The 57,010-nt window shown below is 65.0% G+C and carries 52 protein-coding genes and 2 pseudogenes (1 of these 54 cut by a window edge); 26 read left to right on the top strand and 28 right to left on the bottom strand.

The annotated features are described in order from the left end of the window. From AAGA68_10985 to AAGA68_10935, 11 genes and pseudogenes are all read right to left on the bottom strand, one after another. Positions 1–1,758: the 5' portion of a cation-translocating P-type ATPase gene (locus AAGA68_10985; GenBank protein ID MEM9385576.1), read on the bottom strand. 555 nt of this gene lie to the left of the window's left edge; only the first 1,758 of its 2,313 coding nucleotides appear in the window; the start codon lies at positions 1,756–1,758; its stop codon lies off the left edge, out of view. Positions 1,759–1,922: 164 nt separating this feature from the next. After that, positions 1,923–2,027, bottom strand: a pseudogene (locus tag AAGA68_10980) (FixH family protein). 269 nt (positions 2,028–2,296) lie between these two features. Continuing rightward, positions 2,297–3,772, bottom strand: a complete 1,476-nt coding sequence (gene ccoG / locus AAGA68_10975; protein MEM9385575.1) for a cytochrome c oxidase accessory protein CcoG — start codon at positions 3,770–3,772, stop codon at positions 2,297–2,299. An 11-nt stretch (positions 3,773–3,783) separates the two neighbouring features. Further along, complete coding sequence (locus tag AAGA68_10970) at positions 3,784–4,044, bottom strand: hypothetical protein (GenBank protein ID MEM9385574.1); 261 nt, start codon at positions 4,042–4,044, stop codon at positions 3,784–3,786. Between the two features lie 82 nt (positions 4,045–4,126). Then, a complete protein-coding gene (ccoP, locus tag AAGA68_10965) occupies positions 4,127–5,086 on the bottom strand; it encodes a cytochrome-c oxidase, cbb3-type subunit III (GenBank protein MEM9385573.1) in 960 nt (319 codons plus the stop codon). A gap of 3 nt (positions 5,087–5,089) precedes the next feature. Continuing rightward, positions 5,090–5,266 carry a CcoQ/FixQ family Cbb3-type cytochrome c oxidase assembly chaperone gene (locus AAGA68_10960; GenBank protein MEM9385572.1) on the bottom strand — a complete coding sequence of 59 codons (177 nt, stop codon included), beginning with the start codon at positions 5,264–5,266 and terminating at the stop codon, positions 5,090–5,092. After that, a complete protein-coding gene (gene ccoO / locus AAGA68_10955; GenBank protein MEM9385571.1) occupies positions 5,266–5,925 on the bottom strand; it encodes a cytochrome-c oxidase, cbb3-type subunit II in 660 nt (219 codons plus the stop codon). The genes AAGA68_10960 and ccoO overlap by 1 nt, the downstream gene beginning before the upstream one ends. Beyond that, a complete protein-coding gene (gene ccoN, locus AAGA68_10950) occupies positions 5,925–7,352 on the bottom strand; it encodes a cytochrome-c oxidase, cbb3-type subunit I (GenBank protein MEM9385570.1) in 1,428 nt (475 codons plus the stop codon). Before ccoN ends, ccoO begins: the two co-directional genes overlap by 1 nt. Before the next feature lie 262 nt (positions 7,353–7,614). Next, positions 7,615–8,247, bottom strand: a complete 633-nt coding sequence (locus AAGA68_10945; GenBank protein MEM9385569.1) for a response regulator transcription factor — start codon at positions 8,245–8,247, stop codon at positions 7,615–7,617. A gap of 8 nt (positions 8,248–8,255) precedes the next feature. Continuing rightward, positions 8,256–9,812 carry a PAS domain S-box protein gene (locus AAGA68_10940; GenBank protein ID MEM9385568.1) on the bottom strand — a complete coding sequence of 519 codons (1,557 nt, stop codon included), beginning with the start codon at positions 9,810–9,812 and terminating at the stop codon, positions 8,256–8,258. Between the two features lie 157 nt (positions 9,813–9,969). Beyond that, positions 9,970–10,584: a YceI family protein gene (locus tag AAGA68_10935; GenBank protein ID MEM9385567.1), complete on the bottom strand. Its 615-nt coding sequence runs from the start codon at positions 10,582–10,584 to the stop codon at positions 9,970–9,972. A 183-nt stretch (positions 10,585–10,767) separates the two neighbouring features. Here AAGA68_10935 and AAGA68_10930 point away from each other — a divergent pair, with 183 nt between their 5' ends. After that, complete coding sequence (locus tag AAGA68_10930; GenBank protein MEM9385566.1) at positions 10,768–12,297, top strand: AMP-binding protein; 1,530 nt, start codon at positions 10,768–10,770, stop codon at positions 12,295–12,297. 38 nt (positions 12,298–12,335) lie between these two features. After that, positions 12,336–12,890: a hypothetical protein gene (locus AAGA68_10925; GenBank protein MEM9385565.1), complete on the top strand. Its 555-nt coding sequence runs from the start codon at positions 12,336–12,338 to the stop codon at positions 12,888–12,890. Here AAGA68_10925 and AAGA68_10920 read toward each other — a convergent pair. Both AAGA68_10920 and AAGA68_10915 read right to left on the bottom strand, forming a co-directional pair. After that, a complete protein-coding gene (locus AAGA68_10920; GenBank protein ID MEM9385564.1) occupies positions 12,874–13,407 on the bottom strand; it encodes a YceI family protein in 534 nt (177 codons plus the stop codon). The two genes, AAGA68_10925 and AAGA68_10920, sit on opposite strands and share 17 nt — an antisense overlap. Before the next feature lie 73 nt (positions 13,408–13,480). Next, entirely contained in the window at positions 13,481–14,044 is a 564-nt protein-coding gene (locus tag AAGA68_10915) for a cytochrome b (GenBank protein MEM9385563.1), read from the bottom strand. Between the two features lie 54 nt (positions 14,045–14,098). On the opposite strand from AAGA68_10915, the gene AAGA68_10910 reads away from it, so the two are divergent. The 5 genes from AAGA68_10910 to AAGA68_10890 all read left to right on the top strand — a co-directional run bounded on the left by AAGA68_10910 (position 14,099) and on the right by AAGA68_10890 (position 18,734). Then, the gene (locus AAGA68_10910; GenBank protein ID MEM9385562.1) at positions 14,099–14,833 is read left to right on the top strand and encodes a YceI family protein; all 735 of its coding nucleotides are present in this window, start codon (positions 14,099–14,101) and stop codon (positions 14,831–14,833) included. Between the two features lie 213 nt (positions 14,834–15,046). Continuing rightward, a complete protein-coding gene (locus tag AAGA68_10905; protein MEM9385561.1) occupies positions 15,047–15,541 on the top strand; it encodes a MarR family transcriptional regulator in 495 nt (164 codons plus the stop codon). Positions 15,542–15,725: 184 nt separating this feature from the next. Beyond that, the gene (locus tag AAGA68_10900; GenBank protein MEM9385560.1) at positions 15,726–16,400 is read left to right on the top strand and encodes a dienelactone hydrolase family protein; all 675 of its coding nucleotides are present in this window, start codon (positions 15,726–15,728) and stop codon (positions 16,398–16,400) included. Beyond that, complete coding sequence (gene tyrS, locus AAGA68_10895; protein MEM9385559.1) at positions 16,397–17,665, top strand: tyrosine--tRNA ligase; 1,269 nt, start codon at positions 16,397–16,399, stop codon at positions 17,663–17,665. Before AAGA68_10900 ends, tyrS begins: the two co-directional genes overlap by 4 nt. Before the next feature lie 4 nt (positions 17,666–17,669). Beyond that, positions 17,670–18,734 carry an endonuclease/exonuclease/phosphatase family protein gene (locus AAGA68_10890; protein MEM9385558.1) on the top strand — a complete coding sequence of 355 codons (1,065 nt, stop codon included), beginning with the start codon at positions 17,670–17,672 and terminating at the stop codon, positions 18,732–18,734. Here AAGA68_10890 and AAGA68_10885 read toward each other — a convergent pair. Beyond that, complete coding sequence (locus AAGA68_10885) at positions 18,726–19,514, bottom strand: N(G),N(G)-dimethylarginine dimethylaminohydrolase (protein MEM9385557.1); 789 nt, start codon at positions 19,512–19,514, stop codon at positions 18,726–18,728. The two genes, AAGA68_10890 and AAGA68_10885, sit on opposite strands and share 9 nt — an antisense overlap. 124 nt (positions 19,515–19,638) lie before the next feature. On the opposite strand from AAGA68_10885, the gene AAGA68_10880 reads away from it, so the two are divergent. After that, the gene (locus tag AAGA68_10880; protein MEM9385556.1) at positions 19,639–19,860 is read left to right on the top strand and encodes a SlyX family protein; all 222 of its coding nucleotides are present in this window, start codon (positions 19,639–19,641) and stop codon (positions 19,858–19,860) included. 19 nt (positions 19,861–19,879) lie between these two features. Here AAGA68_10880 and AAGA68_10875 read toward each other — a convergent pair whose 3' ends face one another. Next, the gene (locus tag AAGA68_10875; protein ID MEM9385555.1) at positions 19,880–20,449 is read right to left on the bottom strand and encodes a GNAT family N-acetyltransferase; all 570 of its coding nucleotides are present in this window, start codon (positions 20,447–20,449) and stop codon (positions 19,880–19,882) included. A gap of 71 nt (positions 20,450–20,520) precedes the next feature. Here AAGA68_10875 and AAGA68_10870 point away from each other — a divergent pair, with 71 nt between their 5' ends. Further along, complete coding sequence (locus AAGA68_10870) at positions 20,521–20,889, top strand: cupin domain-containing protein (protein ID MEM9385554.1); 369 nt, start codon at positions 20,521–20,523, stop codon at positions 20,887–20,889. Positions 20,890–20,891: 2 nt separating this feature from the next. Here the strand turns inward: AAGA68_10870 and AAGA68_10865 are convergent, their stop codons facing one another. Further along, positions 20,892–22,064: a hypothetical protein gene (locus tag AAGA68_10865; GenBank protein ID MEM9385553.1), complete on the bottom strand. Its 1,173-nt coding sequence runs from the start codon at positions 22,062–22,064 to the stop codon at positions 20,892–20,894. A gap of 185 nt (positions 22,065–22,249) precedes the next feature. On the opposite strand from AAGA68_10865, the gene AAGA68_10860 reads away from it, so the two are divergent. The 4 genes from AAGA68_10860 to AAGA68_10845 are packed head-to-tail and all read left to right on the top strand — an operon-like array spanning position 22,250 to position 26,466. After that, entirely contained in the window at positions 22,250–24,037 is a 1,788-nt protein-coding gene (locus AAGA68_10860) for a metallophosphoesterase (protein MEM9385552.1), read from the top strand. A 3-nt stretch (positions 24,038–24,040) separates the two neighbouring features. Further along, on the top strand, positions 24,041–24,673 hold the full coding sequence (locus tag AAGA68_10855) for a DUF4956 domain-containing protein (protein MEM9385551.1): 633 nt from the start codon (positions 24,041–24,043) through the stop codon (positions 24,671–24,673). Positions 24,674–24,677: 4 nt separating this feature from the next. Then, positions 24,678–25,532 carry an SdiA-regulated domain-containing protein gene (locus AAGA68_10850; GenBank protein ID MEM9385550.1) on the top strand — a complete coding sequence of 285 codons (855 nt, stop codon included), beginning with the start codon at positions 24,678–24,680 and terminating at the stop codon, positions 25,530–25,532. Next, entirely contained in the window at positions 25,519–26,466 is a 948-nt protein-coding gene (locus tag AAGA68_10845; protein MEM9385549.1) for a hypothetical protein, read from the top strand. Before AAGA68_10850 ends, AAGA68_10845 begins: the two co-directional genes overlap by 14 nt. Here AAGA68_10845 and AAGA68_10840 read toward each other — a convergent pair. Further along, positions 26,444–27,526: a hypothetical protein gene (locus AAGA68_10840; protein MEM9385548.1), complete on the bottom strand. Its 1,083-nt coding sequence runs from the start codon at positions 27,524–27,526 to the stop codon at positions 26,444–26,446. The two genes, AAGA68_10845 and AAGA68_10840, sit on opposite strands and share 23 nt — an antisense overlap. 129 nt (positions 27,527–27,655) lie before the next feature. Further along, on the bottom strand, positions 27,656–28,702 hold the full coding sequence (locus AAGA68_10835) for a hypothetical protein (protein MEM9385547.1): 1,047 nt from the start codon (positions 28,700–28,702) through the stop codon (positions 27,656–27,658). 129 nt (positions 28,703–28,831) lie between these two features. On the opposite strand from AAGA68_10835, the gene AAGA68_10830 reads away from it, so the two are divergent. Continuing rightward, entirely contained in the window at positions 28,832–29,641 is an 810-nt protein-coding gene (locus AAGA68_10830; protein MEM9385546.1) for an AraC family transcriptional regulator, read from the top strand. 60 nt (positions 29,642–29,701) lie between these two features. Beyond that, complete coding sequence (locus tag AAGA68_10825; protein ID MEM9385545.1) at positions 29,702–30,412, top strand: type II CAAX endopeptidase family protein; 711 nt, start codon at positions 29,702–29,704, stop codon at positions 30,410–30,412. A 64-nt stretch (positions 30,413–30,476) separates the two neighbouring features. On the opposite strand, the gene AAGA68_10820 is transcribed toward AAGA68_10825, so the two are convergent. From AAGA68_10820 to AAGA68_10810, 3 genes are read right to left on the bottom strand one after another with little or no spacing between them, the layout of a single operon-like run. Then, complete coding sequence (locus tag AAGA68_10820; protein MEM9385544.1) at positions 30,477–31,730, bottom strand: nucleoside transporter C-terminal domain-containing protein; 1,254 nt, start codon at positions 31,728–31,730, stop codon at positions 30,477–30,479. 7 nt (positions 31,731–31,737) lie between these two features. Continuing rightward, a complete protein-coding gene (locus AAGA68_10815; protein ID MEM9385543.1) occupies positions 31,738–33,138 on the bottom strand; it encodes a trypsin-like peptidase domain-containing protein in 1,401 nt (466 codons plus the stop codon). A 12-nt stretch (positions 33,139–33,150) separates the two neighbouring features. Then, positions 33,151–34,770 carry a putative Ig domain-containing protein gene (locus tag AAGA68_10810; protein ID MEM9385542.1) on the bottom strand — a complete coding sequence of 540 codons (1,620 nt, stop codon included), beginning with the start codon at positions 34,768–34,770 and terminating at the stop codon, positions 33,151–33,153. Between the two features lie 35 nt (positions 34,771–34,805). Here AAGA68_10810 and AAGA68_10805 point away from each other — a divergent pair, with 35 nt between their 5' ends. Further along, positions 34,806–37,748, top strand: a complete 2,943-nt coding sequence (locus AAGA68_10805; GenBank protein MEM9385541.1) for a PEP/pyruvate-binding domain-containing protein — start codon at positions 34,806–34,808, stop codon at positions 37,746–37,748. Then, positions 37,745–39,064 carry a hypothetical protein gene (locus AAGA68_10800; GenBank protein MEM9385540.1) on the top strand — a complete coding sequence of 440 codons (1,320 nt, stop codon included), beginning with the start codon at positions 37,745–37,747 and terminating at the stop codon, positions 39,062–39,064. The genes AAGA68_10805 and AAGA68_10800 overlap by 4 nt, the downstream gene beginning before the upstream one ends. Before the next feature lie 7 nt (positions 39,065–39,071). On the opposite strand, the gene AAGA68_10795 is transcribed toward AAGA68_10800, so the two are convergent. Then, on the bottom strand, positions 39,072–39,983 hold the full coding sequence (locus tag AAGA68_10795; protein ID MEM9385539.1) for a serine hydrolase: 912 nt from the start codon (positions 39,981–39,983) through the stop codon (positions 39,072–39,074). 190 nt (positions 39,984–40,173) lie between these two features. Next, entirely contained in the window at positions 40,174–40,932 is a 759-nt protein-coding gene (locus tag AAGA68_10790; GenBank protein MEM9385538.1) for a DUF1295 domain-containing protein, read from the bottom strand. Between the two features lie 89 nt (positions 40,933–41,021). Between AAGA68_10790 and AAGA68_10785 the strand changes: the two genes are divergently transcribed. The 3 genes from AAGA68_10785 to clpX all read left to right on the top strand — a co-directional run bounded on the left by AAGA68_10785 (position 41,022) and on the right by clpX (position 46,243). Continuing rightward, a complete protein-coding gene (locus AAGA68_10785) occupies positions 41,022–42,089 on the top strand; it encodes a patatin-like phospholipase family protein (GenBank protein MEM9385537.1) in 1,068 nt (355 codons plus the stop codon). A gap of 303 nt (positions 42,090–42,392) precedes the next feature. Beyond that, entirely contained in the window at positions 42,393–44,840 is a 2,448-nt protein-coding gene (locus AAGA68_10780; protein MEM9385536.1) for a VCBS repeat-containing protein, read from the top strand. A 191-nt stretch (positions 44,841–45,031) separates the two neighbouring features. Beyond that, on the top strand, positions 45,032–46,243 hold the full coding sequence (gene clpX / locus AAGA68_10775; protein ID MEM9385535.1) for an ATP-dependent Clp protease ATP-binding subunit ClpX: 1,212 nt from the start codon (positions 45,032–45,034) through the stop codon (positions 46,241–46,243). 64 nt (positions 46,244–46,307) lie between these two features. Here the strand turns inward: clpX and AAGA68_10770 are convergent, their stop codons facing one another. Beyond that, positions 46,308–47,348 (bottom strand): zinc-binding dehydrogenase, encoded by a 1,041-nt coding sequence (locus AAGA68_10770; GenBank protein ID MEM9385534.1) that lies wholly within the window; start codon positions 47,346–47,348, stop codon positions 46,308–46,310. 117 nt (positions 47,349–47,465) lie between these two features. On the opposite strand from AAGA68_10770, the gene AAGA68_10765 reads away from it, so the two are divergent. Further along, entirely contained in the window at positions 47,466–48,362 is an 897-nt protein-coding gene (locus tag AAGA68_10765) for an aldo/keto reductase (protein ID MEM9385533.1), read from the top strand. Between the two features lie 196 nt (positions 48,363–48,558). Here AAGA68_10765 and AAGA68_10760 read toward each other — a convergent pair whose 3' ends face one another. Then, positions 48,559–49,203 carry a DUF2959 domain-containing protein gene (locus tag AAGA68_10760; protein ID MEM9385532.1) on the bottom strand — a complete coding sequence of 215 codons (645 nt, stop codon included), beginning with the start codon at positions 49,201–49,203 and terminating at the stop codon, positions 48,559–48,561. 153 nt (positions 49,204–49,356) lie between these two features. Then, the gene (locus tag AAGA68_10755) at positions 49,357–50,058 is read right to left on the bottom strand and encodes a hypothetical protein (GenBank protein MEM9385531.1); all 702 of its coding nucleotides are present in this window, start codon (positions 50,056–50,058) and stop codon (positions 49,357–49,359) included. Between the two features lie 232 nt (positions 50,059–50,290). Here AAGA68_10755 and AAGA68_10750 point away from each other — a divergent pair, with 232 nt between their 5' ends. Together AAGA68_10750 and AAGA68_10745 are read left to right on the top strand one after the other, a co-directional pair. After that, complete coding sequence (locus AAGA68_10750; protein ID MEM9385530.1) at positions 50,291–50,881, top strand: hypothetical protein; 591 nt, start codon at positions 50,291–50,293, stop codon at positions 50,879–50,881. Positions 50,882–50,896: 15 nt separating this feature from the next. Continuing rightward, entirely contained in the window at positions 50,897–51,652 is a 756-nt protein-coding gene (locus AAGA68_10745; GenBank protein ID MEM9385529.1) for a hypothetical protein, read from the top strand. Positions 51,653–51,663: 11 nt separating this feature from the next. Here AAGA68_10745 and AAGA68_10740 read toward each other — a convergent pair whose 3' ends face one another. Beyond that, entirely contained in the window at positions 51,664–52,152 is a 489-nt protein-coding gene (locus AAGA68_10740) for a VOC family protein (protein ID MEM9385528.1), read from the bottom strand. Between the two features lie 297 nt (positions 52,153–52,449). Next, positions 52,450–53,568: a phenylalanine 4-monooxygenase gene (locus AAGA68_10735; protein ID MEM9385527.1), complete on the bottom strand. Its 1,119-nt coding sequence runs from the start codon at positions 53,566–53,568 to the stop codon at positions 52,450–52,452. A gap of 680 nt (positions 53,569–54,248) precedes the next feature. On the opposite strand from AAGA68_10735, the pseudogene AAGA68_10730 reads away from it, so the two are divergent. The 3 genes and pseudogenes from AAGA68_10730 (at position 54,249) to AAGA68_10720 (ending at position 56,704) form a co-directional block, all read left to right on the top strand. Next, a pseudogene (locus AAGA68_10730) lies at positions 54,249–54,443 on the top strand (slipin family protein). 192 nt (positions 54,444–54,635) lie between these two features. Further along, on the top strand, positions 54,636–55,892 hold the full coding sequence (locus AAGA68_10725; GenBank protein MEM9385526.1) for a hypothetical protein: 1,257 nt from the start codon (positions 54,636–54,638) through the stop codon (positions 55,890–55,892). Next, complete coding sequence (locus AAGA68_10720) at positions 55,892–56,704, top strand: transglutaminase domain-containing protein (protein MEM9385525.1); 813 nt, start codon at positions 55,892–55,894, stop codon at positions 56,702–56,704. The genes AAGA68_10725 and AAGA68_10720 overlap by 1 nt, the downstream gene beginning before the upstream one ends. Positions 56,705–57,010: the final 306 nt, after the last annotated feature.

Genomic DNA, 57,010 nt, shown 5'->3' with positions numbered 1-57,010 from the left:
GCGCTGCCCCAGCTCATCGCCAAGCCAGATCTCGGTGCCGCCAGGGTGTTGCAGCTCATCGCGCAAGGAAGGTCCGGCCGCACACGACGACAGTGCGGCGATGAAATCGGCCCGACCGATCCGCAGCAGGCAACCGTCGACCCGGGCCTCGATGCCCGCGCCCACCACATTGCGCACGTCCTCGCTCTGGCGCGTATCGCGCCAGGCTCGAAACGGCTCGGCCAAGGGGTGAGCAGAATGCGCCTCCAATGCCGCCGCCAACCCTAGCGCCTCCTCATCGCTCTTAAAGGCCCCGTCCAGACGAACGACCTGCTTCACCGCCGGCGTCGCGCGGGTGAGTGTGCCGGTCTTGTCGAAGATGACCGTATCGACTGTGGCCAGGGTCTCGATGGCGCTTGGACGTGTGACCAGCAGGCCGCGGGAAGCCAATGCCGAGGTGGCCGCGGCCAGCGCCGCAGGCGTGGCCAAGGACAGGGCGCAAGGGCAGGTCACCACGAGCACCGACAGCACGACGGGCAGCACTCGTGCGGAATCGACCTGCCACCAGACGGCGCCGACCAACAGCGCCACGAGGAGCAGCGCGAGCACGAAGTGACGGGCCACCCGATCGGCCAGACTCGCCATCGGCGGACGCTCGGCGTCGGCCTTGTCCATCAGGCGTTCGATACGCGCCAAGGTGGTTTGCTCGCCCATCGCCGTGACTTGTAGATCAATACTTCCGTTAAGCAAGTTCGTACCGCCGAACACGGTGCTATCGAGCCCGCGCATCTGCGGCACGGATTCCCCCGTCAACATGGCCTCGTCCACTTCACCGCCGCCAGCCACCACGGCACCGTCTGCAGGCACCACCTCCCCCGCGCGCACGCGCACCCGATCCCCCGCGCGCAGGGCCGCACGCTCGAGGGGACTCTCGCGTCCATCCGGGTGAATCAACATCGCTGCGTCCGGGAGCAAACGCGCCAGCGCCTCACGACGCTCGCCGGCACGGTGGCGCACGGCCATCTCCGCATAGCGGCCGAGGAGTAGGAGGAAAATCAGCATCACGACCGAATCGAAGTAAGCGTGGGTGGCGCTAGGTACGAGTTCGGCGGGCCCCAACATCACCCATACGCTCCAAGTGAAGGCCAGCCCTATCGCCAAGGCCACGGGCACGTCCATACCCGGGACGCCGCGGCGTAAACCGCGCCAGGCGGCATCGAAGAAGGGTTGCCCCGAGAACAGCACCACGGGCGTTGCGACCAGCAAGCTCACCAACCCGAGCAGGCGATCGATCGCGGGGTCGATGCCCTGAAACGCCCCGAGGTACCGCGCCAAGGAGTACATCATCACCTGCATCATGCCGAGGCCGGCAACGCCCAGGCGGGCCAAGGCTATGCGCCGCTCACGGAGCAGCGGATCGACGCTAGGGGCATCCGGCGCCACGACCGTGGGGGCGAACCCAAGCCCGTCGAGCACGCGCAACAGCTCACCGAGACGAAGCTCCGCCGGGCGTAGGGCGATCACCGCACGGCCCGTCAGGGGGGTCACGACGACGCGCTGGATGCCGAGCAGCGTGCCTAGCCGCTGCTCGATGCGCCACACGCAGGACGCACAGTGCACATCGCGCAGATCGAGGCGAACCTCGTAGACCTCATCGCTGACATTGGCGTAGTAACGCTCGGCCACCTCCGGCCGATCGTACAGCGCGAACTCCTCCCGCAACGGGCGTTTATCGCCAGCCGGGCTGCCCGAGCCCACCGTGTCCTGAACGCTAACCATCGCGGACGTTACTCGGGCGTCGAAGACACGCCGCGTCGCTCCGCCCCGGCGCCTGTCCCGTCCGCCGCTTCGGCCACCGCCGCCTCCGGGTAAGCCGAACGCACCTCACCGTACGGTCGCATGGCGGTCTGCGCCTCGGCCGGCGCGCGCAGCACCACCTCAGGGTTCGTGATCGCGAGCCAGATAGTGAACATGCAGGCCACCACGGTCGTGCCGGGCAAGGCGATTAGAAACCAGGGCCAAAACTGGCGGTACCAAGCCTTCGGCAAGATCTTCGCCTGCGCATTCGCAACCGCTGTACTCGTCATTCCATTCTCCTCGCGACAATCGACTCACCTAACGGCGCTAACGCATCCGCCTGAGCCACCTAGCTAGTGGGCCGCTTGGCAAATGAGGTGACGCTCAGCGAGTAGCACGGGCGCCATCGCGGCGTTGCATCGCTTTCGCTTGCCAATGGCGATGCCATTGGCTGCGCGACGTGCCCTGCTGACGCTGCCCCTACGCGGACTGAGCGTCACCTTACTTACCAAGCGGCCCACTAGGGCTCGGAAGGACCCAAGAAGCGTGTTGTCTCGACGCGGTTGATACGCTGGTCGTCGAGCGCTTCAAAGGACAATTCCAGCGCCACGGACGTTGTGGTGAGGTTAGCTGCGGGCACTTGCAGGCGCATCACCACGGTTTGCACGCCACCCGCAGGGACCTCGATGGGCTCGGCTGGCTGCACTACGCGCGCACCCTCGATACCAAGCGCCTCGATTCGGTACAGGTGTATCTCATTGTCCATGTTCATTAGGCGCAGCTGGTAGACGTTCTCGATCGCCGCCCCCGGCACCTCGCGGTACAGCGCGTTGCGATCGCGCATCACATCGACGATCAGCGGCGTGCGGCCGAGCAAGGACACGAGCACAGCGGTGGTCACGCCCACGATCAAGGCGGCGTAGGCCACCACGCGTGGACGCAGCAGGCGCGCCTTACCCCCGCTCGCCAGCGCCCGGTCCGTGGTGTATCGCACCAATCCGCGCGGGTAGTGCATCTTGTCCATGACCTGATCGCACACATCGATGCAGGCAGCGCAGCCGATACACTCGTACTGCAGCCCGTCACGGATGTCGATCCCCGTGGGGCACACCTGCACGCAGAGCTGGCAATCGATGCAACTGCCTAGGCCCGCTCGAGCAGGATCTTGACCGCGGCGGCGACTGCCGCGCGGCTCGCCTCGCACCTGATCGTAGGAGACGATCAGGGTGTCGCGATCGAACATTGCGCTTTGGAAGCGCGCATAGGGGCACATGTACTTACATACCTGCTCGCGCAGAAATCCCGCATTGCCCCAGGTCGCTAACCCGTAGAGTCCGATCCAAAACCACTCCCAAGGCCCCAGCGCGAAGCTGGTCAAGTTCGCGGCCAGAGAACGCGCCGGCGTGAAGTAGCCGACGAAGGTGAAGCCGGTAAACAGCGCGAGCAGGATCCAAGTCAGATGCTTGGCGCCCTTACGCAGCATCTTGTCCCTGTCCCAGGGCCTGGCATCCAGCTTGCGACGACGGTTCGCCGTGCCTTCGAACACGCGCTCCACCCACATGAACATCTCCGTCCACGCGGTCTGCGGGCAGGCGTAGCCGCACCACAGGCGTCCGGCGACCGCGGTAAAGAAGAACAGCGATAGGGCGGCGATGAGCATCAGCGCCGATAGGTAGATGAAGTCCTGGGGCCAAAAGGTCAGGCCGAACACGTGGAAGCGGCGCGCCGGGAGATCGAACAGCAGAATCTGTTGACCATCGATACTGATCCAGCAGGTCAGGTAGAAGGCCCCGAGCAACACCTGGGCCGATACGGTCCGCAGGCGCGCGAACAGACCGTCCACCTCTCGCGGGTGGATCTTCTCGTGGCGGAAGTACATGTCGCCGCTAGCAGCCGCTTCTGCTTCCAACCGCTCACGGCGCGGGATGTCGCGAAGATCGATAGACACTTCCAGCCCGCCCTCGGTCAACCCTGCCACGCTTGATGATTTGCTCACCTGGGGATGCCTCAGTCTGGGACTCGCCCGGTCGCTTGTTCCCGCGCATCACGTCGAGAACTGCGAATCAGCAGCACGCTTAATCCGCCGGCCACGATGCCGACGCCCCAAAAGAACAAGAACCCGACGCCGTAGCCGGTCGCACGATCGATGTGATCAATCAGCTCACTGGCGTTGGCGAGACGCCCGGGATCGACGATCGCAAAGGCGAGCAAGGACGCGGCACACGCGGCAAGGAAGCTCGCCCAGCCCACCGCAGCCACGTCCGCCATTGCTCGGGTCATACGCGGCGGACGAGTGGGGCGAAGAGCGCCTGGCAGCTGGGAGGGGGGGGCGCCGCCAGACGCCAATCGCTCACTGCGCACCATGGCCTGCGTAGACCGATTGGGTTGCTTGCGCCTGGCCTACGGCGGCACTCAGCTCACCCGCCTTGCCGAGCTGGTAGACGTAAGCGGCCACGAGGCGTACCCGATCCTCGCCGATCAGCGGAGTGTGGGCCGGCATCATGCCGTTACGACCGTTGGTGATCGTCTGCGTAAGTACGCCGCGCGAGCTGCCGTAGAGCCAAGTCTGGTCGCTGAGATTGGGCGCGCCGAACAGCGGGTTGCCCTCTGCCTTTGCACCGTGACACGCCGCGCACATCATGTCGAAGCGCGACTTGCCGGCGACTGCCATCGTCCCCTCGTGATCCAAGCCGCTCAGACTCCTCACGTACTCGACCACTTCAGCCACGCCGTCCTCGCCAAGTGCCGCCCCCAACGCTGGCATGGCGGCACTGCGGCCATGGCTGATGGTCTGCAAGATCGTCTCCGGATCACCCCCCCACTGCCAATCCGCATCGGCCAGGTTAGGGAAGCCACGTGCCCCACGACCGTCTGAGCCATGACAGGTGGTGCAGTTGTTGATGAACACGGCCTCGCCCAGCTTTAGCGCTTTCTCATCACTAGCCAACGTGGCGACATCAACCCCGGCGTACTGGGCGTAGATCGGCCCGTAACGCCCTTCAGCGGCCTGAATCTCCGCTTCCCATTGCCCGTCAGAGCTCCAGCCGAGCAGACCACCGACGCTGCCGAGGGAAGGGAATAGCAAGACGTACACCAGGGTGAAGACGATGGTGATGTGAAACAGGTTCAGCCACCAACGCGGCATGGGGTTGTTCTTCTCGCGCAGGTTCTCATCCCACACGTGGTCCGTGACCTCTCCAGAGGCCACCTCGTCGGGACGGGACTTCGACGTCCACCAGATCAGCCACCAGCACGCGAGCACGTTGACGATAGTGATCGCAGCGACAAACAGGGTCCAGAAGGTCGACATGACTCAGCTCCCCATTAGCCTGGCGCCCGACTCGGGCGCCTTTCGGTCTTCCTCTAGGGGCATGCGGGCGGCATGCTCGAAGTCCGTCTTGCGGGTGAAGAACACCAGCCAGACGATCAGACCTACGAATGCCAGTAGCAGTATCCCAGTGAGCAATCCGCGAAGGGTGCCGATATCCATCAGTGCACCTCCCCGAGGCCAGCCGTGGCCGCCTGTTGCGCCGCCTGCGCCTGGGCTCGCTGGCGCATGAGCACGCCGAGCTGCTGTAGGTAGGCCACTAGGGCGTCCTGCTCGCTCACGCCCTCGAGGGTCGCTGCCGCCCCATCGATCTCCTTGTCGCTATAGGGATGGCCTAGGGTACGCAGGGTGCGCATCTTGCTCGCAACGAAGTCACCGTCCACCTGCTGGCGCGCTAGCCAGGGGTAACCCGGCATGTTTGACTCCGGCACCACATCGCGCGGGTTGTTCAGGTGCACGCGATGCCACTCATCACTGTAACGACCGCCCACCCGCGCCAGGTCCGGACCAGTTCGCTTGGAGCCGAACTGGAAGGGATGGTCGTACACTGCCTCACCGGCTACCGAGTAGGGCCCGTAGCGCTCGGTCTCGCTACGGAAGGGGCGCACCTGCTGGGAGTGGCAAACGTAGCATCCTTCGCGCACGTAGACATCGCGACCGGCGAGGTGCACGGGGCTGTAAGGCCTCAGCCCTTCGATAGGCTGAGTCACCTCCGACTGGGCGAACAGGGGCACGATCTCCACCAGGCCGCCCGCACTGATCACCAGGGCGATGAGTACCGCCATCACCCGGATGTTTCGCTCAACTACTTCGTGACTCATCAGTGTGCTCCTGCCGGCGCCTGCACCATTACGGGGGCAGGCTTCTCTTCACGGATCGTCATCCAGACATTCCAGACCATGATCAGCATGCCGCCGAAGAACAGCGCGCCGCCAAGCAGGCGCAGCGCATAGAACGGATAGGTGGCCTTGAGAGATTCGACGAAGCTCCAGACCAAGTTGCCGTTCTCATCCACCGCGCGCCACATCAGGCCCTGCATGACACCGGCGATCCACATGGCGACGATGTAGAGCACGACGCCGATCGTGGACAGCCAGAAGTGCACGTCGATGGCCTTCAGGCTGTACATCTGCGTGCGATTGAACAGGCGAGGAATCAGGTGGTAGAGCGCACCGATGGTCATCATGGCTACCCAACCTAGGGCGCCGGAGTGCACGTGACCGATGGTCCAGTCCGTGTAGTGTGAGAGCGCGTTCACCGTCTTGATGGCCATCATCGGGCCCTCGAAGGTGGACATGCCGTAGAAGGAGAGCGAGACGATCATGAACTTGATGATCGGGTCCGTGCGCAGCTTCTCCCAGGCGCCGGACAGGGTCATGATACCGTTGATCATGCCGCCCCATGACGGCGCTAACAGCAGCAGCGAGAACACCATGCCTAAGGACTGAGCCCAGTCCGGCAGCGAGGTGTAATGCAAATGGTGGGGGCCTGCCCACATGTAGATCGAGATGAGGGCCCAAAAGTGCACGATCGACAGGCGGTAGGAGTACACCGGCCGCTCGGCTTGCTTAGGAACGAAGTAGTACATCATGCCGAGGAAGCCGGCGGTCAGGAAGAAGCCTACCGCGTTGTGGCCATACCACCACTGCACCATGGCATCGACCACGCCCGAGTAGATCACGTAGGACTTGGTCCAGCTCACGGGCAGGGCGAGGTTGTTGAAAATGTGCAGCACGGCCACGGTGATGATGAAGGCACCGTAAAACCAGTTGGCCACGTAGATGTGTTTGACCCGCCGCTTGGCAATCGTGCCAAAGAAGACCACCGCAAAGCACACCCATACCAAAGCGATCAGCAGGTCGATCGGCCATTCGAGCTCGGCGTACTCCTTACTCTGGGTAATGCCCAAGGGCAGGGTGATTGCTGCGGCCACGATGACGGCCTGCCAGCCCCAAAAGGTAAGCTCCGCCAAGCGGCCGCCGAACAGCCTCGCGTGGCATGTGCGCTGCACGACGTAGTAGGCGGTAGCGAACAGTGCCGAACCGCCGAAGGCGAAAATCACCGCGTTCGTGTGCAGCGGACGCAAACGGCCAAAACTCAGGTACTGAAGATCGAAGTTCAGGGCAGGCCAGTACATCTGAGCGGCGATGAAGACACCCACCGCCATGCCTACAACCCCCCAGGCAACCGTCATCAACGCGAACTGACGCACGACGCGGTCATTATAGGTATCCACTGCACTGCTCATCGGTGAGCTCCGCTTGCCAATAGTGGTGTGGTGCACCCGGGCCATCTGGACAAAGGGCCGGGAACACTGACAGAGATTCTGACTTGCGGGGCAGACACCTGGCAGTAGCACTAGCCCCAAAACGGCTAGCGGAAACTACCTATTCGGTAGGTAAGGCACGATACTTGGAAAGAGTCGAAGTGCGGCGCGAGCCCGATCGAGGTGAGCGCGAAGGCCCGCGTGAGCCGCGCAAGACGCGGGCGGTGTGAGCAGATTGGCGCCGCTAGTGGGCCGCTTCCACTACCATGCGCACTAGGTGCGCCAAGGAGGTTGCCCGCATTTTCTCCATTACCCGAGCACGATGGATTTCCACCGTGCGCTGACTCACGTCGAGCTCGTAGGCGATCACCTTGTTCGCCTTACCGGCGACGACGAGATCGAGCACCTCGCGCTCTCGGGCCGTGAGTTGCGTTAGACGCGCTGCCGTCGCCTGGTGCTGGGCTAGGAGCTCACGGTTCTCCGCATCCTTGCGCAAAGCCTCGTTGATACGATCGAGCAAATCCTGATCGCGCAGGGGCTTCTGTAGGAAGTCGACCGCGCCGCCGCGCATGGCCTGCACGGCCATGGGCACATCGCCATGGCCAGTCATGAAGATGATCGGCAGGATAGCCCGCCGCTCGACCAACACTTCCTGTAAGTCGAGGCCGCTCATCTGCGGCATTCGAATATCGAGCACCAGGCACCCGGGACCGTCGTCGTAGGCCTCCAGGAACTGTGGCGCACTCTCAAAGCCCTTCACCCGATAGCCCATCGAGCGGATGAGCATAGTCAAGGAGTCTCTTACAGGCGCATCGTCGTCGACCACATAGACACATGGGCCGTCCACAAGCTCCTGGTCGTCACTTATCTGGCGCATGTCCGCACTCATTTGTCCTTCTCGCCATCTTCCGCGACGGCCGGCAAGATGAAGCTCACCGTCGCCCCGCAACCAGAGATGTTGTTCGCAAACCGCAATGCACCCCCGTGGGCGCGAATGATCGACTGGGAGATCGCCAGGCCCAGTCCCGTGCCCTCTTGCTTGGTCGTAAAGAACGGCGTGCAGAGCTGCTCCAGGGCATCCTCTGGCAGGCCCGAGCCGGCGTCGACGACCAACACCTGCACGTCACGGCTCTCCGTCAAGCACGTGCGAATCTCGATCTCCGCGCCAGGAGCGGCGCAGGGCATGGCGTCGATCGCGTTGCGCACGAGGTTTAGCAGCACCTGCTGAATCTGCACGTGATCTACGTTGACCAGTGGCAGGGGGGTTAGCAGGTTCAGTCGCAGGGCGATGTCGGCGGCGCGCGCGTCCGGTTCGGCGAGCGTGATTAGCTCACGCACCAGCTGGTTGCAGTCGGTCTCGGCCCGCTTGGTCTCGCCGTGACGAACCATCTCGCGCATGCGCGCGATCACATCGCCCGCACGCAAAGCCTGCACTGTGATGTTCTCCAACGCCTGCCCCAGATCCGAACCATCCACGCTCGGCATGCGCTTAGCGGCCTGCGAATACGCAGCGATCGCCGTCAGTGGCTGGTTGAGCTCGTGGGCGAGCCCCGAGGCCATCTCGCCTAGCGTGCTTAGGCGCCCCACGTGAGTGAGGCGCTCGCGGGCCTGCCGAGCCTCTTCCTCCGCGCGCCTCGCGTCCGTGATGTCGTGCAGGGCACCGGTTAGGCGCAGCCCCTTGGGCGTGCCTGGCATGGGGCTAACCGTCGCCATCACCCGCACCGAGCGCACCTCGCCGCTCGGGCGCTCGATGCGGTACTCGATATCTGCGTATTGGCGGCCAGCCGCTGCCACCTTCAGGGCCTTGTCTAGGCGATCGACATCATCGGGGTGGACGAGCTCACGGAACATCAGCTCGGCGACGCCATCGCCGAGAGAGACGGGTAAGCCTAGGATCTTCAGTAGCTGGGTAGAGCGAATCTGATCGCCACGGGTTGGCAGCGCCACATCGAAGGTGCCGATGCGGGCAATCTCCTGCGCCGAGCGCAGGGCAGCTTCGCTACGCCTTAGCGCACGCGCAGCAGCTTGCTGTTCGCTTAGGTCGTGGATGATGCCGACGTAACGAGTACCGTCGGGCATGACGGCCTTGCCCACCGATAGTTTCACGGGGAACGTATGTCCGTCCCGCCGACGTGCCTTGACCTCGCGACCGGTCCCGATGATACGGGCCTCGCCGGTGGTCTCGTAGTTGCTCATGTAGTCATCGTGACGGCTCGCATCGTGGCTTGCCATCAGCACCGACACGTTGCGCCCGGCCACCTCATCCTGGCTATAGCCAAACATGCGCGTGGCCGCAGGATTGAATTCCTCGATGTTGCCAGCCGAGTCGATCACTACGATCGCATCAACGGCTGCCTCAAGGCATGCCCTGAATTTGAAGTCGTCCGCCGCAGCGGCCACTACGCGCGATGGCGGCGGATGGATGCTACTCGTACTAGACAAAGCGAGTGCCCCGCGTCCTATTTCTGCTGTTGCACCAGATTATCGGTCCCCGCCGCGCCTAGCGTCCCTAGGTATTTTCCGCTGTGGGACGGGGGTCGGACGCAGCGCCGAGGGGCTTTGTTGGCACCGCAACACAAGCCCCTCGTTAGCTCATAAGTTATTGTTTTTGCATCTCCAACTCGATAATAACGGTCATCGCATCAGCGACTGCAGGAGCGTACTTACCCAAATCGAAGTCAGAGCGATTGACGACGGCACGCAGCGACACCCCAACCGTCGGCTTCTTGTTGAACGGGTGCAGATCTGCCTTGTTCACCCGCCCGCCGACCAACACTTCCTTGGTAATGCCCTTAATCGTCAGATCGCCGACCACGTTGATCGCCGCCGGGCTAGTCGGCTGCTGCTCGATGCGCTTGGCGACGAAGGTGATCTGTGGGTGCTCGGCCGTCTGGAAGAAGTCCTCGCCCTGCAGATGCTCGTTGAAACGCTCCACGCCGCTGTTGATGCTGGCCGCATCGATGGTGACTTGCAGCGTACTGTTCGTGAAGTCCTCCGTGTCGAGCTCGAGAGCCACATTGAAATCGTCCACCCGCAACATCGGGTTGGAGAACCCCAGGTGCGTGTAGGTGAAGTGAATGTAGCCGTGAGCCGGGTCGACCGCGTAGGTGCCCGCTGGCACCGCGGAGAGATCCAGAGCAAAACCGTTGCTGGCGCACAAGAACAGGGCGGTACTGGCGGCAAGCGCACGCAGTGAAGCGCGGGGATTGATCATCGTCGGGTCCTCCTGATTTCGGATGAAGGTGTAGGGTGGGGCGGCGCGCGCGTCCACGGAAGATGCAGTGGAGCGGGATCGTCACCAGCTGATCCGTGCGCTCACCAGCTTCGCAAGATAGCATCTGCGCGCGCGAAGCGTTAGCCGCTCCGCGCCTTGGACTCACCCCAACGCGACAAGCAAATGAGCAATCTTTTCAGTGCCTTCCGTAGTGTCTGGGCAAATCGTGGTGGCGAGACGTTGCTGACCACAGAGGACGCAACGCTGTGTTTCGCCGACATCGACAATCGCGCGGCGGCCCTGGCTGGAGCCCTGGTGCGCCTCGCCGAGCCAGCACCGGGCGAGGTGCTAATGGCCGTGGTGGAGAAGTCCGTCGACGCCCTGGCCCTGTACCTCGCCTGCCTGCGCTTAGGCGTGGTGTTCCTCCCGGCCAACCCTGCCTACACGGCTCGCGAGCTCGCCCACCTCGCCAGCGACAGCCAACCGGCAGTCCTGGTCTGCGACCCCAAGGGCGTAGCCGTGGGCGAGCGGTTGCAGGCCAGCACCGAATCGCTGCGCCTTGTGGCCAGCCTCGGAACGGACGGGTCGGGCACACTGGCTCGAGCAGCGCAGGACGCTAGCCCGGTCAACCGCATCGCGCCCTGCGCGGGCGCTGCGACGGCCGCGCTCCTCTACACATCGGGCACCACGGGTGCCCCCAAGGGCGTGCCGCTCAGCCACGACAACCTGCTGAGCAATGCGCGCGCGCTGGTCGCTGCATGGTCCTTCAGTCACCGAGACGAGCTGGTCCACGCCCTGCCCATATTCCACGTCCACGGGCTCTTCGTAGCGCTGCACTGTGCCCTACTGGGGGGCGCTCGCGTGCGCTACCTAAGGAGCTTCGACGCTGAAAGGGTACGCGACGCCCTGGCCCAGGCGACCGTGCTCATGGGCGTTCCCACCTACTACGCACGCCTGCTCAAGATGGAGAGCTTCACCCGCGCGCATTGCGCCAAGGTACGCCTGTTCATCAGCGGCTCAGCACCACTTACCCCGAAGCTATTTCACGCCTTCGAGGCACGCACGGGCCATCGGATTCTCGAGCGCTACGGCATGACCGAAACGGGCATGCTGGCGAGCAACCCCCTGCACGGCGAGCGCCGGGCAGGCAGCGTCGGCTACGCCCTGCCCGGCGTGCGTATACGGATCACGGACGAGACCGGCCAGACGCTTCCAAGCGACGTCCCTGGCATGGTCGAGGTGCGCGGGCCGGGCGTGTTCGCAGGCTACCGAAATCGCCCGGACGTGAACGCCCGCGAGTTGACCGCTGACGGCTGGTTCCGCACGGGCGATGTGGGCGCACTCGCCGCAGACGGTCGCTTGACCCTAGCCGGGCGTGCTCGCGACCTGATCATCAGCGGTGGCTACAACATCTACCCGGCCGAGCTGGAGGCCTGTCTGGACGCGCTCGAGGGCGTCCAGGAGTCAGCGGTGATCGGAGTACCCCACGAAGATCTAGGCGAAGCGGTGGTGGCCGTGATAGTGCCGAGCGCGCCAGCGGCGCCGCCGACACCGCAGGCCCTAAAGACCGTGCTGAGCGACCGCCTCGCCAGATACAAGCAACCTCGCCACATCGAAATCGTCGACGCCTTACCACGTAACACGATGGGAAAGGTGCGTAAGCAAGTTTTGCGGGACACGTTGGCCAATCACTTCGCGGGCAGAAGAACCTGAGCACCCCGGGGCCAGGGACGCCGCAGGGACGTTGGCTCATGGTGGCCTGCGCGACCTACGCGATCATCTTGGTGCTCGTCGCTATCGCGGTCACAGTAGAGCTCGCGCCCGCCACGCCCCTCGACCGGTTCCTCCGCCATGGGTGGGCGGCGGGCGGACTCGGTGCGATCTACGCAGGGGTAGCGACGGGTGCGGTGCCCGCACCCTACCGCTTGACGTTTCCAGCCATCGCAGCGCTGCTCAATCTGCTTTCCATTCAGACGGCCGTGCCCCTCGCCTCTGCTGGGGTACTGATCGGTTTGCCCTTCGCGGCGAGCCTCACCGCCGCCTCTGCCGCTTGGGCGGCACTGTTCGCGTGGGTCACCTGCGCCTGGCTGCGATGGCCGGTCAGCGGCTTGCGCCTGATCGTCGGCGCGGCAATCGGCGGGGCCGGCGCCTTCGGCGCGTTCGCGTGGCTGCGGGAGCTCACCTCTGCCTACGCCCCGCTCACCGCTCAGCTCGCGATCTACTGGGGCCTTTGGATGACGCTCACCACTGCACCACTCGCCCTAGCACTGCGCTCGAGGGGTGACCAGCTCAGCCCAGCACCTTGAGCACCAGTTCGATCTCTACCCGTACCTCGTCGGCAACTTCGCTGGTGTCGCGCCACTCACCCTGGCCAACGCCGAAGTCCAAACGGTTCAGCAGCACGCTGCCCGTGAGCTTGGCGCGCGCGCCGCTCGACGGATCGAAATTGAAGCGCATGGTGACCTCGCGGGTCTCGCCGCGCAGGGTCAGGTTGGCGCGGGCGCGGTAGCCACCGTCGTCATCGGCTTCGATGGCCACCGTCTCGAAGGTGGCCGTGGGAAACTTGCGCGAGTAGAAAAAATCGCGCGATTGCAGATACTCGTCTCGATCGCGGCTGCGACTGTCGGCGGAGCGCACGTCCACCTCGGACGCGATGCGTCCGGCCTCGGGTGCCGCAGGATCGAAGGCGACCTCGGCGCTAAAGGTCTTGAAGCGCCCCGTGAAGGCCGCACCCTGCTGCTCGCCGACAAAGCGCAGCTCACTGCCCTTTGCCACGAGCTCGTAGCTCACGGGCTGCGCGCACGCAGCGGACGACGTGAACATGGCGAGAACCGTTAGCACCCCAAACAGGCACTCAAGTAAAGCTAATACGGTGTAGCGTCTACGGACCAAAACGTCATGACCTCAATTTGATGAAGGGGAGCATGCTGAGCAGCACGTTGTCGCGGCGAACCCAGTGGTGGAATGCCGCTGCGAACAGATGCGCTCCCAGTAGAAGGAAAAGCGCGTAAGCCAGCAGGCGATGGGCCCATTCGAACACGACCTCGAGCGTCTCACTCGGCGGCACGAGGTCGGGCAGGGTAAACCAGCCGAAGTAGCTCACACTGAACGCGGCGGCCGAAGAGTAGCACCACCCGGCGAGGGGCATCGCCAGCGTGACCACGTAGAGCGCCACGTGCGCGCCGTGCGCCAGCAGACGCTCACGCGCCGACATGCTCGAGGGCAGCGCCGGGGGCGGCGTAATCGATCGCCACACCAAACGCAGGGCCGAGGCGATGAACACGGTCATGCCAAGCGATTTGTGGAGCGCGTATGCGGAGAACTTATCCGGCCCGAGACTCATGGCCATCATTTGGTAGGCCAAGGGGATCTGCAGCAAGATCAGCGCGGCAACGCCCCAATGGAATAGGCGAGATATAGCATGAAACTTCGATCGCGGTTCGGCATCACGGCCGCTCATTCGGTACTCCTCCTCACACAGGCAGCCCCGCAGCGTGCTGCCACGAGCGCCGCAGTGTACACAAGCGCCACGCCCGCGCCTGCCCACCGTGGGCTTGGCGGATGTGCGCTCGCCGCGCTGCTGGTCGCCGGATGCGTCGGCACGGTAGACCAGGGCCCATCGCTCGACGGGGCACCCGTCGCAAAGGCTCGCCAGGCCCCCTCGAGCGGCGCTGAGCGCTTCAACGTGGTCCCTGGGGAATCCGATGTGGAAATCCACGTCTTTCGAGACGGGCGTTTAGCCCGCCTAGGCCACAACCATGTCATCGCTTCCACCGCCGTCGAAGGAGAACTCTGGCTGGCCGAACCCATCGAGGCGTCAGTCGTAGAGCTCGTCATCCAAAAGGACTCACTCGTGGTGGACGACCCCGACCGTCGACTCGCCGCTGGGGGAGAGTTCGCCACGGAGCCCACGGCCGATGCGATCGCTGGCACGCAGGAGAACATGCTCGGCCCCGATCTACTCGACGCCGCCCGCTTCCCGGCGATCACGGTGCGCACGGTGGACCTGCAGGGCGAGTGGCCGGACTTTACGCTGCAAGCACAAGTCGTTGTGGGCGACATCCCTCGTCCGCTCAGCCTGCCCCTGAAGGTGCACCGAGACGGGGCAAAGCTGGTGGCGCAAGGCGATCTCACCGTTTCCCATGAACAGTTGGGCCTCGCGCCCTTCAGCGTAATGCTTGGCGCGCTACGCGTTCGCGAAGAGCTGCACATGTACTATTCGATCGTGGCAGCACCCAGCGACGGCTGAGCACCGAAACCGCAACAAGAAACGCATCGAAGTAGGACGGAATACGACCGACACGCTCGCGCAGGGCGCAAGCTTGTTACGTCGCCCAGTAGCTGTCCGTACATCTTCCGGAGCAGATGCGATTGAACACATGTGCTTGCTTATGCGTTTGTTCGCAAGCGCTAGGACTGCTAATCTTTGCTTTTCCAACTATTCCCCTAATTCGAAGAACGCATGCCCAAAAAGAACTCCCGCCGCCAGCAGTCGCTGGTGGGCGACGAAGCCTACAATCTCGAGCGCTTGACGGCTTACCGATACGCGATACTTTACAAACTGATGAGCCGATACTCGGCCAGCTTTTTGAGTGATCGATTCAACCTGAGCATGGCCGAGTGGCGCATTCTCGGGCAGCTCGCCTACAACGGCAGCAGCACGGTTGCAGAGCTCGCTCAGCGAACGCTCACGGACAAAGCGCAGATCTCTCGTTCCGTGCAGGCGCTCGCTGACCGAGGCCTGGTGCTGCGCGAAGCCCACGAATCGGACGCGCGCCGCGTGGTGCTCACCCTGTCCAAACGTGGCGTCGACCACGTGAAGAAGGTCTATCCTCATCGCGACGGCTTCAACGATGAGCTGATGGCTCAGCTCTCTCAGCAAGAGCGCAAGAGCCTGAACAGCGCCATCGACAAGCTGCGCCGCTACCTGGAGCACGAGCTCGGCGACGAGCAGTAGTCGAGCGCTCACGCCGCACTCCATCCGCTAGACGCCCGCCGGGCCGCGCATTTGCGCGGCCCGTTCGTGCTGGCAACCCTGCGGCGCTCCGGCTACCCTCGCGGCAACGTTCCGAAACCGCGAGATCTCCAAGACTATGGCCCGCCCTCCCCGTCTGTTTGATTACCAACACGATGGCTTGACGATGGACGCGCATCTCGTCTCGCCCTCAGACACCCGCACGCCGCGTCCCGCGGTGCTTATCGCCCACGCCTGGGGTGGGCGCAGTGAGTTTGAAGAGGAGCGCGCCCAAGCCATCGCCGAGCTCGGCTACGTGGGCATCGCAATCGATGTCTATGGCAAGGGCACGCGCGGTAGCAATGCCGACGAGAACGCGGCGCTCATGCAGCCGCTCCTCGACAATCGCCAGCGGCTGCAAGCCCGTCTACACGCGGCCTTGGCGGCGGCGCGAAACGAGGAGGAGGTGGATGAGGGTCGCATAGCTGCGATCGGATACTGCTTCGGCGGGCTATGCGTTCTCGATCTAGCGCGCTCGGGAGCGGACCTGGCGGGCGTGGTCAGCCTGCATGGCCTGTTCCACCCGCCTGGGCAGCTAGGTCTGCCGCCGAAGATCACCGCCAAGATTCTTGTGCTCCATGGCTACGATGATCCTATGGCGCCGCCGGAGGTGATGGTCGGACTGGCCGGAGAGCTCACGCAAGCAAAGGCGGACTGGCAGATCCACGCGTACGGCCACACCTTGCACAGCTTTAGCAAGCCCGGCGCCAACGACCCGACCGCCGGCATCGCCTACAGCGCGGACGCTGAACGCCGCTCGTGGGACAGTCTCCAGTCGTTCCTCGGGGAGCTCTTTCCTTGAGTCACTACCGCTCGAGCTTCCTGCAGGTGCTTGAAGCACGTGGTCTGATCCACCAGCTCAGCGCACCCGCGGCCCTGGACGAGGCACTCGGCGCACCTGGCGAGCGCGTGGTCAGCGCCTACATCGGCTTTGACTGCACAGCACCGAGCCTGCATGCCGGCAGCCTGGTACAGATCATGCTGCTGCGTTGGCTACAGCGCTGCGGACACCGACCGATCGTCCTCATGGGCGGCGGCACGACGCGCGTCGGTGATCCGTCGGGCAAGGACGAGGCACGTAAGCTGCTCGACGAAGAGCAGATCGCAGCCAACCTGGCGGGCATTCGCGAGGTATTCGCTCGCTACCTCACCTTCGGCGATGGCCCCACTGACGCGGTGATGGTGAACAACGCCGACTGGCTGCTCGACCTCGACTACATCGACTTCCTACGCGACTACGGGCGCCACTTCTCCGTAAACCGCATGTTGACGATGGACTCGGTGAAGCTGCGTCTGTCGCGCGAGGAGAGCTCCCTCTCCTTCCTAGAATTCAATTACATGATTTTGCAAGCTTACGACTTCGTGGAGTTGCACCGCCGCTACGATGTGTCCCTGCAGATGGGCGGCTCTGACCAGTGGGGCAACATCGTGACGGGGATCGATCTGGGGCGCCGAGTTCAGGGCGCCCAGCTTTACGCGCTGACCACGCCGCTGCTCACCACCGCCTCCGGCGCGAAGATGGGGAAGACGGCGAGCGGCGCGGTCTGGCTAAACCCACAAATGCTCTCGCCGTATGAGTTCTGGCAGTACTGGCGCAACACCGAGGATGCCGACGTCGGCCGCTTCCTCCGCCTGTTTACGGAGCTATCCATCGAAGAGATCGAGCACCTGTCCGCTCTCCAAGGCGCCCAAATCAATGAAGCGAAGAAGCGCCTAGCGACGGAGATCACCGCGCTTGCCCACGGCCCGGAGGCGGCACGCCAGGCCGCGCAAACAGCAGCGCAGGCCTTCGAGCAAGGTAGCGCTGCCCAAGGCCTTCCCACCGTAGTCGTGGAGCTCGCCCAACTGGAGGGAGATGGCCTTGGCATCCTCGATGCGCTGCGCCAGGCGGGCCTCGCCAACTCGAACAGCGAAGCGCGACGCCTAGTCACCGGTAGAGCGATCAAGGTCAACGATGAGCCTATCGCCGATCCCACCGCCCGCCTGGACACGAGCCGCCTGGATAGCAACGGGGTGATCAAACTGAGTGCAGGTCGCAAGCGCCACGCGCTGTTGAAGCCGCAGTAGGACGATGCGCTTACGCTTTCGCCTGCGCTACGCCGCCCTCGGTCTGATCCTGTTACCGTGCCTGCTCGCTGCGGGCGTGCTCTGGATGGCAGGCGGCCTACAGGCGGCCCAGAGCTTCGAAGCACCAACCGCACAGCTCGGGGACCTAGCGCCCGAGGCGTCCAGTTCGCCACAAACACTGCGCCTGCTGATCTGGAATATCGCCTGGGGCTACGGCGAGGGGTCGACGGGCGCCGGATCAAAGAGGGCGCAGTCGCACTTCGAGCAGACGATGGCCGCGATGGGGGCCGTGGTGCGCGACGCTGGCGCCGACATCGTGTTACTGCAGGAGGTCGACTTCGACGCCACGCGCAGCTATCACCAGGACCAGGCGCAGGCTATCGCCCTTGCCGCCGGTTTGCCGTACGTAGCGCGCGGGGTGAGCTGGCGCGCCAACTGGGTGCCCTTTCCCTACTGGCCGCCCGCCGATCACTTCGGTCGCATGTCCTCCGGTGGTGCCATCCTCAGCCGCTTCGCCTTAAGCGAGCATCGCATGGAGCTTTTTCCGAAGCCGGAAAGAAACCCTCTGCACTACAACTTGTTCTACCTGTTCCGCTACGCCCAGCAGGTCACTGCGGCCACACCCTTCGGCGAGGTGCAACTGGTGAACTTGCACCTCGAGGCCTACGACGGAGTCAATCGCGTGCGGCAGGCCAAGATGCTGGCCGACCGTCTGCGCGGCGAACTGCCAGCGCTCACGGTGCTAGCAGGCGACTTAAACGCCATACCGCCGGAGGCGCCCGTACAAGCAGGCTTCGTCGACGCACCGGACACGAGTTTCCTCGGCGATGAAACCTTGCAAATGCTGCGCAGTATCGGCGGGCTTCGTGACGTCGTCGCCGCGCGGGACTATCGCATCAACCCGAGTGCCTACTACACCTTCCCCGCCAGCGATCCCTCCCGCACGCTCGATCACGCACTGGTCGGCGCTGGCTTCGAGGTGCGCGAGGCGCGCGTCTATCAAAAAGCCGGTCAGCTGAGTGACCATCTGCCGCTGCTGGTCACGCTCGCCCCAGCAGGTTCACGCTGAACGGCGGGTTGGTCGGAAGCGCAACGACAGGCAGCTCAGTCCGCCATCCACCTTCTCGAACTCGCTCATGGCGAGGGTGATAATGGGCAGCGTCAAGGCATCTCGGACCCGCGCAAGCGTGCGCGCAAACCCCTCCGCCACCAGCAGAGTCTCGTTGACCCACAAGGCGTTGGCCGCGTACATCTCCTCCTCCGGCACCAGTACCCGCGTGAACGGCGCGAAGGCCGGATGCGAGGCAAGTGCCTCGGTGATCAGCAGGTGTCCATGCTCGAGGTAACTTACACTGCTCTTTAGGTGGAGCCCGTCCGCCAGCGCAACCGTGCTCGCCTCGTAGCCCCAACGATTGAGTATCGCCCCAAGCTGCCGCGCGCCTTCGCCATTCGTGCGCCCCGAGAGGCCAATGTAGTAGTGATCACGCACCATCATCACATCGCCGGCATCCAGGGTACCGGGCGCCTCGATGGCGTAGATCTCATCGAAGTAACCCTCGATCGCGGACCTATTCAGGGCGGCCTCCGAGCGCCGCGATGGCGCTCCCGGCCGCGTGGTCACGGCGCCGCGCGGGGTGAGCAGCGCCGTATCCTCAACGAAAGGACTGTCCGGAAACTCCGGCGCGGGCCCCAAGCTACGTACCTCCACCCCACAGCGTGCCAGGGCGTCTACGTACGCTTGATGCTGACGGGCGGCCAGGGCGGGATCGGGCTCTCCCAAGGCCGAACTCGTCGTAAGCGCCTGCGTCAGGCTGGCATTCGGCGGGCGAACGATCGCGTGCGTGAACATGCAGTGGTGACCTTCGGAGCGAAATCCGATTAGCCTAGCGCAAGTGTGGCTCGCATCGAGAGCCCCAGGGGCACGACCAACGTCGGAGCCATCCGCGCACGGCAACCACCCGAGGGAGATGTGCATGAACGAGCGCGAGCTGGAGAGTAGGCTCGACGCCCTAGAGAGCCGGCAGGCCTTCCAGGATGATGCCCAGAACAGTCTGAGCGATGTGCTCACCCGGCAGGGGCAGGACATCGCTGCCCTACGCCAGCAGATCGACCACTTGGCCACTCGCCTGCAAGAAGCCCTGGCAGCGAGCGCCGCGCCTGCGCAAGACGACGACGTGCCTCCCCCGCACTACTGAGCGCCGTCCGCCCCCGCGCTCAGCCAGCCTGCGCATTGCGCCAGCGCGAAGCTCTCAGTCGGTAGACACAGTGCTCGCGCAAGGGGCTGCCTGCGGGGATCGCCGGATGCTCGAAGGTCTGTCTGTCGCGCGCCATTCCCAGGCGCTCCATCACCGCTTGAGAGCGCTTGTTACCGAGCGTCGTCCAAGCCAGGATCTCCTCCAGCGCCAACTCCTCGAAACCGAAACGCAGCGCGCCTTGCGCAGCCTCGGTGGCAAAGCCCTGCCCCCAGTGCGCCGGCAGCAGGCGCCAGCCGATCTCGATACAGGGGTCGTAGGGCGTGCGGTGTCGCGGCGGGGTGATACCAACAAAGCCAACGAGTTCGCCCGTGTCGACGCGCTCGGTGGCCCAGAGCCCCCAGCCGCGTGCAGCGATGCCATCGAACAGGCGCTGCCACACGGCGCGACTCTGTTCGGGGGTGAGGGTGGAGGGGTAGTGGGCCATCACCTGTTGGTTCTCACCCATCGCGATCACCACGGCGCGATCCTCTTCTCGCCACTGGCGCATGAGCAGACGCGGAGTGCGCAGGACGATGGGCGTGGGACTCATGATCGGTATGCCGTGGTGTCGTTCACTTTGGCATAGTAGCCGTCGTGATCGCCCCTGAGGAGCCTCAACCTATGAGCACGTCATCGATCAGCCCCCAAGCCATCGCGGCAGAACTTGAAGACACCTGGTCGCCGCGAGTTGTCGCCGCCTTCGATGAGCACTACGTGAAGGTAGCGCGCTTGCATGGCACCTTCACCTGGCACTGCCACGAGGACGAAGACGAGCTGTTCTACGTCTTGAGCGGGTGCCTGACGATCGAGCTGGAGGATCGGACGGTGGTACTGAAGCCAGGCGATCTCTACGTGGTCCCGCGCGGGGTCATGCACAACCCCATCGCCGAAGAGGAATGCCAAGTGATGTTGATCGAGCGGCGCTCAACCCTGCACACGGGCGGTAAGGTCACGGCGCAGACTCGCTCGCTCGAGGAGCAGCTTCCCTGAGCTCAGGTATCGTCCGGGCGCAGGAGCTCCATCGGTGTCAAGCACTCGGACGGCCCCGTTCCCCAACCCCGTGCGCCGTCGACGTAGGCTTGGTGTTCCCCCACCTGTCGCATGTGGGACATGAAGTCGAGAAAGAAGTCTCGATCCCAGAGCAAGCGGGCGGTGAAGACATCGTTAGTTGCCGCGAGACTGCTGTCCCCGTGAAGGGCGAGACGCTCATCGTTGGCGCGTTTGCCGCGTGCGCGAACAGCTTCCACGGCCTGCTCATCGCCCAAGCGCTTCGCTGCCACCGCAAGCACTGCGCGACCGAGCGACTGGGTCCACATGGTCCCCCCCTCTACCTCCAGACGCTGCCCGAAGCCAAAGCACGCGTGATCCAGGCGCGGCGACTCGATCATGCGGCAGGCCTCGATGACTCTGACCGGCGATGGCAGATCCTCCAAAGCGAATCCGAAGCCCGCGACAGAGCGCATGGGAAAGCTGATCCCGGCGGCGCCCATCACCCGCTCCATCAGCAGCGCGCGGTCGATGTAGTAGTCACGAAAGGCCGGCGCCTGTGCCGCCCGCTCCATCGCCTCCACCACGCACGGCGCTTCTTCGCGTTTGGCACAGCTCATGCCGATCAGCGCCCAGCTCAGGCCGTTGTCACCATCGAACTCCGCAAGGCGGCGCTCCGCATCAGGTAAATCGCAATCGGGCAGCGATGGATGCTGTGTACACAGATTCAGGAGCGAGGACAGGTACATGGGGTTGGTCGTGTCGACCGCGAGCGCCTTGCCCAAACGCTCAATCCGCTCGCTCGGCGCCATGTGGTCGGGTCGATGCCCAAACCCACCTCCGGCCACGTACAGCGCCTCCGGATCAGTGCTGCCCTCAAGCTGATCAGGCCAGCGATCGAGATCACCCATCAGCGTGTCCTGAGTGGCGAGAAAGAACGATAGGCTTCGCCCTATCGCATCACGCAAGCGCGCCTGAATCCCCCTAGCGCGAGTGCAGTCCGCCGCCTCTGGGGCCAGGGACACACCGACCGCCTGGGACGCGCCCTCAGCGGCTTCCGGTTCCTGCCTCATGATCGAGGCCACCGGCACCGTGGGCTGTACGCTGAGCCCATCGCCCACACTCCCAAACCAGCCGATGAGCCCTAGCAGCAGCACCAGCAACACGACGATCGACAAGACGAACTTCCGCAACGCACACAACCCAATCAGGCACAGCAAGACCTTTAGCTTACTCTGGAGGACCAGACCTTTCGATACGTCATCGGCTCGCGACGCGACTGCCTAGTGGACTTGACGCGGCCGAAGGCCTCACGCTTAGGACCCACGCCACCTTTCGATCGCCATCGACACGGAGAGAACGCTTGAGCGCTCGAGGCAATTCGCGATGCCACCACGCCGGGTCGACGACGGCCGCCGTGTTGGCGACCTTGCTCCTGAGCGGCGCGGCCTGCGCAGGCGACGAATCGCCCGCCTGGCGCTGGCAGAACGTGGCGCGAGTAATCGCCTTCGGCGACGTACACGGCGACTACGATGCCCTGCGTACGCTGCTCGCCTTTGCGGAGATCATCGACGGAGACGATCACTGGATCGGCGGTGATACGCACCTGGTGAGCCTTGGCGACCTCCTCGATCGCGGCCCCGACTCGCGACGGGTAATGGACCTGCTAATGCGCCTGGAGGGCGAAGCGGGCGCCGCTGGTGGCCACGTGCATGTGCTGATAGGCAACCACGAGCAGATGAATCTAACGGGCGACCTGCGCTACGTGGCCAAGGAAGAGTATGCGGCCTTTGCGGGGCCTGAGGACGAGGCCCTTCGCGAGGCCGCCCTGAAGCGCACCCGCGGCGCCAAGCACGACGAGGCGGTCATCCGCAAACGTCCTGCAGGTTTCTTCGCCCACCGCGCCGCATTCTCCCCCCGAGGTGCCTACGGCCGCTGGCTGCTCGAGAAGCCGATTATCGCCGTCATCAACGACACAGCCTTCGTCCACGGCGGCCTTTACCCACAAGCCGCAGCGATACCGGCCAAGCAGTGGGTGCCGGCGCTAAATGCGACACTGCGCGAAGCGACCGAACTGCGTGCCGAGAAATCCCTACAGCGCGCCGACCTTCTCGATCAGAACGTGGTGGACCTCGGCACGCCTAAGGGTCTCGCTAGCCTTCCGCCGTCAGCCAAATCCCTGCGCCCCAACCTGCAGCGCGTCGCCAGCGCCGAGCTGTTCGGCGCCACGGGCCCTCTATGGTACCGGGGCAATGCGGCCTGCCACCCGGCGCTCGAAGCGCTGCCGCTGCAGCGCGCGTTGGCCCAGCTTGGGGCAGCGCGGGTGGCCGTCGGCCACACGCCGCAGGCAGACCATCGGATACGATCGCGCTTGAATGGACGGGTCTTACTCCTCGACACAGGCATGCTCAAGCGCTACTACGGCGGCCAGCCCAGGGCGCTGCTGCTGGTGCAGGGCGAAGCACCGCGAGTCCTCTCCCCGGACGGCCAGCAGCAAACCGTCGTCGCCGACGCGCCCGCCGTACTTGGCGGCCAAGACGCGGAACGCCTCGACCAACTGTTCGAGCGCGGCATCCTCAGGGAAGCGAACGGGCCGGGTGGCGCCACCCTAACGTTGGACGGGGCGCAGGCGAAGGTCGAGGTGCTCGACCTCGGCAACCGGGCGCGGCGTCGCGTGCTCGCCGCGCACCGGATCGACCGGCAGCTCGGCCTCGGGTTCGTGCCCCTGGTGGCCGAGCGAGGTGAGGGTCGGGACGGGGTAGTGCTGCGCCTGAACGAGGGCGAGTGGCTGACCGAACCGGCTCGCAAGCAAGCCAAACGCATCGTGCCGAACTACTGCGGCGCGGGCCATCCGTTCGCCCTGATTCGCTTGTTCGACGCACTCATCGGTCACCAGCGACGCGCACAGGAGATCGCCTACTCGGTGCCCGGCTACGCGATCCGCCTCACGGGCCATGACGACGCGTTCGCCGCCAGCAGCAGCAACGAGGTGGCCGCGCCGGACATGCCGGCCGATGTCGCCATCGCGTTGCTTGAGCGAGTGGATGAGACCTTCCAAGAGGAGGTGCTCAGCATCCTGTTGAGCCGACCGCAGCTGCGTGCCCTCGAGGCTCGCCGCAGCGCCCTCCTCGGTCACTATCGGAGACGCTGACAGATGCGCCGCCTAAGCCGCACCGCAGGGCCGATCTTCCTCATTACCTGCTATTACGTCGTCTTGCTCTCGCTGGTGTGGGCCGTGACTCAATACGCAGAGTGGGCACCGTGGCTGCCCTTCGGAGGCTTGGACACCCTGGCCGCGAGTGGCGCAGACGCCTTCGAGGTCGTCGCCTCAAGCCTCGCCCGGGGCTTCGATGCACTTCGCCTGGCCGTCGCCATTGCCGGCGCAACCTTAGTCATGTTGCCAGTCTCTTGGGTCTACTTCATGACCACGAAACCGAAAAAGCTGGACCAGTCCTTCGTGTTCACCATCGTCATGCTGCCGATCGTCGTCGCCGGCACGGCGATGATCGTGGCCAACAGCTTAGCCCTCGCTTTCAGCTTGGCGGGTATCTTCGCCGCCGTGCGCTTTCGCTTCACCCTGGAGGACCCCGTGCACTCGCTCTACATCTTCCTCGCGATCGTGGTGGGGCTCGGTGCCGGCGTCGCCGCCCTCGGCGTGGGCATCGTTACATCGATTGCCTTCGTCTACGTGGCGCTTGGGCTGTGGATCACCGAGTACGGCTCAGACCCATCCTCGCGACTGCAGAACTTCCTGTCCGGTCGCGATGCACGCGATGAGGAGTTGTAGGCGCATGCGCCTGTCCCTAACGCTGCTTATCGGCCTCGCGACGATAGGTGTCTGCGCCCGTGCGAACCCGCCACAAGCCACCGACACGGTGCAGGCGCGCTTGGGCACCGAGGCGCCGGTTCAGTGGAAACTGCCCGAGGGCCTGCGTGAGGTATCGGGGCTGGCCTTAGATGAGCGACAGCGGCTGTTCGCCATCGACGATGAACGCGCCGTGGTGTACGAGATCGATTACCGTGACGGCAGCCTGCGCCGGCGCTTTGCGGTGGGCGACCCGGCGTTGCGCGGCGACTTCGAAGGGCTAGCTGCCGTGGGCGATACGCTCTACGCCCTCACCAGCGATGGCATCCTGCTGCGCTTTGCACCGGTCGCGGACGGTGCCAAGGCCGTCGGCGCGCGCCGCGACACCGGCCTAGGTAAGCACTGCGAGTTCGAAGGTCTCGCCTACGACCGTCGCGGCGATGCCCTGCTCCTGGCCTGCAAGCGCGTGCTGGAACGGGGGCGAAAGCGCGAAGTCCGCCTGTACCGCTGGTCCCTCGGCGGCGACGATCTCACCAGCTTGCGCATCGACGAGGATATACTCGCCGCCGCCGTTGACGCCGAGGACTTCCAGCCCTCAGCCGTGGCCATCGACAGGGCGGACGGCAGCCTGTGGTTGCTGGCCGCGCGCCAACGGGCCGTCGCCCGCCTACGCACCGCGGACGGGTCCGACCAGTTGACCCTGATCGAAGCGCAGCAGCTGCCCTTTGCGTCCCTGCACCGTCAGAGCGAGGGGCTGGCGATCGGCGAGAACGGACTAGTCATGATCGCCGATGAGGGCGGGAAGAAACGGGGCCGACTGGCACGCTATGGCCAACGCTAAACAGCATCTGATCCTGGTCCACGGCCGCGGACGCAAGCCTTCTCGCGAAGAACTCCAACCGCTCTGGCATCAAGCCTTGCGCCGGGGCATCGAGCGCGATCATCCCAAGCAGCTACCCAAGCTCGACGCGCTCGCCACGAGCTTCGTGTACTACGGCGACTTACTTCAGCCCGTGCTCGATGAGCTCGGGCGCACCTGCGACCCGCAGCTCGACCTGGCCGACCTGCAGACCGCCCTCGCCGAACTTGCGGCCCTCGATAGCACCAAGCAGTTCCGCAGTCAGCACTACTACCGCATGAAGCGTCGCTCCGGGAAGAGCAAGCTACTGGCCAACCTCACCGCACCGTTCGCCAATACCCTGCGAGCCGAAGATCCCTTCATTGGCAAGATGGCACCGGAGCTGCTCGCCTATCGACGCGATCAGAGCTTCGCCTCAGAGGTTCGCGAGCGCCTGCTCACAGTGCTACGCCCGGCGCTTGAGAACGGCGAGGACACGCTGCTGCTCGCCCACTGCATGGGCAGCGTGGTCGCCTTCGAGTGCCTGTGGCTACTCTCCCACCGCGACCCTGCGCCCCAACACAAGCTCAAGGTGCTGCTCACGGTGGGATCGCCGCTGGCCAGCGATGCCGTGCGCAAAGGCATGCTCGGCGCCACGCGCAGGGTGCAGGAGCGCTATCCGCGCAACGTTACCCATTGGTTCAACGTGGCGGCCGAAGACGACTATGTGTGCCACGACATGACCGTGGCAAACGACTTCGACCCCATGCTGGGAAACCGCTATATCAGCCGCCTGGAGGACTTCGGCGTCTTCAATCTTGCCAGACGCTACGGCCGCCCGAACCCACACAACGCCCTCGGCTACCTGATCCATCCGCGCACCGCTACCCTGGTGGCAGACTGGCTTAAGGGCGCTACTCGCGGCAGCGCCGTTTGATTTTGCGCTCGAGCTGAACGGGCGCGAGCAACACCTCCGCGTAGAAATCGTCGACGAACTTATCCGCCATCATGCGCGAGGCTTTCGGCAGCGCGAAGAGCTCTGCAGCCCGCGCCACCTCCGCCATCAGCTCCTCGCGAGCGGCGACGTACTGGGCGATCGCGCCGTCGAGATACTGCGGATCGCGACAGAAGCCCCGAAACAGGCGCTGGCGCACGCTACGAATGCCCAAGCTGCGCCTCGGCTTGGCTTCGGGCTTGTTGACCAGTCCCGACATATCAAAGTCATAAGGTACAGGCAGATAGTGACTGTCGCGCTTCAGGGCGATCGCATTGTGGCAACAGTCCTCACCCGGCTCGCCGGCCACGATCGAGTAGTCCGTATTGCCGATCAGAAATTGAAACAGATCCACTCGGGAGGCCACCTCGGGATCGAGCTCGGCTCTCGAAATCCGCTCCACTTCTGCCACCGGCCAGCCGAGGCGCGCCGCTAGCCGTCGCTTGTGCTCGATCACAAAGGCACCATGCTCATGCTCGCGGCCCGTGCGCGCATCCACGTAGGCAACCCGCAGGGGGCGGACGAGGAAGCTCACCTCCGTGAGGCGATTGAGTATGCGATAGGCGAGGTACTCAAGGGCCACATGAGCGCGTGCGTTGCGGCTGCGCTTGCCCATACTGACGCAGTGAGTCACCAGTTTGAGCTTGTTCTGGTGGGCGAAGACCGTGTCCGCAACCGCACCCTTCGGCAGATCCAAGCGTAGGGGTGGAAAGTCGCAGAGCCTGCGACGGCTGTGTCCCCGCGGGCGGAGCTTGGCATCGAGCACCAGGACTTCGCCTCGGCCCTCGTCGACCTTCACGGTGACGGGGTGATCGCGCGGCTCATCCGTGTTGCGCTCCAACGCGCGTAAATCCAACGTCAGGGACAGCGCCAGGGGCTCGTCGCTGAGGAAGAGCGGGTCCGGCGCCGCGCCTGCGCCAACGGCCGTGCTACTGGCGAGCAGCGCCGCGACTGCGGCAGTGGCGAGCTGAAAGCATCTCTCGGATCGGGCCCTAGCGGTCACTGGGCGAGCGCCTCCTTCAGCGGTCGACCTCTCAGCATGGGCGCCGCGCACATGGACGGCTAGGATGCCCCAAGCAAAGATGCAGCGCGAGTCTCCAGCGGCAGCCCTCACGCGCGGTAAAGCAAGGCTCTACTGCACCACGCGCGGGTCCGCCATCCCTCTCGGCAGCAGCGTTCCCAGTGAGAATTTGTGGGCGTAGTAGCGCTTGCGCCAATCCGGGTGAAGCACGTCGAGCAGCAGCGCTTCTTGGGCACCCAAGGGGTAGAACACCAGGCGCCTATGCCGGGCCAAGTCGAGGCGGGTAAGCTCGCTCGCCAGCTGCGCCTTCAGTTGGGTCAGCGCCTGAGCGTAGGAAACGACATCCGCCAGCTTGCGGAAGGCCTCGGAAGGGGTGTGTCTGTGCGCAGCCTCGCGGGCCACGAGAAGCTCCGTATACCGCGCGACGCCCTCTTGCCAGAGTTGAAAGTCGAAGTAGCGATAGTCTGCCGGCGTCATCGCCTCACGTAGCCTCTCTCGGGCATCGACCACTGTCTTGGCAACGTCGACCGGGTTGCCATCGGCTGCGTTCACTACTGCCTTGGCAACGACCGCACGGTAGCGATCGAGCGCCTGCGCAATGCGTCTATCCTCATAGGCAAAGCGATAGTTGAGCTGCCACATGCCGCTATCATCTCCCCCGCTCAAGTCCAGCTTCTCGACTGCTGTGAAGTAGCCTTCGCCGCTGAACTGCCACTGGTGAAAGCGCTCGTGGAGAAGGGTCAACACCCACTGCGTCGACGACTTGCCGGTGCGCTCTGGGGTCCCCACCACCACGGTGTTCACGCTGTCAAAGGCGGGAAAGGTGGCGAGAATCTCCGGCGAGAATCTTCCGCTGGCAGGGCGATGCAGGACATCGCCAGCGAGCAGCGGATCGTGCCCCAACGGTTGGAACTCGCCTGCGGGCGGAGATGGGTGTCGAACGAGGAACTCGTCCTCGTCGGTCACCAGCAGCACGGCGAAGGGCACCTCGTCCCAGCCGGGCCAAAGATCCGCAAGGGCCGCTGCTAGCGCAAAGGCCTCGGCCAATCGCACCCGGTCCTTCGCACGCAAGGCTGGCGTGGGCGTCGCTCCAGCGGCGCCACAGATCACCCCCACCATGAGCGACAGGGCCACTAGACGAACGATCCCTGCACGCACCTGCATCTCCTCTGAAGTACCTGGCGATCAGATGTCACGACACCGCGGAAGGGTTGCGACCGATCGTCGCCTTGTCGCACCGCTGCTAGCATGGCCATGCAGGCCCCGCGGACCGTGTTAGAGGCCGATATGACAGAACGTGGCTGGATACGACGCAGTGAGGGATCCCGAGAGTGCATGGAGGCGTTCTTCTACGGCAACGCCTACGCACCTCATCGCCACGATACCTACACCTTCGCCGTCACCACCCGCGGCGTGCAAAGCTTCAACTACCGAGGCGCCCTGCGCCACTCGTCTCCGGGCGGCATCATCGTCCTACACCCCGATGAGCTCCACGATGGCCAAGCCGGCACCGACGAGGGGTTTGGTTACCAGTCCATCTGCATCGCGCCAGGCGACCTACAGCACGTTCTGGGCGGACGCCCCTTGCCCTTCATTCGAGGTGGCGTGAGCGACGATCGGCGCTTGCGGGCAGTGCTGGCGACGCTCCTCGGTGAGCTGGATCATCCCCTCGAGGCAGCTGAGTACGATGACACCCTCTACGATCTAGCCCAGCTACTAGCTCACCTCGGCGACCGCACGACACCGGCAGCGGAGGTGATTCCGGCCAGCGATGTGAGCGCCGTCGCGCGCGCGCGAGACTACATTGACACGCACCTTATCGACGGCTTTGAGCTAGCTACGCTGGAACAGGTTACGGGGCAGAGTCGCTGGCAGCTCTCCCGCGATTTCCGCGCTCTGCTCGGCACCAGCCCCTACCGCTACCTGGTGATGCGACGCCTCGATCTAGCGCGCCAGCGACTCCTCACGGGTGAGCGACTGGCCGACATCGCCCACGCCTGCGGTTTTGCCGACCAGAGCCATTTCAACCGTCACTTCAAGAAAACCTACGGTCAGGCGCCTAAGCGCTGGGCGAGCTCCGTCCACAGCGCCCCCTGAGGCGAGAGCCGCGCACGATCGTTCAATACCTGCGCCGGGCCGCGCGGACAGACTGACGAGATGACGAGCACTAGTCCCCTCACCGCGCGGCAGCTGGCCCTGATCGAATTCCTCGGTATCGTGATCATCGGGCATTTGGTCAAGGCTGCGCTCGACCAGCTCATCTGGCGCTACTCCGGCCCCATCGCCCTAGCCCTGACGCTCAGCGTGTTCGTCCCATACCTGCGCTGGCGTGGAGCATCGTTCGCGGACCTAGGGCTCGTCGCCGTCACCAAGCGCAGGCAGTGGCTGCTTTTGCTCCCGCAGACCCTGCTCGCCTTCTTGCTGATTCCCGCCTCCGGGGCGGGCATCGCCTTCGCCGGCGAGTCGCTCGGCTTCGCGTTCATGGCGGCTGACCCTACGGGACCGCAAATGCGTTTCGGCGATCTAGAAGGCAACACGCCGCTGTACCTGAGCTGGATACCCATCCTGTGGTTCGCAGGCCCAGCAGAGGAGCTCTACTTCCGCGGCATCATGATCCACCAGCTGGGCAAGGGCCTCGGCCCCACACGCCTAGGCACCGCTTTGACGCTGTTCGTGCCGGCCCTTGTGTTCGGTGTGGGCCACCTGTACTACCAGGGCCCGCGCGGGTTGATCACGACCGGGGTCATCGGTCTCACGCTCGGCATCCTTTACCTCGCCTATCGCCGCAATCTGTGGCCCCTGATGATCGCCCACGCGGCCTTCAACACGCTGACCTTTACGGCGATGTACAAGAACTGGGACGTGTAGCGGCGTCAACTTGAGCTGTCGTCAGAGCCATGGGAGATGAGGAGATCCTCTCACACGGGCGCATTCACACCAACAGCACGAGGCCGACAACGGCCCCAGTCAAGGCGGTCGCCAGGGTGCCGCCCACGATACTCTTGATGCCCAACTCGATGATTTCCACGCGGCGCTCGGGCACCAGGCTGGCCAAACCACCGATCGAAATCCCTAGGCTACCTAGATTAGCGAATCCGCACAGGGCGTACGTGAGGATGAGGCGGCTGCGCGCAGAGAGTTCCGAGTCGCTCAGAGCAGCCAGATCGAGGTACGCCAAAAACTCGTTTAGCACGACCTTCTTACCGAGCAATGCGCCTCCCGTGAGTGCCTCCTCCCAGGGCAATCCGATCGCCAATGCCAGCGGTGCCATTAGCGCGCCCAGCACTCGCTCCAGGCTGATCGGCCCGCCGGCGACATCTGGCAGCAGGCCTAGGGCGCCATTGACCAGCGCGGCACTCGCGACAAACACAAACAACATGGACACCACGCCAATGTACAGTTGAACCCCACTCTGGGTGCCCACGGTGAGCGCGTCGATGCTGCTCGCCGCCTCGAAGGGCTCCTCCGCAGAAGCTGGCGTGGCGGGACCCTCTAGGGGCACCATTAGATACGCGATCATGATGGCGGCAGGCATGCTGATCAGCGAGGCAGTCAGCAGGTGCCCTGGCGCGTCGGGAATGACCGGTGCCAGCACCGTGGAGTAGAGCGCGAACATGGTGCCAGCGATCGTCGCCATGCCCGCACACATCACGGCGAACAACTCGCCGCGGCTCAAACGCGCCAGGTAGCCGCGCACGAAAAGTGGCGCCTCGATCATTCCAACGAAAACGTTAGCTGCCGTCGCTACGCCTACGGCACCGCCCACACCCAGGGTGCGCTCGAGGGCCCAACCGAAGGCCTGCACGATGGCGGGCAGCACGCGCCAGTAGGACAGCAGCGCCGTCCAAGCGCTGATGAACAGCAAGATGGGCATGATGCGAAAGGCAAGTACGAGGCTCGAGCCTGGCGCCGTCTCTTCGAACGGCAGCGGGGCACCGCCCAGGTAGCCGAAGACGAAGGACGCCCCCACCTCGCTCGCCCCCTGCAGGGCCAGCACGCCGTCTGCGACTACGCCGAACACGCCTGCACTGGCCGGGAACTTGAGAAACAACAGCGCTAGGGCGAACTGCAGCCCGAGCGCAGCTACTGGGAGACGCCAGCGAATAGCCCCCCGGGACTCGCTCAAGGCAAAGGCGAACGCCAACAACGCCAAGATGCCGATCACACTGTGCAGGAGACTGCCCACCTAGACGCTACTCCTGCACCAAGTACTGCAGGCGCCGCTGGCGCTCCACCTGCAGGACCAAGCCTGCCCCGGGCGGGTGACTCGCCAACTCTCGCCTCAGCTCCTCGAGGTTGTCCACGACGCGACCGTTGACGGAGTAGATGATATCGCCAGACTGCAAGGTGGTCTGCTCCGGCGTCGCGCTCGGCAGTAGCGCGCCGACCACTACGCCCACGGGGCGACGCGTCGGTGGCAGCAGCGCGCCGGTCTGCTCATCGAGATCCACCGCAAAGATAGCGAGGCGCTCGACTCGCTGCTCGTTGACCGAAGCCCCGCCACCGATACTCATCTGCCGGTCCGGGCGCTCAATAACAGGGACCAGCAGCTCCACCGTGCCGCCACCTCGCAGCACCGTGAGGCGTACGCTGCCGCCGATGGGCTTTAGGTAGACGTTGACATCGAACTGACGCGCGTTCTCCATCACCTTGCCATCGAGCGCCACCACCACATCACCGGGCAGCAGACCGGCCACCGCGGCAGGTCCACCTGGGAAGGCGTCTTCAATTACCACGCCATACGAGCGATCCAGCCCCAGCCCTCGCGCCAACGCCGGCGAAATCGTCAGCGTGTCTGCACCGATGGTCCCGCGACGCATGCGCCCATCCTCGCGGATCCGCTCGTAGATGGTCTCGACGATATTGGCGGGCGCAGCGAAACCGATTCCCTCGCTGCCTCCCGACTGAGTGAAGATAGACGTATTGATACCGGCCACACGCCCCTGCAAGTCAACCAGGGGTCCCCCGCTGTTGCCGGGATTGATCGCTGCATCCGTCTGCAGATAGACCATGGGTGCATCGGGAGAAAGCTGCCGCCCGACGGCGCTGATCACGCCCATCGAGATCGAGTTCTGCAAACCTCGAGGGCTGCCGAAGGCGAACACTAGCTGACCAGGGCTTAGCTCATCGGAGTCGGCGAAGGGGAGGAACGGCAGGCCCTCAGCCTGCACCTTGAGCACGGCCAGATCGGTCTCGCGATCGACGCCGACGACGCTCGCCGCGAGCAGGGCCGAGGGCGGTCGCACGATGGACCGCCCCTCCTGCTCATAGGTGCGGTCTGTCAGCGCAACCTCGATGATCTCGCCGTTCTCGATCACGTGGTAGTTGGTGACGATGTAGCCACTAGGATCCACCAGCACGCCTGAACCAGACCCGCGCTGGGGGACGAGCACGGCGCTGCCCCGGCCGGGCACGACTCGATAGCCAGAAACGAGGATCTGCACCACTGCGGGCGCGACCTGCTCGGAGAGCTCGGTGATCGACTCATTCAGCCTCCCCAGCATGCGCTGTGCCGACAGCGGCGGGGGGGCCGCCATGATGGCCACAAACAGCAAGGCAGACACGAGGCGACGGATTCGGGGCGCGACGGGCATGGCTCTGGTTTCCTACGCAGGCGAGATGCGGAAGCTCCCGACGGCCTCTAGGCCCTCGAGATCGGTGGCGACGACGCGGATATCGAAGGCCTCGAAGCGGAACGGGGCCACGCCGGAAAAGCGGCCTGCGGCTGGGTCGAAGCGCAGCCAGCGAGGCAGCCGCTCACTGCCCGCGACGCGAGCACTCAAGGTGATCACATCGCCCGGGTCCTGATCGGTGAAGGTGTCCTGGGCCAATTCGAAGGCGAAGCGACTCGACGGGGTGACGGCCTGGTCTGGGATCGCCCGCGCCAACACCGGGGCCACGTTAGGGGCGTTCTGGCGGGTCATGCGGCCGAACTCCCGACCCACGATCACCGACAAGCCCAGCCAGACGAGCGCGAGCCCCAGGTTGAGCAGCACGAAGGCACGCACACCGAAGTCGAACCAGGTCACCCCAGCGTAGATGACGCCCGCCTGCAGCAGATCCCCGAATCGCCAAAAGAAGCTATCGATGGCGGTCTTTCCCTCGTACTTCACCTCGCGCGCCGTGGGCAGGTAGAGCGCGTGGCGAACCGTGTTCATGAGCGAGTAGTCCACGCCGTTCTCCACCACCTTGGTGAGGCGAATCAGGGAGAAGATCGGCACGAACAGGATCAGACCGTAGCTCAGCGCCACCAACACTGGCAGGATCAGCAGCGCGCGGCGCAGGCCGATGACCTTCAGCAAGCGCGACACGACGAAGAGCTGCAGGAGCAACCCCAAGGCGTTGAAGGCGAAGGAGAAGCTGCCGTAGAAGGCGCCCACGTACTGCTCCACACTGAGCTGCGTGAGTCCTGTCTGCACCATCTCTCGGGCCCGTTCCTCCACCACCTGCGCCAGGATGAACTCGCCGGAGGAGTTGATCCAATTGAGCATCACGGTGAAAAGGGCGAGGAGGCGCAGGTAGTGATCACCCCACACCACCGCGAAGCCACCGAACAGGCTCTCGCCCTTGGGCTTCATGTACTCGCACTCGATACAGCGCGAGTCCTCTGGCGCCAGGTAACGTGCGGGCCGATAGAGCAACGTACTGAGAATGCAAAGGATTGAGGCGATAATCATCAGACCGTAGGGGCTCATGTCGAGCGTGATAAACGCGTACTGGCTGAACCATGAGCCAGCCAGGGCGCCGATCGAGGAGGCGGCCACCGCGATCGGAAACACCCGCTGGCCGCTCTTCACGTTGTAGATGTCGGTGGCGTAGGCCCAGAACTGAGCGATCACCATCACCCCGAACAGACCCACCCACACGTAGTAAAGCGTCGCCACGGAACCGCCCGCTAGCCCCATGGCAAACAGGCAGGCGAGCATGGTGAGGAAGAACGCATTCACCCAGTAAACTAATTCGGTACGATTCGTATGGCGAAACACCACACCGTAGAGCGGCACCAGGAAGATCAGCACCAGGGCGACAAGGCCTGTGGCCACGCTCTTGCCCACGGCGCCAGACTCCGAGAGGATCAGGGCCTCGCGCAGGGTCTTGAAGATGTAGTAGGCCGAGAGCAGCAGGAAGGCGTTGAGGGCCAGCACGATGATGCCGGGCCCCTCGCCCGGGCGAATCGGGGTGAACATTCGCAGCACGCGCTCGATACGAGTGAAGCGACTGCTCATCGAACGCCCGTCACCGTAAACCTAGGAGCATCCGCATGACCGATCGTGTTCGCCTCCGGGCGGCGCGCCTTCCCGCCCTCGCAGCGGCGCTGCTGCTCGCCTCGCTCGCGAACGCCGCCGAGCCCCCTGCAACCGAGGACCCTCGCCTCGCGGACTTCGGGCGTTGGATCGAGGACATGAAGCTCGCCGACCGCGGCCCCTTCGAGCGCATTCGATGGTTCTGCGAAGACGGCAGCGTACTGCCACCGCGCCCCTACGCCTGTCGCGAGCATGGAGGAGGACGCCAGCATGGGCAGTGGAGCGAGCGCACCCGCGAAATCCGTGACGCAGGCATCTTGATTGCCAACTTCCTGGTGGAGATCGAGCCTCGCGACGCGCGTTACCGCGACCGCCTCGGCAGTGTATTGGAGAGCGTCCTCATCGAGCAATTTCTGATCGCCGTGGACGACGGGTGGATCCTGCGCCGGGCGCGCTTTTACCGAGGCGCATTCCAAGCGGAGCAGGAAGAGCGCGCGGCGCAGACTATGTTGCTGACGTTGATGGGTGAAGGCGAGCGTCGATTCGCCGTGTTGCTCGATGCCGCCAGAGTGTTACCGCGCGCCGGGCGCGACGGGGCGGTGGGCGAGATTCGCCAGCTCGCCACTCAGATCAACAAGCGAGACGAGGGCTTCCGCCCCCTGCGCAACAAGATCCATGGCCGCCTCGGCGCCGACGATGCCGAGCGCGTGCGCGCCTACGCTGCCCGCCAACCGGCCTCGGCGCAGACAGGCGCCGATCTCGAGCGCCTCGCCACCCTGATCGATCAGGCCACGAATGGCGCGCGCGGCATCGAGCGCCTCGCCAGCCTCGCCAACGCTGGCGGCAACCCCACCCTCAGCGCGCAGCTTCGCGCCGCGAGCGGCGCTCTAACGGCGCCATCGCCCGCCGGGCGCCTCGACGCGTTGGCGACGTACCTACAGAATTTGCGAAGTCGCTGGCCATCTCTCGAGCCCGCCGACCGCCTGCGAAGCCTCGATGCCATGCTGGTGTTGGAAAACCACCTCGGCAACGCCCTGCGCGCGTTCCTGGAGGACCCGACCCACAGCCGCCGCGAGCGCCTCGGCGCGATCGCCAGCCTCAGCCGAGCCCTGCAGGCGCTCGGCCTGCTCTCGCGAACGGAGGTCGATGCAGCCGCGCAGGCCCTGGGCTCGCTCAGCAACCGTATCGTGCCGCTAGAGGCCTACCGAAACGCCCTGCAGACCCTCGAACTCATTCCCACCTGGGCCGGTCAGCGCCTAGCCTTGTACTACGGCCCCACCGTGGCGCGCTTTGCTGCTGTCGAGCCGCTGGCCCGGGAGTTCGTCCCCGATCGCCTGCGGGCCAGCCCCGTGCTGCAGTACTCGGTACTGCTCGAAGCGCTGGCGCGAGACGCGCAGCTGGCGGGCGGCGTAGAGCATCGAGTCTTCGATCGCATCGCAGCTAGCGGTTTACGTAGCTTGAACCCCGGCGTCGCGCGGGGCGTACTGAAGTCCGCCGAAGCGCTCGAGGACACGGAGGAAGATACGCGGGGGTGGATCGTCACCGTGCCGGAGACCCTTGCGGAGCTGCCCCCGGTCGCCGGCATCCTAACCGAGCGCGAGGGCAATCAGCTCTCCCACGTGCAGCTCCTGGCACGCAACTTAGGCATCCCGAACATCGTGGTGGGCGACGCGTGGCTGAGCGCTCTGGAAGCGCGGAGGGAACAGCCGATCGTGCTGGCCGGCAGCCCTCGCGGCACGGTACTCATCGACGACTTGGACGACACCTACGCGGAGCTCTTTCCCGCCGAGAACGCCGACGCGCCGAGCGCCGGTATTCGCATCGTGGTCGACGTCGATCGCTTGGACCTGCAAACCGCCGAGCCGCTGCCAGTCGAAGGCCTCGACGGCGGCGACTCCGGCGTTCGCGTGGGCCCCAAGGCGGCTCAGCTCGGTCGCCTGAGTGAGCGTTTCCAGGGGCGTGTCTCGCCGGCCCTCGCCCTGCCCTTCGGCAGCTTTCGGCGCCTGCTCGATCGGCCCTTTGGCGACAGTGACCTGAGCGCCTTCGGCTGGCTCCGCGCCCGCTACGCGGAACTGGGCGCGTACCCAGTTGGCCCGGAGCGCCTTCGCTACCGAAATCGCTTCCTCGGCCAAATGCGGGAATGGCTGCAGGAGGTGGAGCTCGATCCTGCCTTCGTCGAGACCCTGCGCGAGGCGATGGCAAGCCAGTTCGGTGCCGACGGCACCTACGGCGTCTTCGTGCGCAGCGACACCAACGTGGAAGACCTGCCGGGCTTCACGGGCGCTGGCCTCAACCTCACCGTGCCGAACGTGGTCGGCTTCGACGCCATCTTGGCCGCGATTCGGCGCGTCTGGGCATCCCCCTTCAGCGAGCGTGCCTTCGGCTGGCGCCAGGCGCTGATGGACAAGCCGGAACACGTATACGCCGCCGTGTTGCTGCACCAGAGCGTCAACGCAGATGTCTCCGGCGTGCTGGTGACCACCGACATCGAGCGCGATCGCCGCGGGGCCCTGACCGTCGTGCTCAACGAGGGCGTCGGCGGTGGTGTGGAAGGCCAACGGGCGGAGACCGCCATCGTTAGCGACGACGGCACCCTGCGCTGGCGGGCGTCTGCCACCGATCCGCGCCGACGCGTGCTCTTGCCTGGAGGCGGCTCGCGGATCGTGGCCGCGATGGCGCCGGAACGGCTGCTCACGCCGGCACGCATCGAGGCCTTGAAGGCGTTTGCCGGTGCCCTCGACGACTGGTTCGACCAGCCGGGCACAATCGCTGACGTGGAGTTCGGCTTTCTGGGCGACCAGCTCGTGCTGTTTCAAATTCGCCCCTTCCTGGAGAACGATGCGGCGCAGGCGAACGAGTTCCTAAGCCAGCTGGACGCTCCCTACCTGAACACGGCCGATCGCCCGATCGACCTCGATCAACGACCGCTCTCGACGCAGGGCCAAGGCGCAACCCGATGATGAAGTACACCCCCTGGTTGCCAATGATCGTTGCCATAGGTCTCGTCACCGCGAGCCTCGCCGAGGCGTATCCCTTGGACGGCTACGGATACACGGAGATTCGGCGCCTTGAGTACTACCGATTGGCCCAGCTTGGCGAGCTGCGTGGGCGCCAACTGCCCCCGGGCGCCCAAGCGTCCTTGCAGCGCATCACCCCCGCCTGGGAGGGCTCCACGGACCTCGACAGCTTCGTCCACGACGAGGCGTACGAAGCGCGCATTCGCTCCGTGCTCGAAGACCCGACGCGCTACGGCGTCACCGTCATCGACCTCACGGACCCTGAGGCGCCGCGGATCGCCGAACACAACGCTGGCTTTCGCAGCAACGTCGGCAGCGTGGGCAAGAGCCTCGTCGCCGTCGCGCTATTCCAGCAGCTTGCGGACATCTACCCGGACGACATCGCCGCCCGCGAGGCGCTTCTGCGCGAGACCCGGGTCGTCGCTGACGAATTCGTTCAGTACGATCACCACGAGGTGCCAATCTACGACGTGACCTCGCGGCGGCTCGAGTACCGCGCCCTGCGCGTGGGTGACGAAGCCAGCCTATGGGAGTACCTGGACTGGATGCTCTCCGCAAGTTCCAACGCAGCCGCTGCCATGGTGCAGCGGGAGCTGATGCTGCTGGCGCATTTCGCCGTGGACTACCCGCCAAGCGATGCGGAACGGGGCGACTACTTCGACCGCTTCAGCACGCGCGAACTGCAAGTACAGTTCCTCGAGGCCATGTCAGCACCTTTGGAGCGCAACGGCATCGACACGGAGCAGCTGCGCCAAGGCAGCTTCTTCACCCGCCACGGGAAGAACCGCGTCGGCGGCATTACCAGCTACGGCACTCCACACGAACTCGCCAAGCTGTTGCTGAAGCTCGAGGCAGGCACGCTCGTCGACGCCTTCTCCAGCCGTGAGATCAAACGCCTGCTCTACATGACCCAGAAGCGCATACGCTACGCCTCACACCCTGCACTCAACGAGGCGGCGGTCTACTTCAAGTCGGGCTCCCTCTACTCGTGCCAGGAAGAGGAGGGTTTCAACTGCGCGAAGTACAAGGGCAATCGCCGCAACATCCTGGCCAGCATCGCCATCGTGGAGTCACCCGCGGAGGAGCCTCGGTATCGTTACCTGGTGGCGGTGGTATCGAACGTGCTCAAGGTGAACTCGGCGGTCGCGCACCAGACCTTCGCTCTGCGGGTGCAACGCATGATCGAGGCGGCCCACGCGCAGGCGCTGGCGCCGAGTCAAGGCGCGGCGAGCGACGAGATTACCGAATCCACACGATAGCCTGCGATCACTCGGTCTCTAGGCGAGCTTGCGCCGTCAGCGTGGTGGGCGGCGTCATCACCAGATCGTCCATCGTGAGCACTAGCTCGGACAGCCACTCGGCGCCGTGCAGGTCGTTGGCCAGTACCACCGCGATGTAGCGGCGGCCGTCGCGCTCGATAATGGCGCTATCGGAATGGTAGGTCCGCCAGGTGCCGGATTTGCGCAGGATCGTCGAACCTGGGTGGGCAGCGTTCAGGGCGCCGACGAACTTATGACCGAGGCCTGGTTCGCCCATGATCTCGCGCATTGCCTCGCACGCCTCGCGGTCGACCAAGCGATCGGTGGCGAGCAGGTAGTAGAAACGCGCAACCTGATGACTGGTGGCCCCATGGGAGATATTGTGCAGCGGGTCACGCTGGAAGGCGGGCTCCCTGCCGTAGCTCTTGCCGAGCCATAAGCCCCCGCCCTCGTCGGCCTCGTACAGGTGGTAGCGCTCCGATTGAAGCAGCTTCAACACATAGTCGCGACCAACGATCTGCAGCGCCTCGCGCGCGGATGCGTTAGAGGAGTGTCGGATCATCGCCGTTAGGTGCGTGCGCAAGCTCTCATCCAGCGCCAGGGAACCGTCGTGGATGCGCTGGAAGGCGGCGAGCAGAATCGTGATCTTGGGCAAGCTGGCGGCGTACATCATGTCATCGCCGTTCACCTGTGCGACCCGCGGGTGATCGATGTCCGTGATGTCGACCAAGGTTGCTGCTAGGCGCTGATCGCGGACAGCACGGCGCAGTCCGAGGCGATCGATGCGGGCATCGAGCGCCCGCTGCAGCTCGGCGTCTACCGCTTGGCGTAGCTCGGGGTAGGCGGCCTGCGCAGCGCCCGCGAGGCACAACGCGGTTAGCAGCAACAAGGCGATGGCGACGCGAACGGATTCAAGCATGAACACTCCTGAGATGCAGGATGATGCAACGGCAAGAGACGCTACCCGATGTTGCGGTCAAAAGATGCGGCCTACGTCCCCCGCAGACGCTGCGAGCCGCACCAGTTCGACGGGACCTGAAACGGGCGGGGCAAGATCCCGAATCAAGGGCGGATCATCCGGTAAATCAGCGTTCTGTCAAGCTGTCTGGTCAACCGTCAGAGGTCGTTGCACTGGCGCTGGGCCAGCGCGGTAACAGCAAGCCTGTGCGCGCGCGGTAGGCCGCCCAGCCCGGATGGCGGGCCATGTGCGCCTCCTTGTACGCGATGTTGGTCGCGAACAAGACTCCCCACACCCACGCCAGCACGAGCCAGGGCAGCCAGTGCCCCACCACTAGAGCGAAGCTTGCGTACAACAACATCTCACCTAGGTAGTTCGGATGGCGCACGTGGGTGAAGAACCCATCAGTGATCAGGCCTGCACGATGGCGCAAGGTGAAGTACTTCTGGGCATCCGCGCCCATCATCAGCACGACGCCGATCGCGTACACGAAGACAGCCGTGCCGAGCCTTGCTGCCGGAGGGTGTGCGCCGGCATCGCCGAGGGCGCCCGAGATGAGCAGGTACGGTGCCAACCAGTAGGGGCCAAGTACGGTGAGCAGCATCATCACGGAACCGCCGACGCTCACGCGACGCTCCCATGCCGGATCTGGCAGGTATCGGTCCTTTAGCAACCAAATCACGCCGTAGCTGCCGTGCATGCCCGCGTAGGTCCAGGCCGCGATGCTGTAGTTCTCGAACCAGGCCATCAACGCCAGGGTGAAGGGCACGGTGCCACCCTTCTGCAGGTTGATCACCCACGCCATCTTCAAGCGCCGCTGTCCGGGAAACCCCACGGTCAGCGCGTCGGTGAGCGCTCGCAGCCCTCGGAACCAAGCGGGGGGGTCGTGCTGGTGGACGGTACTGTTCATCGGCCGATGGTGACAGGCCGCCGCTCGACGACCAAGCCATGCCACGCTCATCTGCGCGTGCAAGACGCCTGCGCGTAGAATCCCGCCCCATGCAAACGCTCAGCTTTCGCGCCGGCCCCGGCGCCCTGCGCAAAATCCGTGAGGAAGGCTTCTCGCCGGCGCAGATCGGCGCCCTCCTTGGCGCATCTGGCGGCGCCAAGTGGCTCGTGCTCAGTCAACTCGATCGCGTGCTCGCCCGCGAGGTCCTGCCGCATCTGGTGGGCCCCGTGTTCACCCTCGGCTCCTCCATCGGTGCCTGGCGCTTCGCCTGCCTGGCCCAAGCCGATCCGCTCGCCGCAATCGACCGCTTCGAGACCGCATACCTCGCGCAGCGCTACTCCGAGCGCCCCGACCGCGACGAGATCACCGCCCGCAGCCGGGAAATTCTCGACGAACTCTTCGGGGCGCACGGCGAACGGGAAGTTCTCGACCACACGGTCTTGCGCACCAACGTGATGTGCGTGCGCAGCCGCCACCTAACGGCATCCGAAGGCACCATCACCCTCGGGTCAGTACTTGGCGTCGCAGCCCTAGGCAACCTGTTGAGCCGTCGCAGCCTCGGTGCCTTCTTCGAGCGCGCGCTGTTCTACGACGCGCGCACCCGCAGCCCCTTCGCGCACGCTGAGGGTTTCCCGCTTCGCGAGGTGCCCCTGTCCACCACCAATCTGCGCCAAGCCGTCGCGGCCACAGGCTCCATTCCGCTGCTGCTCAACGGCGTGCGCGACATTCCTGGCGCCCCCCCAGGCATGTATCGCGACGGCGGCGTCATCGACTACCATCTGGACCTGCCCCAGAGTCCGTCCGACGGACGACTGGCGCTCTACCTGCACTTCATCGACCGCATCGTGCCAGGCTGGTTCGACAAGCGCCTCTCGCATCGTCGCGCCCAGGCAGCTCACGTGCACAACACGCTGCTCATCAGCCCATCGCCCGACTTCGTGGCAACGCTGCCGAACGGGAAAATCCCTGATCGGAAGGACTTCACGGCTCACGGCGCTGCCGATCGCGAGCGCCACTGGCGCATCGCAGTGGACCGCTGTGGCGCATTGGCCGATGAACTGAACAACGTGTTAGCTAACGGCACGATGGGTGATCGACTGGCGCCATTGCTGCCCTGACACAAGCGCCGACGACCTGTCCGGTCATCTTCCGTTCGCGGACATAAGGTCACCTACGCTTGCGCATGGCCTGGCGCGATGGTCTCTGATCGCCAGTGAATTCCCCCCTGTAAGATACGTCGACACGTGCCCACCACAGCCCCGAGCGCGCGCCATCGTCGCCGAATCCGTGCCTTACCTGGGCGTTTGAGAAGCTCGAGCCAGGCGCTGCCCACGCCGTGAACGCAACGAGCGTGGGCGCTAGGCGTCGCGGCTGTTATCCTCTGCGCCCCTTCGCCCCACGCTATGGAGAGCTCCGTGGAGATGACACCGAATTTCGCCCTGTGGCCGCCCCGTCGAACTGCCCTCGCTGCCCTGATAGGCCTCAGCGTCAGCGCCCAGGCTGCCAATTTTCCCGCCGAAGTCGAGGTCGAGCTGCTGCGCGAGAGCGCTGGCCAGGACGGCAGCGCCGGCTTCACGCTATTTAGCGACGAACGCGAGGACTTCAGCCGCCTCGCGAGCTTCGTGGCCAACATCGGCGACATCAACAACGACGGCCTGCCGGACTTCGCCGTGAGCGACTCCGGGGTCAACCGCGCTTATGTCGTATTCGGCGACAGCAACGGCTTCCCGGCCACCCTGCGCCTGGACACGCTGGACCCGGCCGAGGGCGGCGACGGCTCCGCCGGCTTCGTGCTCATCGACACAGACCGCCTGCGCATCTCAGGCGCCGGTGACGTCAACAACGACGGCGTCGCCGACATGCTCTGGTCCTCCATCAGCCTGGCCGAAACCTACGTGCTCTACGGCCAGAGCACCGGTTTCCCGGCGACCATCTCCCCTGAGGAGCTGCGCGCGGCCAACGGCGGCGATGGCAGCCTCGGCAGCGTCCTGCTGGTCGCTGGCGAGCCCGACCTGCGCCTCGGCGACACTATCGCCGGCGCGGGCGACACCAACGGAGACGGCATCGACGATCTGATCCTGCGCGCAGGCGCCGGCGGTGACTGCAACTTCAACGTCAGCTTCTGCTCCGGTGAGTTCTTCCTCGTGTACGGCGTGGATGGTGGCTTCGGCGCGGGCATCGACCTCGGCGCCCTGCGCCCGGCGAACGGCGGTGACGGCTCGGCGGGACGCGTCATCATCGGTCCGGCGCGCACGGACATCACGGCCCCAACGGCTGCCGTGGCCGGCATCGGCGATCTCAACGACGACGGCCTCGACGACATCGTGCTCGGTACACCGGAGACAGGCGTGCAGGCGCCCGCTGGCCGTGCGTTTGTGGTCTACGGCGATAGCAACGGAAGCGCCGAGCTTCAGCTCTCCAACCTGCTCGCCGAAAACGGCGGCGACGGCAGCGCAGGCTTCGCCATCAATCCGGAAGTCGACGCTGACCTGAGCCTCATCGCCGCCGCCAGCGCTGGCGATGTGAACGGCGACACGATCCCGGACCTGCTCATCGGCGCCGCCCTGGCAAGCCCCAACGGCATTGATGAGGCCGGCAGCGCATACCTGATCCTCGGTCAAGCGGGCAGCTTCGGCGCCGAATTGGACCTCGCGTCCCTGCGCGCCGGCGACGGCAGCGCCGGCAGCGTGTTCGAAACCGACACGACCAACGACGGCACGGGCTACACCGTAGGGACTGCCGGTGACCTCAACGCCGACGGCATCGACGACCTGGTGATCGCCGCCCGCCGCGAGGGGGTCACCAACCCAGCGGGGTCCGTGTTCTTGCTCTACGGCACCGATAGCGCCTACGCCGCCGTCGTTGACCTAACATTTTTGATAGCCGAGAACGGCGGCAACGGCGAGGCCGGCACGGTCTTTCAGGCCAGCTCCGCCGACGCCTTCGACGAAGTGCAGGCTACGGGCATCGGCGATGTGAACGGCGACGGCATCGACGACCTGGCGATCGGTGCCAACCGCGCCCGCGGCGTGGATGAGGGCTTCGACGACAACGGCGAGGCGTACGTCATCTACGGCCGCCTGCCACCGCAGCTGAGCACGCAGATCATTGGGCTCAACCTCTCCCTAGGCGCGTGCCGCAACGTGGAGAGCGGCGAGACCGTCTCCGTGGGCCTGCCCGACTTCGCCCTCGATGAGTCCTTCGACTGCGCCGCTTTGGACCTCACCTTCGCCCCAGGCGATCAAGTGCTGCTGCAGGGTGAAGGCACCAACTTCGGCACGGCGCTGAACGGCAGCGTGATCGGCCTTGGCGACGGCGGCAATGTGATCTGCCGCCGCGAGGACACGCTGGAGGAAGTCACCGTGGATATCGCCGCGGACGGCACCTGGGACTGCGCCGCCGGCGGGCTCACCTTGCCCAACCAGACGCCAGTCACCGTGATCGTGCGCGGTAGCGCGGCGCCCCTGTTCCCCTCGCCCGAGCGTATCTCCCTCACCCTCGACGGCATGGACACGCGCACGGCAGCCTGCCAGAACCTGACCGATCCGCAAACGGTGACAGGCGTGCTCGCCGAGGTGCGCCTCAGCGAGACCATCGACTGCGAAGCCTTGGGCCTCACGGCCGGCGCTGGCGATACGATCAGCATCCAGGGGCGCGGTCGCAACTTCGGTCCTGGCCTTTCGGGCAGCTTCGAGCAGCTCGCCACAGACGTGATCGTCCGCTGCGAGAACAACAACCTGGGCGAGGTGCAGTTCATCACGCCGGCTCCCGGCGATAACACCTTCGACTGCGCGGCCACGGGCCTCACCCTGCGCAACCAGGACACGGTGACCGTGACCGTGCGCGGCGTCCTGCCCGCTGCCCAGTAGTTCTGGGTCCTTCGGGGGCGCTCCGCTGACACTGGCGGAGCGCCCCGAAAAAGCGCGAAGGCGTTCCGCGACATATGCGCTCGCGTGTGACACCGTCACGAACCTGAAGCGACGCCGACGACGAATACGGCGGGGATAAGGCTCGTGATGCCCACGGCCGAATTGGAGTCCGCGCAACGAGGCCGCCTTTCATGAGTTCCCCACCGCCACAGCCCACGCCGATCGCTTCCTGCTCCTTCTGCGGCAAACCCCGATACGATGTCACGACCCTGATTGCGGGTGAGTCGGCCTACATCTGCGACGCCTGCATCCGCGACTGCGGGGACATCTTGAACGGTGATACGCCCACGTCGGGCCCGGCCATCGAGTCGCCAAGGGCGCTGCTGGAGCATCTCTCGAGCCGGCTGATCGGCCAGGAGGCAGCCAAGCGTCAGCTCGCCGTGTCCGTGTTCCATCACCAGTACGGCAAGCGCGGCGCGGGATCTTCGCGCTTGCTGCGCAAGCAAAATCTGTTGTTCTTGGGGCCCACCGGCTCGGGTAAGACCTACATGATGCAGTCGCTCGCCAAGAGCCTGAACATCCCTATGGTCACCGTGTCCGCCACCGCCTACACGCAGACTGGCTATGTGGGCGATGAGGTGGAGTCGATGCTGCGCTTCCTCCTCGAGCGTTGCGACAACAACGTCGAGCGGGCCGAAAGCGGCATCGTCTTCATCGATGAGATCGACAAGATTGCCACCACCGGCTCGGGCCCCAGCGAGACCCAGTTCCGCGACGTCTCCGGCGCCGGCGTGCAGCAGGACCTGCTGACGATGATGGAGGGCACCGTAGTGCGCTTGCCCGCCAACGGCGGCCCCCGTCACCTAGCGCAGGAATTCACCGAGATCGACACGAGCAACATCATGTTCGTCGCCTCGGGTGCCTTCGTCGGCATCGAGGACATCGTCGAGCAGCGCTTGTACGAGAAGACCGAGGGCGAGGAGCCTGAGGAGCATCTCAAGCGGCAGGAGAACAAGCTCCGCCAGCAGGTGCTCATCGAGGACCTTATCGAATTCGGCCTACTGCCGGAGTTCGCTGGGCGCTTTGCCGCCTACGTATCCTTCGATCATCTGCTGATCGAGGACTTGCTCGCTATCTTGCGCAACCCGAACGGATCACCCGTGTGTGAGTACCAGCGTTACTTCCAGGCCTACGGCGTGGAGCTCGCGGTGGAGGAGGACGCCCTGCTGGCCCTGGCGGAGCAGGCGGAGGCGCTGGCGACCGGAGCGCGTGGCTTGCGCTCCATCATCGACCGCTGCTTCCGCGACGTGTTGTTCGACCTTCCCGAATGGACTGGGGTAACGCGCGTGGCGTTCGGCCGCGAGGCTGCGCTTGGCATGCGACCGCCGCAGATCGACCGGTAGCCCGATCTCACCGCGCCGGCGCTCGCTGCGAGCCCTCCCCGAGATCGAGGAGCTATCGCTCGCCCTAGGGCACCAACATAACCTTGCCGACGTTTGCCCCTTCCATCGCCTTGGGCAGGCGCGCGTGCGCCTCGCGCAGGGGAATCCGCTCGCGCACCTCCGTGCGCCACACGCCGCGCACGAAACGATCCACCACCTCGCCAAACACCTGCCGGCGCGCATTGTCCTCGAGCGCCGGCAGCCACGAGGAGAGCCAGAAGCCCTCGATCGACTTACCCATGAAGATCAGCTGCCCTAGCTGATCGAGCACGGTAGGCTTGGTGTCGAGGAGACCGTAGATCAGCCAGCGCGCCCGCGACGGCATGGCGAAGAACACCTGGGAAGACACCGCGTCCGCCACCGCGTCGAGGAGCACACGAGGCTTGGTCTCGCTGATCAGTGCCTTGAGATCAGCAGCGAAGCTGTCGGAGGTCTGGTCGAGCACGTGGGTCGCGCCCAGGTCCTTGAGGGACTGCACCTGACTCGCCCGGCGCACGAGCACGATGCTGGTGAGTTGCCGATCCCGGGCGAGGCCGACCATGAGCTTGCTCAGCTGGCTGGCGCCGGCGGTGATGATCACCGCGGACGACTTAGCGTTGATCACCTCGTTGATCATGCCCACCGCCGTGAGTGGATTGACGAAGAATGCGGCCGCGTCCTCGTCCTTGATCGCATCGGGCAGGGCGATACAGCTGCGTGCCTCACCGAGGAGGAACGTCGACCAGGCGCCCGTGCCGGTCTGCGCCCGGGTGAACGCGACGCGCTGGCCCACCAACTCCTCACCTCCCGCGCCGGCAGCGATCACCTCACCGCAGCCCTCGAAGCCCGCCACGTCCCCGCGCACGCGCGGCAGCCCGTACTCGCCCTTGATGAAGTGCACGTCCGAGGGATTCACGGGCGACATGATGAGGCGAATCAGCACCTGTCCTTCACCGGGCGCTGGCACCTCCACCTCCTTCGCCTCGAGGTAAGGTTCGAGCGACGCCACGTAGGGGCCGCTCGGGGTTGTGGTAGTGAAACCCTCTTCCTTCAGGGTGAGGGCGTAACTGCTGGTGGGCTGGGACATCAGACACGGGCTCCATCGAGAGAATGCGGGAAGGATACGCCGAACACCGGCGAGGCGCCCCTCCCGCGCGCAGCTTCTGGTAGCGTTCGCCTTCCCCGCCCCAACCGAGGAACTGCCATGGCCGGCGCCACGCCCGACACCCCGCTGCGTCTTATCTACGGCTGCATGCGCCTGGTGGGGGACGGCAGTGCGGCGGCTCGCGAGCGTGGCAAACGCGCCGTGCACGCGGCCGTGGAGGCGGGCTATCGCACCTTCGACCACGCGGACATCTACGGTGCCGGCGAGTGTGAGCGCCTATTCGGGCAAGTGCTGAGCGAGTCGCCGGGCCTGCGCGAAGAGCTCACGCTGATCGGCAAGTGCGGCATCCGCATGGCAGACGCCAGCGGCCCGAAGCGCTACGACTTCTCCCGCGAGCATCTGCTGGTGAGCGTGGACGGGAGTCTCGAGCGCCTTGGGGTGGAGTCCCTCGATGCGCTGCTCCTGCACCGACCGGACTACCTGTGCGATCCCCACGAGGTGGCCGAGACCTTCACCACGCTGCGTGAGGCCGGCAAGGTACACCGCTTCGGCGTGAGCAACTTCACGCCGGCCCAGGTGGACTTGCTCGCCAGCGCCCTCGATACGCGCCTGGTTGCAAACCAGATAGAGATCAACCTACGCCACCTCGATGCCCTCTCAGATGGCACGCTCGCGCAGTGTCTGCAGCGAGGCATGACCCCTCAAGCCTGGTCGCCGCTCGGTGGTGTGATCAGCACTGACCTAACGCCTAAATTCACTATCGAGGACAGGCAGCGTGTGGACGCGGAACTCGCCGAGCAGGCAGCGCGCTACGACGTTGCGCCCTGGCAGATCGCCCTCGCCTTCCTGCTTCGTCACCCGGCGCAGATCGCGCCGATCGTGGGATCGACCACGCCGCAACGGATCGCGGACGCCAGCGCCACCATCGCAATCCCCTACACCCGCGAGGATTGGTATCGGCTGCTGGAAGCACGCCGTGGCGCGCGCGTGCCGTGAGGCGAAGCCCCCCTCTCGGCGCGGGCCGGCAAAGCCTAGTGGGCCGCTTGGTAAATGAGATGACACTCAGCGAGTAGCACGGGCGCCATCGCGGCGTTGCATCGCTTGCCAATGGCGATGCCATTGGCTGCGCGACGCGCCTTGCTAAGGCTGCCCCTACGCAGACTGAGCGTTACCCTATTTACCAAGCGGCCCACTAGGCCGCGTCGGTAGAGATGAACTGATCAGCAGCGGCGATGGCCGCTTCCAGCTCGCTGATCAACGACTCCACGTCCGCTTCGATCACCGCCACTTCGCCGCGCAGGGAGGCGATCGCCTGCGCGTTGAGGTTGTGCTTCAGGAAAAGTACCTGATCGGCGAAGGGCGCCAGCGCCGGCGCGATCCGCGCCTCGGCCCGGCGCATGGCGCCGAGCATCTCATCGTAGCGCCCGCGCGTGTCCTCCAGCTGGCGGCGACTCTGGGCGCGCAGGCTCTCGCTGCTGTACTGGTCGAGCTCGCCCTCCCACTCGCGAAAGAGCGCGCCGGCCACATCCTCGATCGCATCGATGCGATCGGTTACCTTCGCGGCCTTGGACTCGGAGCGCTCGAGCTCCCGGTTCAGGTCGTTGTAGAGGCGCTCGAGATCACCGCCGTCGAAGTCCACCACGCTGCGGAACTTCTCCAGCGCCGTCGTGAACTGCTCAGCCGCATCCACCTGCGAGGCGCGCGCGTCCTCCACCCGATCGACCAGAATCTCGCGCTTGTGCACACCGAACTGCTCGAGCGTGTCGTAGTAGACGGTGGAGCAGGCGCCGAGAAGGAGCGCCAGGCAGGCGCTGGCGGCGAGTCGATAGAGCTGCATGCGGTCGGGTCCTTGCAGGGTCCTATTGGAACAGAGTGAGCATCGCACACGGGCGACTGGGGCAGGAGTGTAGCGCAGGGACCGGCCGGAGCCCCGTCCACTTGCGGTGAACAGTTGTCAGCGACGTGGCGGAAAGCGTTGCGTGTGAGACGCTTAGCGCCGGTCTTCCGAGCCGTCATCGCCAAGGGCGACGGCCTGCGGACGAGGCGCGCTGTCCAAGCCGCCAACACCCACCGCGGATAGGTCGAAGCTGGCGCGGCCGAGCAGCGCGCGGATCGCATTTAGGCTCGCGTGCGCAGTGACGGACTGCTCGATCACCAGACCATCGCCCATCGGCGCCTCGGGCGGCCGCGGCCGCAGCACGAGGCGATGCCTCAGATCGGGGGCGTACAGGCCGTAGACCTGTTGCACGACGCCCCGCGCAGATCGCTCCACCTCGATCTCCACCACGCGCTCGCCGCCCACCACTGCCACCAGAGTGGTGAAGCCGGCGACGCCAGCGCCACGTTCCGCCAGCACAAACACATCGGCCTCAGCTAACGCACAGCTCAAGTCATCGCCGTGGTGAGCCAGCAAGCGGAAGCCATCGCCGGCCAAACGAACCGCAGGCAAGGGCCTGACAGGGTCCTCGCCGCACGCGCGCACGTAGCGATTTTGATCCACCGAGTACACGTAACGCAGGAGCTGATCGCGCAGCGTATCCGGCCACTGCTGGACAATCTGATCGGCTTGCGCAGGCGTCAGGTAGCCGTCGACGATGCGCGGCGCCCGGTCGCGCGGCGCGCAGCCTGCAAGCCACAGACCTGCGAGAATCGCGACGAGCAATCGCTGCTGATGAAGCGCACGAACGACCATCACCACATCGTTGACACGAGACAAGGAGCTACATTATGTCGCCACGCATCACCGAGCTTGCCGATTGATCGACGATCGGTCGAAGAGGCCGGCCGAATGATGCATTGCACCCCGAATGCTAGTACAAACGGCGTATCGCACGCCCGCGCTCCGACCTGTATTCTGCGCCCCACTCACGGCGTATCGATGCGTCGTCAACGCTGACCTTCGACGACTCCAAGGAGCGGATGGAATGACCTCTAGACTCAAGCTGGCGATCGCGGCAGGCCTGCTAGTGACGGGCGGTGTGGCGACAGCGCAGGTGGAATTTGGCTCGGACCTCAAGAGCAGCTGCAAGCAGATCCAAGCGGCGATCGACGGCAAGGACATGAACCTCGCCCTAGAGCAAGCGCGCCTGTGCGTTACCGCGCTGGAGCAGGAGGCCGAGGGTGCTCTGAAAGAGCTGTTCCCCAACAAGGTGGCCGGCTACGAGCGCACTGACTTCCGCCAGGACCGGGCCATGGGCATCGCCAACACCAGCGCAACTTACCAGGGCGCGAACACGATTCGCGTAGAGCTCACGGGCAGCACCGGTGGTGGTGGCCTCGGTGGCATCGCAGGGCTGGCGCGTATGGGCATGGCCGCGAGCGGCGGCGCGATGCGCGTGGACGGCCTGGATGCGATGATGGACGAGCGCGGCGCCATCACCATCTTCCTCGCCGACGGGTCCATGTTGAAGGTCTCGAGCCGTGACATGAGAACCCGCGAAGCCGCCACCGAAGGGCTCCCACCGTTCCTGAACGAGTTCCCAGTGCGAGAGATCAGTGACGCGCGCAACAAGTAGGCACTGAAGCCTCCCGTGCCATCGCACGCACAGGCGAGCCGCGGCCGGCGCGTACCACCCTACCTGCGCCTGCTCTTAGGCGCGGTGGCGGCGGTGGGCCTGAGCCTGCTCGCCGGTCTGCTGGGCATAGTGATCGCGGGACGCTGCTGCGTGCCCGCCGGGAGCGGCTTGGCCGGGCCGGGCATCGTCGTCGGCTACGGCCTGCTCGCCGCCCTTCTTGGCGCCGGCCTCGGCATCCTCCTAGCGATACGCCTGGGACCGCGTGCGCTGCTCATCTTGAGCGGTGTGGCGGGCGTTGGGGGCACGATCGTCGCTGTGCTCTTGGGGTTAGCGGTGGCCGAGAGCGCACGCAAGTCCGCCGACGCGCTCGAAGAGGCGTACGCGCGCTTACCGCCCTTCGAACTCGTGCTCGACCTCACAGACGCTGATCCCTTCGCGCGCTTCGAAGCCGACTGGGCCAAGCGCGAGACCGTGGTCGTGGACGCGAAGGGACGCACCTGCCGCCGGGCCTTGAACGGGCGCGAAGCGGTGCCCCTGCTCGAGTCCTTGCGCGCGGTAGAGGGGGTGCTGCTGCAAGCCGCCGACCCGTGCGCGGGCAAGGCCGGCGCCCCCGTGCAGTCGCTTCGTTTCCTAGTCCAGGAAGGGCGGCCGCCCAACACCTCAGGCGAGCTTGCGATCAGCGACGCCTGCCTGGCAGCCACGCCCGCCCTTGGCAAGCCCGTAGAGGCCGCACGAGAGGCGCTTCGCCGCGCCGGCAGATGCCTGCCTTAGGCTCCCTACCGCTAGGCGTCGGAGGGTTCTGCGCCGTCCGCAGCCAATAGCAGTGCCTGCGCATCCAACTTCACCATGCCCATCATTGCCGACATGGCGCGGGCGCGTCGCGCCGGGTCGTGGTCAGCCATGAGCTGGTAGAGCACCTTCGGCGTCACCTGCCAGGACACACCGAAGCGATCTGTCAGCCACCCGCAGGCCTGCTCCTGGCCACCGTCCGCGAGCAATCGCCGCCAATAGACGTCCACCTCCGATTGGGCGTCGCACAGGACGGCGAGGGATATGCCCTGGCTGAACGCGAAGCCTGGGCCGGCGTTCATGGCTACGAAGGGTCGGCCGGCGAGTTCGAAGGACACGGTCATCACCGCTCCCTCGGGGATGGGCATGCCTGCCGGTGCCTGGGTGGTTTGGATCAGACGCGACCGGGGGAAAATCGAGGTGTAGTAGTCCGCCGCTGCTTGCGCCTGATCGTCGAAGGTCAGGAAGGTAACGACATCCATCGTGTCTCGCGCCCCTCAGTCATTGAACACGCAGCCATCGTGCCGGGCAGCCGCAGCGCCTGCAACGCTCACTAGAGGTCACCTTTACGCCAATGGCTAGTTGATCGACACCGCCGGATCGAGCTCCGCCGAGCGCGACGTGCGAAGGACCGTCACAGGCCATCCTCTTCGGGCGTGGGGGCACGACCCGTTCCCCTGCGCAGAAGGCGGATGCGTGCAGCCACGCCCTGCATGATCGCGACGACGTCCACGCCATGGTGACCACCGGCCGGGTCATCGCTGCGGTCCAACGCGCCGCTAAACGCCGAACTGCGCCCTCAACTTCGCCACGTGCGCCATCGCCCGTGGACGCCCCGCACCACCGTTGAACTTATACTCCTGCGTGCCCTCGTGCAGGACCACGTCCGTGTCCAGACACGATGTGGTGGCGTAGGTAAACCCGGCAGGCAGCTTGCGGTAGATGGGCGTGAAGTCGCGCCCGGCGGTGGCATCGTGCAAGGCCTGGATCGAATCGATGACAAAGTAAGTATCTTGGAAATCGCTGATCACGTAGTCCGTACGCATCACCCGCTCGGGCACAAGCTTCACCCGATGTGGGCTCGGCGAGTATAGGGAGTACAAGGTCTCATCCGGCGAGGACAGGATGCCCGCACCGTACACGCGCAGCCCCTCCTCCTCTTCGATCAACCCAAACTCCACCGTGTACCAGTAGAGGGCGCCGAAGTTCTTCAGGCGGTTGTACTCGATGGCCCGCCGGCCGCCAGCGCCGTAGGCCTGCACGTAGTCGGCGAAGAAAGGATCCATGAGCATGGGCACGTGGCCGAACACGTCGTGGAACATGTCCGGCTCCTGCAGGTAGAAAAGGTCATCCTCTACCTGCGTGTACTCCACGTGTTCAGGCGCCCGCCCCTTGTTGGCATCGCGCACCTTGGCAGTTTGAGGATCGCCGCCGCGGATGAAGGCACCTGCCGGGAAGCGCCGGTTCTCTAGGTGCCAGAAAAACACGTTGTCAGGAATCAGCTCGGGAACGGCAATCACCGTCCAACCAGTGGCGGGGCGCAACACCTTATTGAGGTCGTCGAAATCCGGGATACCGTTGTCGAACTGTGGGCTCAGGACATCGAAGCCGCGCATGAAATCCTGGCATGCGCGGCCCGGCAGGAGGCGACGCTGGTTCTCGTATAGCAGTCGCCAGCGCTCGTGTTCCGCCTCCGTATACCGCGGTTGGCGCTGGAGCCGCCACGCCGCGCTGTCGAAATCCTCCTCCTCGAGGCGATAGCCGGCCGGGCGTCGGGCATAGCGATGCAGGGCGCCGCCGGCGCCCGTGATGCCGTGGCCCGCATCTTGGAGGAGCGGGTCGAAGAAGGCGTTGCCCATCTCGGGGATGGTGGTGTCGCGCGGGCGATCGGTGATCACGGAAGTAGCCGTCATGCCATGAGGAAAAGGGCTCGCATTGTAGCGCTTGTGGGCACCCTCCGCGCCCTTGACAGGCCTGCGCCGAACACAGCCCGCCAGCGCCCACCCATGCCAGGGCCTGGGCACCACTGCCCGCGACCGCCGATCCCACCGAGCGCCCCGCTCAGCACGCCAGAGGAGGTACAAGTGTGATTGCCGTTGACACACCATCAATCAGGCGTATACTTCGCGCCCCCATGAGCAGACTATCAATAAAAGTAGGCGCCAAACAGGCACGGCCAGGCGCTGGCAATCTGTGCTGTGCCTACTTGCGCGCCCCTGCTTCGCGCCGCAATCGCCCACACGGCGACGCTGGCCTCGAGCGGTCGTTGCCGGCCGTTACCTAGTCCCTGTCGAAACCGTTGACAGGGCACTCCCTGTCAACCGAAAGAGCCCCGGTTGGCAATCGCTGATCGGGGCTCTTTTCGTTCCCCGCGCACGCAACACGGGTAAGGCGATAACGATGAGAATTCAGTCGTAACGCGACAAGGCGCGCTTATCGCGCAACCTCTAGCGTTGCGGCGATGGTTCGCCACGCAGCGCTCGCCGCGCGCGGGCGAACCCACCGAGGTCAATGGCCGCCTCAGCGGGCTCTGATAGCCCGCGCGGCGCACCTACGCTAGCCATCGCATGCGTGCGTTCGCGAGGAGACCAACGCCACGCGTTCGCTCCTCAACACCGCCAAGGTGATGGAGAACAACAGCATCGCCCTGCGCCTGAAGGAGCTGGAGACGCTGGAGAAGCTCACCGAGAAGATCGGTTCGCTGTCCGTGCATACCGGTGCCGGCGCTGGCCTGGAGTCGCTGCTGAGCGACCTCGTGCGCCTGAAGAAATGAGGTGATGGGGGTGCCTGATAGAGGCACCCCCCATCATTACCGCGCGACCCAAGTCACAACTCGCTCCTTCGGCGATCGCCGTACCGCACACGCCTGCCGCGCGAGGGTCGCATCGCAGCGCAAACCCGGGCAGACTTGCGCGCCATCTCTTTAGCAGAACCTGACTACGAGCGTTCCCCAGGAGCTCATGCCGTGCCCTATCCCGTAAGAACAGTCATTCTTGTCGTACTTGGCTTCTCATGCTTGTTGGGCACGTCCGCGCAGGCAGCCGCACCCGCTCCGGAAATCTCTGACGAGTGGCCGCAGTGGCTGCAGAAGGAGATGGCGTCCGAGCGCAAAAAGCGCCGGCGCAAGAAGGCGGTCAGCGCCGGCGACATCGAGCTGGAGATCTTCGGCAAGATAACCGAGGCCGAGACGACGCAGGGCAGCACCTACTTCGCCATCGACATCGGCGCTAAGGCACCCGTGAGCTGCTGGGTGTACGCCCAACCGCAATACCTGGCGACCACCGTCAAGCTGATGACCGATGAGCTGCTGGCGCAAAACGCCAAGGCCAACGATACCCCGATCAAGCAGCAAATCGTCTACTACAACGACTTCGACGTGCTCGATGGCATGCCCTACATGGCCAACGAGTGGCTGTGGGTCATCGAGCGCAACGGCGAGTCGAACCTAGGCTTGCTGAAGCTACGCGCGGCCCAGAAGGACGATACTCTATTTGTTTGCTCTCACGATGAGCTCGGCTATCGAGAGACCTTCGCCGACCTGTTCGCTAGCATCATGCGCACGGCGCAGTGGCCGCACGACTACGATGCGCCTTACCTGCGCGGCGTCCATTCGTTCACGGTAGCCGGCCGTCCGGCTGGCCTTGCATGGCATGAGATGCGCTTGGACGCCGACGGCGATACGATCGCGAGCGTGGAGATGGCCATGGCTCTGCAGGTCGACGAGTTCACCCTGAGCACGAGCGACTCGCAGGAGATCGCCTTCAGCACCCCAGACGGTCAGGTCATTAACGCCTATTCGGAATCGGCGGAGAACGGGGAGGTCACCACTGCCCTTAGCCTGCGCGCTGACGAATCCGGTAACTGGAACGTGACCGGTCGCCTGCAGGGTAAGGAAGTCAGCTTCGACCTCGGCAGCGACGTGCAGCCGCTCTCCATCCTGGGCGAGAGCCTCAAGATGAGCAGCCTACTCAAGGACGAGTCGCGCACGGAGACGAAGATCCCCGTGTGGGTGACCGGAGCTGATCCTTCCGCCTTCATTACCGCCGACTTCACCCTCGGCAAACGCGGTGAGAGCACCTCCGAAGGGTCTTACTCCGTGGGGCCCATCGGCATCGAAGGCAAGTACGAGCATGAGACCGGCAGCATGCTGAGCGGCACCATGTCCATGGGTGGGATCTTCATGCGCATGGAGCGCCTGTACTTCTCTGGTGAACTTCCCTAGTGGGCGGAGCGATCGTAGCTAGGGCGATCGCGCTTAGCGCCACCCTCGCCGCCGCCGTCCTCGGCACGGTGTCAGCGCAGACCCAGCCAGGTGAGCCCTACGTGGCCTCCATCCCCTTCGAGACCAATGGAGTGGAGATTCGGTCTGGTGAACCCCTTCACCTAACGCTGTCGCTAAATAGGACCGAGCAGGTGGCGAGTCGTTACGCGCACAGCACGGTGCTCGTCGAGGACGTGCGCGCCGGGGCGATCGATCTAGTGGTGGATGGCCAAGACCGCTTCACCTCTGCGCCGTTGCCGCATCACTCCGAGGCAAGCTTCGTGATCGATTTCGACGAGCCCGAACTCACCCGCCTGGATGCTCGGGCCAAGGCGCTGGATCCGGCGAGCGACACGCCTCCCGCAGTCACCGAACTCGCACGTCTGGTGTTTGAGGCTTTGCCTGAGAAAACCTACGAGCGTGGCTTCGACATTGCCTCGCAAGCCGCCCGCGCCGGGGCCGGGGACTGTACCGAGCACTCGGTGCTGCTCGCCGCTCTTAGCCGCGCCCAGGGCCTGCCAAGCCGCGTGGTGTTCGGCGCGCTCATCGTGGCCGAGGCGAACGCCGCCTACGGCCACGCTTGGAACGAGGTGTTCGTGCACGGTGAGTGGCAGCTAGTCGACGCCACCTTGCTCGACACGGAAGAGGGCGCGACCCTGTTCTACGTACCGCTGGCGACCTTCGATAATGAGGGCCCGGGGTACACGATGGGACTGTTCGACTCCCTGGGCTCACTCCCCTCGAAGATCTCCGTGCGACCGGCGCAGCGGTAGGTAGGTAGCTCCCTTGTGGGCCGCTTGGTAAATGAGGTAGCGCTCAGTCTGCGTAGGGGCAGCGTCAGCAAGGCGCGTCGCGCAGGCAATGGCATCGCCCTTGGCAAGCGATGTAACGCCGCGGACGCTGCCCCTGGGCAGACCCGAAGGGCGAGTAGCTGGGCGTCACCTCATTTTCCAAGCGGCCCCCTAGCCTGGATTATTCATGAGCCAAAAGAGAAGAAGGCCCTCGATGTGTTAGAAAGGTGTTACGACACAGCACTTTCGGACACAAAAAAGACCTTCCAATGGACGACGTTACCACAG

It is taken from the genome of Pseudomonadota bacterium (assembly GCA_039193195.1).
In the GTDB taxonomy this organism is placed as follows: domain Bacteria; phylum Pseudomonadota; class Gammaproteobacteria; order Steroidobacterales; family JBCBZW01; genus JBCBZW01.
The sequence above is the reverse complement of the archived record's forward strand: the minus strand, read 5'-3'. Positions and strand labels throughout refer to the sequence as shown.

Excerpts from the sequence above, each read along its gene's own strand:
- AAGA68_10970 (MEM9385574.1), bottom strand. The coding sequence starts at position 4,044 with ATGGCGGACGTGGCTGCGGTGGGCTGGGCGAGCTTCCTTGCCGCGTGT.
- ccoP (MEM9385573.1), bottom strand. The coding sequence starts at position 5,086 with ATGTCGACCTTCTGGACCCTGTTTGTCGCTGCGATCACTATCGTCAAC.
- AAGA68_10960 (MEM9385572.1), bottom strand. The coding sequence starts at position 5,266 with ATGGATATCGGCACCCTTCGCGGATTGCTCACTGGGATACTGCTACTG.
- ccoO (MEM9385571.1), bottom strand. The coding sequence starts at position 5,925 with ATGAGTCACGAAGTAGTTGAGCGAAACATCCGGGTGATGGCGGTACTC.
- ccoN (MEM9385570.1), bottom strand. The coding sequence starts at position 7,352 with ATGAGCAGTGCAGTGGATACCTATAATGACCGCGTCGTGCGTCAGTTC.
- AAGA68_10945 (MEM9385569.1), bottom strand. The coding sequence starts at position 8,247 with ATGCGCCAGATAAGTGACGACCAGGAGCTTGTGGACGGCCCATGTGTC.
- AAGA68_10935 (MEM9385567.1), bottom strand. The coding sequence starts at position 10,584 with ATGATCAATCCCCGCGCTTCACTGCGTGCGCTTGCCGCCAGTACCGCC.
- AAGA68_10930 (MEM9385566.1), top strand. The coding sequence starts at position 10,768 with ATGAGCAATCTTTTCAGTGCCTTCCGTAGTGTCTGGGCAAATCGTGGT.
- AAGA68_10925 (MEM9385565.1), top strand. The coding sequence starts at position 12,336 with ATGGTGGCCTGCGCGACCTACGCGATCATCTTGGTGCTCGTCGCTATC.
- AAGA68_10920 (MEM9385564.1), bottom strand. The coding sequence starts at position 13,407 with ATGTTCACGTCGTCCGCTGCGTGCGCGCAGCCCGTGAGCTACGAGCTC.
- AAGA68_10915 (MEM9385563.1), bottom strand. The coding sequence starts at position 14,044 with ATGAGCGGCCGTGATGCCGAACCGCGATCGAAGTTTCATGCTATATCT.
- AAGA68_10905 (MEM9385561.1), top strand. The coding sequence starts at position 15,047 with ATGCCCAAAAAGAACTCCCGCCGCCAGCAGTCGCTGGTGGGCGACGAA.
- AAGA68_10900 (MEM9385560.1), top strand. The coding sequence starts at position 15,726 with ATGGACGCGCATCTCGTCTCGCCCTCAGACACCCGCACGCCGCGTCCC.
- AAGA68_10890 (MEM9385558.1), top strand. The coding sequence starts at position 17,670 with ATGCGCTTACGCTTTCGCCTGCGCTACGCCGCCCTCGGTCTGATCCTG.
- AAGA68_10885 (MEM9385557.1), bottom strand. The coding sequence starts at position 19,514 with ATGTTCACGCACGCGATCGTTCGCCCGCCGAATGCCAGCCTGACGCAG.
- AAGA68_10880 (MEM9385556.1), top strand. The coding sequence starts at position 19,639 with ATGAACGAGCGCGAGCTGGAGAGTAGGCTCGACGCCCTAGAGAGCCGG.
- AAGA68_10875 (MEM9385555.1), bottom strand. The coding sequence starts at position 20,449 with ATGAGTCCCACGCCCATCGTCCTGCGCACTCCGCGTCTGCTCATGCGC.
- AAGA68_10870 (MEM9385554.1), top strand. The coding sequence starts at position 20,521 with ATGAGCACGTCATCGATCAGCCCCCAAGCCATCGCGGCAGAACTTGAA.
- AAGA68_10855 (MEM9385551.1), top strand. The coding sequence starts at position 24,041 with ATGCGCCGCCTAAGCCGCACCGCAGGGCCGATCTTCCTCATTACCTGC.
- AAGA68_10850 (MEM9385550.1), top strand. The coding sequence starts at position 24,678 with ATGCGCCTGTCCCTAACGCTGCTTATCGGCCTCGCGACGATAGGTGTC.
- AAGA68_10845 (MEM9385549.1), top strand. The coding sequence starts at position 25,519 with ATGGCCAACGCTAAACAGCATCTGATCCTGGTCCACGGCCGCGGACGC.
- AAGA68_10830 (MEM9385546.1), top strand. The coding sequence starts at position 28,832 with ATGACAGAACGTGGCTGGATACGACGCAGTGAGGGATCCCGAGAGTGC.
- AAGA68_10825 (MEM9385545.1), top strand. The coding sequence starts at position 29,702 with ATGACGAGCACTAGTCCCCTCACCGCGCGGCAGCTGGCCCTGATCGAA.
- AAGA68_10815 (MEM9385543.1), bottom strand. The coding sequence starts at position 33,138 with ATGCCCGTCGCGCCCCGAATCCGTCGCCTCGTGTCTGCCTTGCTGTTT.
- AAGA68_10810 (MEM9385542.1), bottom strand. The coding sequence starts at position 34,770 with ATGAGCAGTCGCTTCACTCGTATCGAGCGCGTGCTGCGAATGTTCACC.
- AAGA68_10805 (MEM9385541.1), top strand. The coding sequence starts at position 34,806 with ATGACCGATCGTGTTCGCCTCCGGGCGGCGCGCCTTCCCGCCCTCGCA.
- AAGA68_10800 (MEM9385540.1), top strand. The coding sequence starts at position 37,745 with ATGATGAAGTACACCCCCTGGTTGCCAATGATCGTTGCCATAGGTCTC.
- AAGA68_10795 (MEM9385539.1), bottom strand. The coding sequence starts at position 39,983 with ATGCTTGAATCCGTTCGCGTCGCCATCGCCTTGTTGCTGCTAACCGCG.
- AAGA68_10790 (MEM9385538.1), bottom strand. The coding sequence starts at position 40,932 with ATGAACAGTACCGTCCACCAGCACGACCCCCCCGCTTGGTTCCGAGGG.
- AAGA68_10785 (MEM9385537.1), top strand. The coding sequence starts at position 41,022 with ATGCAAACGCTCAGCTTTCGCGCCGGCCCCGGCGCCCTGCGCAAAATC.
- AAGA68_10780 (MEM9385536.1), top strand. The coding sequence starts at position 42,393 with ATGACACCGAATTTCGCCCTGTGGCCGCCCCGTCGAACTGCCCTCGCT.
- clpX (MEM9385535.1), top strand. The coding sequence starts at position 45,032 with ATGAGTTCCCCACCGCCACAGCCCACGCCGATCGCTTCCTGCTCCTTC.
- AAGA68_10770 (MEM9385534.1), bottom strand. The coding sequence starts at position 47,348 with ATGTCCCAGCCCACCAGCAGTTACGCCCTCACCCTGAAGGAAGAGGGT.
- AAGA68_10765 (MEM9385533.1), top strand. The coding sequence starts at position 47,466 with ATGGCCGGCGCCACGCCCGACACCCCGCTGCGTCTTATCTACGGCTGC.
- AAGA68_10760 (MEM9385532.1), bottom strand. The coding sequence starts at position 49,203 with ATGCAGCTCTATCGACTCGCCGCCAGCGCCTGCCTGGCGCTCCTTCTC.
- AAGA68_10755 (MEM9385531.1), bottom strand. The coding sequence starts at position 50,058 with ATGGTCGTTCGTGCGCTTCATCAGCAGCGATTGCTCGTCGCGATTCTC.
- AAGA68_10750 (MEM9385530.1), top strand. The coding sequence starts at position 50,291 with ATGACCTCTAGACTCAAGCTGGCGATCGCGGCAGGCCTGCTAGTGACG.
- AAGA68_10740 (MEM9385528.1), bottom strand. The coding sequence starts at position 52,152 with ATGGATGTCGTTACCTTCCTGACCTTCGACGATCAGGCGCAAGCAGCG.